Source organism: Thioclava sp. SK-1 (assembly GCF_001705665.1).
Taxonomy (GTDB): Bacteria; Pseudomonadota; Alphaproteobacteria; order Rhodobacterales; family Rhodobacteraceae; genus Thioclava.
In genome coordinates this window covers 55,604-113,274 of the sequence record NZ_MDHA01000021.1, presented here as the reverse complement: position 1 = coordinate 113,274, position 57,671 = coordinate 55,604, and the positions used below count along the sequence as shown (strand labels likewise).

The 57,671-nt window shown below is 57.4% G+C and carries 44 protein-coding genes and 1 tRNA gene (2 of these 45 running past the window's edge); 22 read left to right on the top strand and 23 right to left on the bottom strand.

Features of this window, described 5'->3' with window-relative positions:
* On the bottom strand, window positions 1-1,821 hold the 5' portion of the coding sequence (locus tag BFP70_RS01355) for a circularly permuted type 2 ATP-grasp protein (RefSeq protein ID WP_066009396.1). It extends 600 nt beyond the left edge of the window; only the first 1,821 of its 2,421 coding nucleotides appear in the window; the start codon lies at window positions 1,819-1,821; its stop codon lies off the left edge, out of view.
* Between the two features lie 26 nt (window positions 1,822-1,847).
* The gene (locus BFP70_RS01350) at window positions 1,848-5,285 is read right to left on the bottom strand and encodes a DUF2126 domain-containing protein (protein WP_066009393.1); all 3,438 of its coding nucleotides are present in this window, start codon (window positions 5,283-5,285) and stop codon (window positions 1,848-1,850) included.
* Window positions 5,286-5,536: 251 nt separating this feature from the next.
* On the opposite strand from BFP70_RS01350, the gene BFP70_RS01345 reads away from it, so the two are divergent.
* On the top strand, window positions 5,537-7,885 hold the full coding sequence (locus tag BFP70_RS01345) for a methyl-accepting chemotaxis protein (protein ID WP_066009391.1): 2,349 nt from the start codon (window positions 5,537-5,539) through the stop codon (window positions 7,883-7,885).
* A gap of 26 nt (window positions 7,886-7,911) precedes the next feature.
* Here the strand turns inward: BFP70_RS01345 and BFP70_RS01340 are convergent, their stop codons facing one another.
* Window positions 7,912-9,327, bottom strand: a complete 1,416-nt coding sequence (locus tag BFP70_RS01340) for a hypothetical protein (RefSeq protein ID WP_083217283.1) — start codon at window positions 9,325-9,327, stop codon at window positions 7,912-7,914.
* Between the two features lie 218 nt (window positions 9,328-9,545).
* Between BFP70_RS01340 and BFP70_RS01335 the strand changes: the two genes are divergently transcribed.
* The 4 genes from BFP70_RS01335 to BFP70_RS01320 are packed head-to-tail and all read left to right on the top strand — an operon-like array spanning window position 9,546 to window position 15,145.
* Window positions 9,546-10,634: an AI-2E family transporter gene (locus BFP70_RS01335; RefSeq protein WP_066009387.1), complete on the top strand. Its 1,089-nt coding sequence runs from the start codon at window positions 9,546-9,548 to the stop codon at window positions 10,632-10,634.
* Between the two features lie 3 nt (window positions 10,635-10,637).
* Window positions 10,638-11,327: a DnaA ATPase domain-containing protein gene (locus BFP70_RS01330; RefSeq protein WP_066009385.1), complete on the top strand. Its 690-nt coding sequence runs from the start codon at window positions 10,638-10,640 to the stop codon at window positions 11,325-11,327.
* 48 nt (window positions 11,328-11,375) lie between these two features.
* Entirely contained in the window at window positions 11,376-13,544 is a 2,169-nt protein-coding gene (locus BFP70_RS01325; RefSeq protein WP_066009383.1) for an RNA degradosome polyphosphate kinase, read from the top strand.
* Window positions 13,545-13,594: 50 nt separating this feature from the next.
* Window positions 13,595-15,145 (top strand): Ppx/GppA family phosphatase, encoded by a 1,551-nt coding sequence (locus BFP70_RS01320; RefSeq protein WP_066009380.1) that lies wholly within the window; start codon window positions 13,595-13,597, stop codon window positions 15,143-15,145.
* Between the two features lie 226 nt (window positions 15,146-15,371).
* Here the strand turns inward: BFP70_RS01320 and hemP are convergent, their stop codons facing one another.
* Complete coding sequence (hemP, locus tag BFP70_RS20190) at window positions 15,372-15,521, bottom strand: hemin uptake protein HemP (RefSeq protein WP_083217282.1); 150 nt, start codon at window positions 15,519-15,521, stop codon at window positions 15,372-15,374.
* On the bottom strand, window positions 15,518-15,688 hold the full coding sequence (locus tag BFP70_RS20910; RefSeq protein WP_176715462.1) for a hypothetical protein: 171 nt from the start codon (window positions 15,686-15,688) through the stop codon (window positions 15,518-15,520). The genes hemP and BFP70_RS20910 overlap by 4 nt, the downstream gene beginning before the upstream one ends.
* A gap of 751 nt (window positions 15,689-16,439) precedes the next feature.
* Between BFP70_RS20910 and BFP70_RS01315 the strand changes: the two genes are divergently transcribed.
* From BFP70_RS01315 to BFP70_RS01300, 4 genes are read left to right on the top strand one after another with little or no spacing between them, the layout of a single operon-like run.
* Window positions 16,440-17,384, top strand: coding sequence for a GAF domain-containing protein (locus tag BFP70_RS01315; protein WP_066009379.1), 945 nt, complete (start codon window positions 16,440-16,442; stop codon window positions 17,382-17,384).
* A gap of 12 nt (window positions 17,385-17,396) precedes the next feature.
* On the top strand, window positions 17,397-19,835 hold the full coding sequence (gene nirB / locus BFP70_RS01310; protein WP_066009374.1) for a nitrite reductase large subunit NirB: 2,439 nt from the start codon (window positions 17,397-17,399) through the stop codon (window positions 19,833-19,835).
* Window positions 19,832-20,164, top strand: a complete 333-nt coding sequence (gene nirD / locus BFP70_RS01305) for a nitrite reductase small subunit NirD (protein ID WP_066009372.1) — start codon at window positions 19,832-19,834, stop codon at window positions 20,162-20,164. Before nirB ends, nirD begins: the two co-directional genes overlap by 4 nt.
* Complete coding sequence (locus BFP70_RS01300) at window positions 20,164-22,794, top strand: nitrate reductase (protein WP_066009370.1); 2,631 nt, start codon at window positions 20,164-20,166, stop codon at window positions 22,792-22,794. The genes nirD and BFP70_RS01300 overlap by 1 nt, the downstream gene beginning before the upstream one ends.
* Here the strand turns inward: BFP70_RS01300 and BFP70_RS01295 are convergent.
* From BFP70_RS01295 to BFP70_RS01285, 3 genes are all read right to left on the bottom strand, one after another.
* Window positions 22,780-24,588: a bifunctional protein-serine/threonine kinase/phosphatase gene (locus BFP70_RS01295; RefSeq protein ID WP_083217281.1), complete on the bottom strand. Its 1,809-nt coding sequence runs from the start codon at window positions 24,586-24,588 to the stop codon at window positions 22,780-22,782. The genes BFP70_RS01300 and BFP70_RS01295 overlap by 15 nt on opposite strands.
* Window positions 24,589-24,663: 75 nt before the next feature.
* Window positions 24,664-26,076: a NarK family nitrate/nitrite MFS transporter gene (locus tag BFP70_RS01290; RefSeq protein WP_218059642.1), complete on the bottom strand. Its 1,413-nt coding sequence runs from the start codon at window positions 26,074-26,076 to the stop codon at window positions 24,664-24,666.
* Between the two features lie 264 nt (window positions 26,077-26,340).
* Window positions 26,341-27,180: an NAD(P)H-hydrate dehydratase gene (locus BFP70_RS01285; protein ID WP_066009368.1), complete on the bottom strand. Its 840-nt coding sequence runs from the start codon at window positions 27,178-27,180 to the stop codon at window positions 26,341-26,343.
* Window positions 27,181-27,532: 352 nt separating this feature from the next.
* Between BFP70_RS01285 and BFP70_RS01280 the strand changes: the two genes are divergently transcribed.
* Window positions 27,533-27,871 carry a P-II family nitrogen regulator gene (locus tag BFP70_RS01280; RefSeq protein ID WP_066009669.1) on the top strand — a complete coding sequence of 113 codons (339 nt, stop codon included), beginning with the start codon at window positions 27,533-27,535 and terminating at the stop codon, window positions 27,869-27,871.
* A 67-nt stretch (window positions 27,872-27,938) separates the two neighbouring features.
* Window positions 27,939-29,348 carry a type I glutamate--ammonia ligase gene (gene glnA, locus BFP70_RS01275; protein ID WP_066009367.1) on the top strand — a complete coding sequence of 470 codons (1,410 nt, stop codon included), beginning with the start codon at window positions 27,939-27,941 and terminating at the stop codon, window positions 29,346-29,348.
* Window positions 29,349-29,421: 73 nt separating this feature from the next.
* On the opposite strand, the gene BFP70_RS01270 is transcribed toward glnA, so the two are convergent.
* Entirely contained in the window at window positions 29,422-30,093 is a 672-nt protein-coding gene (locus BFP70_RS01270; protein WP_066009365.1) for a Hint domain-containing protein, read from the bottom strand.
* Window positions 30,094-30,171: 78 nt separating this feature from the next.
* Entirely contained in the window at window positions 30,172-31,224 is a 1,053-nt protein-coding gene (locus BFP70_RS01265) for a bifunctional transcriptional activator/DNA repair enzyme AdaA (protein ID WP_066009363.1), read from the bottom strand.
* A 187-nt stretch (window positions 31,225-31,411) separates the two neighbouring features.
* Here BFP70_RS01265 and BFP70_RS01260 point away from each other — a divergent pair, with 187 nt between their 5' ends.
* Window positions 31,412-31,984 carry a YceI family protein gene (locus BFP70_RS01260; RefSeq protein WP_066009361.1) on the top strand — a complete coding sequence of 191 codons (573 nt, stop codon included), beginning with the start codon at window positions 31,412-31,414 and terminating at the stop codon, window positions 31,982-31,984.
* Between the two features lie 50 nt (window positions 31,985-32,034).
* Here the strand turns inward: BFP70_RS01260 and BFP70_RS01255 are convergent, their stop codons facing one another.
* Window positions 32,035-32,649, bottom strand: coding sequence for a DNA-3-methyladenine glycosylase I (locus BFP70_RS01255; protein WP_066009357.1), 615 nt, complete (start codon window positions 32,647-32,649; stop codon window positions 32,035-32,037).
* A gap of 264 nt (window positions 32,650-32,913) precedes the next feature.
* Here BFP70_RS01255 and ligA point away from each other — a divergent pair, with 264 nt between their 5' ends.
* The gene (ligA, locus tag BFP70_RS01250) at window positions 32,914-35,136 is read left to right on the top strand and encodes an NAD-dependent DNA ligase LigA (RefSeq protein ID WP_066009668.1); all 2,223 of its coding nucleotides are present in this window, start codon (window positions 32,914-32,916) and stop codon (window positions 35,134-35,136) included.
* A 3-nt stretch (window positions 35,137-35,139) separates the two neighbouring features.
* The gene (gene recG, locus BFP70_RS01245; protein WP_066009355.1) at window positions 35,140-37,230 is read left to right on the top strand and encodes an ATP-dependent DNA helicase RecG; all 2,091 of its coding nucleotides are present in this window, start codon (window positions 35,140-35,142) and stop codon (window positions 37,228-37,230) included.
* 392 nt (window positions 37,231-37,622) lie between these two features.
* Here the strand turns inward: recG and BFP70_RS01240 are convergent, their stop codons facing one another.
* Together BFP70_RS01240 and BFP70_RS01235 are read right to left on the bottom strand one after the other, a co-directional pair.
* Window positions 37,623-39,026 carry a methyl-accepting chemotaxis protein gene (locus tag BFP70_RS01240; protein WP_066009353.1) on the bottom strand — a complete coding sequence of 468 codons (1,404 nt, stop codon included), beginning with the start codon at window positions 39,024-39,026 and terminating at the stop codon, window positions 37,623-37,625.
* Between the two features lie 54 nt (window positions 39,027-39,080).
* Entirely contained in the window at window positions 39,081-39,512 is a 432-nt protein-coding gene (locus BFP70_RS01235; RefSeq protein ID WP_066009350.1) for an iron-sulfur cluster assembly scaffold protein, read from the bottom strand.
* A 62-nt stretch (window positions 39,513-39,574) separates the two neighbouring features.
* Between BFP70_RS01235 and hisI the strand changes: the two genes are divergently transcribed.
* Window positions 39,575-39,937, top strand: a complete 363-nt coding sequence (gene hisI, locus BFP70_RS01230) for a phosphoribosyl-AMP cyclohydrolase (RefSeq protein ID WP_066009348.1) — start codon at window positions 39,575-39,577, stop codon at window positions 39,935-39,937.
* 80 nt (window positions 39,938-40,017) lie between these two features.
* Here hisI and gluQRS read toward each other — a convergent pair whose 3' ends face one another.
* The 10 genes from gluQRS to BFP70_RS01180 all read right to left on the bottom strand — a co-directional run bounded on the left by gluQRS (window position 40,018) and on the right by BFP70_RS01180 (window position 50,573).
* Entirely contained in the window at window positions 40,018-40,872 is an 855-nt protein-coding gene (gene gluQRS, locus BFP70_RS01225; RefSeq protein ID WP_066009345.1) for a tRNA glutamyl-Q(34) synthetase GluQRS, read from the bottom strand.
* Entirely contained in the window at window positions 40,851-42,191 is a 1,341-nt protein-coding gene (gene trmFO / locus BFP70_RS01220) for a methylenetetrahydrofolate--tRNA-(uracil(54)-C(5))-methyltransferase (FADH(2)-oxidizing) TrmFO (protein WP_066009344.1), read from the bottom strand. The genes gluQRS and trmFO overlap by 22 nt, the downstream gene beginning before the upstream one ends.
* Window positions 42,192-42,425: 234 nt before the next feature.
* Window positions 42,426-42,776, bottom strand: a complete 351-nt coding sequence (locus BFP70_RS01215) for a DUF6614 family protein (RefSeq protein ID WP_066009343.1) — start codon at window positions 42,774-42,776, stop codon at window positions 42,426-42,428.
* Window positions 42,777-42,934: 158 nt separating this feature from the next.
* A complete protein-coding gene (locus BFP70_RS01210; protein ID WP_141693054.1) occupies window positions 42,935-43,642 on the bottom strand; it encodes a porin in 708 nt (235 codons plus the stop codon).
* 178 nt (window positions 43,643-43,820) lie between these two features.
* Complete coding sequence (locus tag BFP70_RS01205; protein WP_141693053.1) at window positions 43,821-44,540, bottom strand: hypothetical protein; 720 nt, start codon at window positions 44,538-44,540, stop codon at window positions 43,821-43,823.
* Between the two features lie 217 nt (window positions 44,541-44,757).
* A complete protein-coding gene (gene gyrA / locus BFP70_RS01200; protein ID WP_066009336.1) occupies window positions 44,758-47,541 on the bottom strand; it encodes a DNA gyrase subunit A in 2,784 nt (927 codons plus the stop codon).
* Window positions 47,542-47,715: 174 nt separating this feature from the next.
* Window positions 47,716-48,177, bottom strand: coding sequence for a disulfide bond formation protein B (locus BFP70_RS01195; protein ID WP_066009335.1), 462 nt, complete (start codon window positions 48,175-48,177; stop codon window positions 47,716-47,718).
* A gap of 23 nt (window positions 48,178-48,200) precedes the next feature.
* Window positions 48,201-48,779, bottom strand: a complete 579-nt coding sequence (locus BFP70_RS01190) for a YqaA family protein (RefSeq protein WP_066009333.1) — start codon at window positions 48,777-48,779, stop codon at window positions 48,201-48,203.
* Between the two features lie 265 nt (window positions 48,780-49,044).
* Window positions 49,045-49,128: transfer RNA gene (locus tag BFP70_RS01185), tRNA-Leu, on the bottom strand.
* A 185-nt stretch (window positions 49,129-49,313) separates the two neighbouring features.
* Entirely contained in the window at window positions 49,314-50,573 is a 1,260-nt protein-coding gene (locus tag BFP70_RS01180; protein WP_066009331.1) for a cytochrome b/b6 domain-containing protein, read from the bottom strand.
* Between the two features lie 150 nt (window positions 50,574-50,723).
* Here BFP70_RS01180 and fabD point away from each other — a divergent pair, with 150 nt between their 5' ends.
* The 7 genes from fabD to BFP70_RS01145 form a co-directional block, all read left to right on the top strand.
* Window positions 50,724-51,653 (top strand): ACP S-malonyltransferase, encoded by a 930-nt coding sequence (fabD, locus tag BFP70_RS01175; protein ID WP_066009329.1) that lies wholly within the window; start codon window positions 50,724-50,726, stop codon window positions 51,651-51,653.
* Between the two features lie 130 nt (window positions 51,654-51,783).
* A complete protein-coding gene (gene fabG / locus BFP70_RS01170; RefSeq protein WP_066009327.1) occupies window positions 51,784-52,521 on the top strand; it encodes a 3-oxoacyl-[acyl-carrier-protein] reductase in 738 nt (245 codons plus the stop codon).
* 305 nt (window positions 52,522-52,826) lie between these two features.
* Entirely contained in the window at window positions 52,827-53,060 is a 234-nt protein-coding gene (locus BFP70_RS01165; RefSeq protein WP_066009325.1) for an acyl carrier protein, read from the top strand.
* 285 nt (window positions 53,061-53,345) lie between these two features.
* The gene (locus BFP70_RS01160) at window positions 53,346-54,728 is read left to right on the top strand and encodes a diguanylate cyclase (protein ID WP_066009322.1); all 1,383 of its coding nucleotides are present in this window, start codon (window positions 53,346-53,348) and stop codon (window positions 54,726-54,728) included.
* 139 nt (window positions 54,729-54,867) lie between these two features.
* Window positions 54,868-56,127: a beta-ketoacyl-ACP synthase II gene (fabF, locus tag BFP70_RS01155; RefSeq protein ID WP_066009321.1), complete on the top strand. Its 1,260-nt coding sequence runs from the start codon at window positions 54,868-54,870 to the stop codon at window positions 56,125-56,127.
* A 7-nt stretch (window positions 56,128-56,134) separates the two neighbouring features.
* Complete coding sequence (gene mltG / locus BFP70_RS01150; protein ID WP_066009666.1) at window positions 56,135-57,304, top strand: endolytic transglycosylase MltG; 1,170 nt, start codon at window positions 56,135-56,137, stop codon at window positions 57,302-57,304.
* A gap of 242 nt (window positions 57,305-57,546) precedes the next feature.
* A protein-coding gene (locus BFP70_RS01145; protein WP_255356552.1) for a hypothetical protein crosses the window boundary here: on the top strand, window positions 57,547-57,671 show its 5' end (the start). The gene runs 187 nt beyond the window's last position; only the first 125 of its 312 coding nucleotides appear in the window; the start codon lies at window positions 57,547-57,549; its stop codon lies beyond the right edge, outside the window.

Sequence of the window (57,671 nt, the reverse complement as noted above, 5' to 3'; positions counted from 1 at the left end):
CCGGTCGCGTACTTTGGCCGCACAGCCGCGCGCGGCTTCCAGCCGTTCGATCAGCGAGTCTGGCACCGCTTGTGTCAGGTTATGGCCATAGCCTTTCAAATATTGGTTCAGCTGGCGTAGCCGGGGATCGGCGGGGTTGTCGGTGGTGGCCAGGCGCAGATGATAGGCGCGAAACAGCCGCAGCGCATCTTCGGAGCGTTCGATATAACGGCCCATCCAATACAGGTTATCGGCGGCACGCGCGGGCAGTAAACTGTCTTCGGGGCGGCGGAACCGGCGATGGGGCCGTTTTGGTTCGCTTTTTTGATCAAGTGGTTTGTCCGACACCACCCAGACATCCGCGACAGAGCCGCCGCGCTGCATCCCCAATGCGGTGGCATCGGGGGAGCGCCCGATACGCGCGTAGCCGCCGGGCATGAATTGCCAGCCCTGCGCGGTGCGTGTGGCGAAAATCCGCACGGTCATCGGGCGTGCGACAAGGTGATCACCTTGTGCCCCTTCTTCCCATGCCGGGGTGGTGGACAAGGTCACGGCCTCTTGTCCGACAAGGGATGCGCCTTCCTCTTCCAGCCAGTCGGCAATCGGGCGTTGTGCCCCATCGCGGAATTCCCCGCCCAAGGCCGTTGTCGCATCCAGATCAAAGGGCAGATCCACCGCAAATGCCGATCCGATCATCATCCGATCCGCATTTTTGCGCACGTAATCGCGTTGTGGCGCCCCACCGCACCACCATGTGGCGATATTGGGCAGGGCCAGCGGTGCGCCGGTCAGAACCTCACTGATACGGGGCAAAAACGCCATCATCGCCCGCATTTCCAAGATGCCAGAGCCAAGCGCGTTGACCATGGACAGATTGCCCTGCCGCACGGCCTCCATCAGCCCCGGTGTGCCGATATGGCTTTGTGCGTCCAGCTCCAGCGGGTCTGCGAAACTGGCATCGATTCGGCGCCACAACGCGCCCAGCGGCTTTGGCCCGTCGATCGTGCGCACCATGGCGCGGCCGCCTTCGACCAACAGATCTTCGCCTTCCAACAGTGGAATACCAAGGTAGCGCGCGATATAGGTATGTTCGTAATAGGCTTCGTTCGAAGGGCCCGGCGTCAACAAGGCGGGCTGCGCAGGGCTGCCGCCGGCACCCTGCGCCAGGCTTTCGATCTGCTCACGAAACGCGTTGAGGAAATTCGACAGTTTGTGCATATGCGCACGAGGAAAGCGTTCAGGGAAGATCCGGCCCGTGGCCATGCGGTTTTCCAGGGCAAACCCCGCACCAGAAGGGGCCTGTGTGCGATCGCCCAGCACAAACCACCGCCCGTCTGGGGCGCGGCCGATTTCAAAGGCAAGATAGTGCAGATAATGTCCGCCACGCGGCGTCACCCCCACCATAGGGCGCAACCAGTGATGTGATCCTGCGATCAGCTCTGCCGGCAGGTGATTGCCAGACACCAGTTGGCCGGCGCCATATAGATCGGCCATGACCTGTTCCAAAAGATCGGCGCGTTGGCTAAGCCCGGCGCAGATCGTGGTCCATTCGGTTTCATGCAAAATCACCGGCAGATGGCTAAGCGGCCATGCGCGTTCTTGCAGCGGGGCGGTGGAATATTGTCGAAAAAACACCCCTGCATCTCGCAGATATTGATCCCCGCGTTCAAACCGGGTGCGGATTTCATAGGTGCTCAGATGCTGAAACCGATGCACGAACCGCGCCCAAACTGGGCGCATATTCCCTTTGGCATCAAACAGCTCATCGGCCACACCGGGCGTTACCCGGTATGAGCCAAAAAGATCTTCGCGCAACCCGTCCGTGTTGATGTCCTGCGACATGGTATCCCTGCTGGTCTCCCCCGTTCTTAGAGGAGACCGATGGGCCGTCGAAGGTCAAGCGTCAAGGGGAATTCCGGATGCGATTGCTCCGTGACCGGGCGATATGGGCCCGGGGTGTGACCATTGGGCTCAAACCGCGCCAGACGGCGGGCCTCGGCCTCATTGGCATTCACTGGGAAGACATCGTAATTGCGCCCACCCGGATGCGCCACATGATAGGTGCAACCGCCGATGGCCCGCCCCGTCCATTGGTCATAAATGTCGAAATGCAGTGGCGCATTGACCGGTAAGACAGGGTGCAGCGCCTCTGCCGGCTGCCAGGCCTTGAACCGCACCCCGGCGACCGACGTGCCAGAGGTTTGGGTTTTGGCCAAGGGCACGGGGCGTTGATTGCACATGATCGAATAGCGGTCTTGATGTAGCGATGTCATCTTGACCTGCAGCCGCTCAACCGAGCTGTCAGTATAGCGCACCGTTCCGCCGATGGCTCCGGTTTCCCCCAGAACATGCCACGGTTCCAGCGCCTGTTTGATTTCAAGGTGGACGCCCTCTACATCGACTTGTCCACAGAACGGAAAGCGGAATTCCTCTTGTGCGACATACCAAGCGGGATCGATGTCAAACCCGTGTAGTTTCAGGTCTTCCAGCAAGGATAAGAAATCCTCCCAGATATAATGCGGCAACATGAACCGGTCATGCAGCACCGTGCCCCAGCGTACCGGGCGGGTATCAACCGGGGATTTCCACGCCCGTGCAATGATCGCGCGCAACAGCAATTGCTGTGCCAGGCTCATTTTCGGGTGCGGCGGCATTTCAAAACCGCGGAATTCCACCAATCCCAAACGGCCTGTCGGCCCATCGGGGGAATACAGCTTGTCAATACAGATTTCGGCGCGGTGGGTATTGCCGGTCACGTCGATCAAAATATTGCGCAGCAAACGGTCGGTCAGCCACGGTGGTGTGGTCATATCCGGGGTGATTTGATTAAGCGCAATCTCCAGCTCATACAGGCTGTCATGACGGGCTTCATCAATGCGTGGCGCCTGAGAGGTCGGGCCGATAAACAGGCCAGAGAACAGGTAAGACAGCGATGGATGGCGCTGCCATATCAAAATCAGTGATTTCAACAGATCCGGGCGGCGCAAGAACGGGCTGTCATTGGGGGTTGCACCGCCGACAACGACATGGTTGCCGCCGCCTGTGCCGACATGTTTGCCGTCAATCATGAATTTATCGGCCCCCAAACGAGAGTTCCGGGCCTCTTCATAGATTGCTTCGGTGGTGGCGACGCATTCATCCCAGCTATGGGCGGGATGGATGTTGACCTCGATCACGCCGGGATCTGGGGCCACGCGAATGACATTCAAACGCGGGTCATGGGGGGGGGAGTATCCCTCAATATGGATCGGCAGGCCCAGATCATCGGCAGTGGTTTCTGCCGTTGCGATCAGGTCCAGATAATCCTCCAGCGTGTCGCAGGGCGGCATGAACAGGCACAGCCGTCCATTGCGGTGTTCCAACGCGATAGCCGTGCGCACATGACCGTTTTCAGGATCCACACCGGTTTGCTGCTGCACCACCTTTTGGCGGCGCGTGCGGTCTTCTTGCGCGGTGGATTTTTGCTGATCATGCGCGGTCGATACGGCGGGGGTCATCCGCGCCATCTCGGCCTCTTCTTCGGTCATGATCGTGTCGATTTCCTCTTGTACGGCGCGGCGGCGCGCTTCGACATTGGCGTGGAAATCGGGCAAAGGCGCATGGGCGATCGTTGTATCGGCCGGGAAACTATAGGGATATTGCGACGGTGGCACATAAGGCAGGGAGCCAAGCGGCAGGCGGAAACCAACCGGGCTGTCACCCGGGGCCAAGAACAGATGCCCACGGCGCGGCTTCCACATTTCAGACCGCCAACGACGGCCAAAACTGTCCTTGGAGGTGGATTTGGATTGCCACGGTTGAATCGGCAGCACAAATCCCGATGGTTCGGTCAGGGTGCGGTTGAACACGCGGGCGTAGCGCGCCCGGTCCTCTGGGTTTTTCAGCTTGGAGTTTTCGGGCGTGACATTGGGCGGCAGCTGCGCTTCTTTCAAGATCCATTCGCCAGGGTCTTCATAGGCAGGCTGGGCATGTTCGGCTGAAATCCCCAGGTTTTCTGCGAATTTTTCCATGAAATTCTGGGCGTCATCGACCGTATGTTCCACAGTCGCATCTTCGCGCGCAACCAGATCGGGGTTCTTCCACACCGGTTTGCCATCATGGCGCCAATACAGTGAGAAGGTCCAGCGCGGCAGGCTTTCGCCCGGATACCATTTGCCCTGACCATAATGCAAAAATCCATCGGGCGCAAAACGGGTGCGAATGCGTCGGATCAGATCATCGGCCAGGCTGCGTTTGACCGGTCCGACCGCTTCGGTGTTCCATTCGGGTGACTGAAAGTCATCGATTGACACAAAAGTCGGCTCGCCGCCCATGGTCAGGCGCACATCGCCCGCCTCCAGCTCTTTGTCCACTTTTTTGCCCAGCGCGTTCAGCCGCACCCATGCCTCATCCGAGAAAGGTTTGGTGATGCGCGGATGTTCGGCGACCCGTTGGATTGTCATATCGAAATCGAAATCGACTTTGGGCTGACCATCCGCCGTGAACCCGCCCGAAATCGGCGCGGCATTGCGGTAATGCGGGGTTGCGGCCAATGGGATATGGCTTTCGCCGGTCAACAGGCCAGAGGTCGGGTCAAGTCCGATCCACCCCGCACCGGGTAGATATACCTCACACCAGGCATGAAGGTCGGTGAAATCATGTTCGGTCCCCGAGGGGCCATCCAGCGCTTTAACATCTGGCTTCAATTGGATCAGATAGCCCGATACGAACCGCGCGGCGAAGCCCAGATTGCGCAATGTCTGCACCAACAACCAGCTGGTATCGCGGCATGACCCGGAGCCAGAGACCAGCGTCTCTTCGGGGGTTTGCACACCGGGCTCCATCCGGATCGTATAGTTGATTTGATTGGACAGGCGCGCATTCAGCCCTACCAGGAAATCAACCGTGCGATTTTGACTGCGATCAATCGAGGCAATGAATTCCGCCAGTTTCGGCGTCATGGTTTCGGGCGTGCGATAGATCACCAGATCGTTGCCCAGATCCGCCGGATAATCGAACGGCCATGTTTCGGCATGTTCTTCGACGAAAAAATCGAACGGATTATAAACGGTCATATCGGCGGTCAGATCGACCTCAATTTTGAATTCCCGCACGGGTTCAGGGAAGACAAACCGGGCCAACCAGTTGCCATAGGGGTCTTGTTGGTGATTCACAAAATGCCCGCCTGGCGACACTTTGAGAGAATGAGAGATCACCCGTGTTCTGCTGTGTGGGGCGGGGCGCAAACGGATGATTTGCGGGCCCAGCATAACGTTTCTGTCATAGGTATAATGGGTAAGATGATGGATGGATGCATAAATCGCCATGGCGCGCGTTCCTCTCTCAATTTGTGAAAACCATAGGGCGCGGCGTAGGTAAGTTCGACTGCGAAGACGCGTCACGCTACGGTTTTTTAAAGAATTATTAGGCAAGCGCATAAGAAATAAGCGTTTCTAGGCGGGAACCTGTCTGTCGTCTCGATAAACGCTGTGGATCGAAAGGAAAATTTAAATCCGGGCGGGTAGATTGACCCATGTTTCGTTTGTGCGGGACCGTTGGTTTAAGGAGTTGGTCGCTTATGGTGGCACGTCTGCGCGGATTTTTTGGGGGATTGTCGGTCAAAATTGGCGGCTTGGTCCTGCTGATGGGGATGCTGACGGTTGCAGCGGTTTCATCGGGGTTGAAGCTGTCCTTTGACAGCACGGGATCGCTTAGCACGTTCAAAGATGATGTGGTGCCACAGCTGCGCGACAGTGCCCGATTGATCGAAGCCGCCGGATCACTGGGTGAGGCGCTATCGGCCACATTGATTGCGGGCGATATTGGCGAACTGGACCAAAGCGCGTCGGATGCGCGCAATATTGTCCTGCGGTTGCAAGATATGGCGCAAAGCTTACCTGCCACGGCGCGGACAATGGTCGATGAACAGACCGCAACCATGTCCAGCAGTTTGGAGACGCTGTTCACGGCGCGGGCCGATGACATCAACTATGATATTGAAACGCTCAAGCTTTCTGATGATTTGGTGACCCAATCGAAAGAGGTCTCCACGGCGCTCGGACAGGTGGCCACAACCGCATTGGACAATCTGCGCAGCTTGTTGGATCAGGGCAATGTGGCGGTTGCACAGGTTGATCTGATGACCGCAGATTCCGCGGTATCCTTAGAACGCGAAATTGCGGCCTTTGAATCTGTTATCCTGACCGGCGCATCTGCCGATCTGCCCGAACAGGTGGTGGCCGCCCAAAGCCGTGCCGATGCGTTGGCGGGTGAAATTCAGACATTGGGTTTGATGTTGATTTTGACAATTGATCCGGCGCTTATTGCGAAAATCAATGAGTTGACAGCGCTTGGCGACCCTGAAACGGGCATTTTGGCAGCACGCTCGCGCGTTATTACAGCACGAGAGCTGGCGGACAGTTCCTCACGCGCAGCGACGATGTCGGGTAAGGCAATAACCGATCAGGCGCGGCAACTTAATCGTAATGCGGTTGGTCATATCGATTCAGCGGCAAGTGCGCTGCTGGGATCTGCCAAGAATGGCGAAACCATGATGTATACGATCGCTAGCGTCAGCGCGATCGCGTTGGGCTTGGGTATTTTTGCCGCGATCATCTTTATAGTCCGGCCAATCACCCGCCTGACCGCCGAGACAGAGCGATTGGCGACCGGTGATACTGCGCCGATTGTGGGGTTTGATCATTTCCATGGTGAGCTGGGCCGACTGGCCGCGGCATTGAAAGTGTTCCGCGAAGGGCATTTGGAGCGCGCAAGACTGCGCGATGAAGAACAACGTATGCGTGAAGAAGAACGTGTCCGGGTGGCCCAGACCGCACGTGAGGCGCAAGAGCGCAAGGATGCGGAAGCCAAACGCCAGAAAGAGGCTGAAGCCGAGGCCCATGCACGCGAGGCGCACGAACGCGAACGCGAGAACATGGCCCGTGCGGAGCAAGAGCGTCTTCAGGCCGAACGCGCAGAGGAGCAAAATCAGGTGGTGATCGCGCTGGCGGACGGGTTGACCCGTTTGTCCGCAGGGGATCTGAGCGCACGGATTGTGCAGGAATTCCCTGGCAATTATGACTCACTGCGAAAGGACTTCAATTCTGCCGCCGCAAAGCTGTCGCAAACCATCGGACAAATCAGCGAAACGGTGGAGCGGATCGATGCCAGCTCGGCTGAGATTACGGCCTCATCAGAAGATCTCTCACGGCGCAGCGAAATCTCTGCTGCTACGCTCGAAGAAACAGCCGCGGCGCTGAACCAACTGACCGCGTCAGTGCAGGCGGCGGCTGACAGCGCATCAGAGGCAGACCAATTGGCGCGCGGAGCAAATCAACAGGCGGCCGCAAGCCAAACGGTTGTAACGGAAGCCATCAGCGCCATGTCCGAAATCGAAAGCTCCTCCCGGGCGATTTCTCGGATCATCGACGTGATTGATGATATCGCGTTTCAAACCAATCTCTTGGCGCTGAATGCCGGGGTGGAAGCCGCACGCGCGGGCGAAGCGGGGCGGGGTTTTGCCGTTGTTGCGTCCGAAGTCCGGGCGTTGGCGCAAAGGTCGTCCGAGGCGGCAGGGGAAATCAACTCTTTGATTTCCAATTCCAGCACGCAAATAGGGCGCGGTGTTGGTCTTGTGGGCGAAGCGGGCACTGCCTTACAAGCGATCATCAAGGCAGTGGATGATATTGCGCGAAATGTCAGTGATATTGCCACGTCGGCGCGCGAACAGGCGACGGGCATTGATGAAATCAACGGTGCTACGGTGCAGCTGGACAGCACGATGCAGCAAAACACGGCGGTGATCGAAGAAACCACGGAAGCCAGCCGCATGCTGTCGAAAGAAACCGCCGGGCTGCGGACCATGGTTGCGCATTTTACCACGGCCGTTGATGTGCAATATGGTGAACCGCAGCGCGATGTTGCCTGAGAGGCTAATCGCCCTAGGCCGGTGACTTACATCCAGCACATCACCCAGACGGTCAAGGCAGCGCCAGCCGCCAAGGTGAACAACCCATTCCATTGAAAGCTTACTTGGGAGGGCTTCACATCCCCCAACCGTGCGATCAACATCACCGATGCGGTAAAGGGTGAGGTGACGGCGGACATCGCCCAGCCGGCGGTCAGCGATAAGACCATTGCAGTCGGTGCGACGCCGATCACACTGGGTTCGGGCAGCAGTGGGCCAAACAAGGACACACATAAGATTGGGTTCATCCCAAGCTGCCCGGTCACAGGAATGACGATAATCGGTATCATTAAAATCACCCAGACGGGTAGGGCGGACAGATCCAATCCACTGGCTGCGACGACAGGGGCCAGAAGCGCCCCGGCCAGACTGCCAATAAACCCAGCCATGCTTAGCAATATGATTTCATTACGGAAGGACGGTAAATCATTAAAGCAAAACGCTTTGGCATGCTCTGACAAATGTGCAAAGCGCTGGGTCGCGGCGCCATCTAAAAACAGCCAGATAGCGGAAATGGACGGCACAACAATCAGCACAGCCATCGACAAGGGCAAGCCCAAAACCAGTTCCAGCGCGAAAGAGGGCAGGCAGATTGCCGCCAAAAGCCCCAACAAAGGCCAAAGCGATTTTACGTCGCTTGCTGCGGCGCGATCGGGCGGGGCTGCGGTTTTTCCACCCGTTAAACGCGGCTTGAACATTGTATCCAGCGCCCAACCTACACCAACCAAAATTGCGGCAGACACGATTGCAGGCAGCAGGATCGACCGCAAATCCGCCCCGGGGATGATTGAAATTGAGATCACCATCGCAAAGCTTAGCGGTGACCAGCAAACGCTGGCCGCAAAACCGCGGTGCACGGCCTGCAACATCCGGCGCAAGCGAATGTCGCGGATTTCCTGGTCTGGTTCTTTCATGGCAGAACTGCGCGACATTCCACCCAGCAGGGAAATCGCGCCATAATTCAATACCAGCGCAAAGATCTGCACACCAATGGTCAGCGCGTTATAACGCCGTCCGGGCGGCTGGCTGGACAAAAACACGGCCGCGCGCGTAACCGCAGGCGACAGGTTGGCAGCATGGCGCAGCGTCGCCAGGGCACAGAAGAACGCGATAATGAAACTGGCGCGGTCCAACGCCGCCTTGATAATCCCATCAGGGGCTGAGGGCATCGCCAACGCATAGATCACCAAGCCTATCGCAATGAGCACAAAGGCGCGGCCTGATCCTGTCGCCCGCGGTGCCAAGATCGCCAACACCAACACCGTCACCCCATCGGCTATCAGCGACGCGGTCTGACCGCCAAAATTGCGTAGCACGACAAAGATAATGATCGCGCATAAAAACAGCCCTAATATCCGTTGCACAATGGTCTGAACAGGGGGCTGCGCGTTTGGCGTGGTCATGTTGTGGTCTTTCATCGGCACTGGATGGCCTTGTGTGTCCCACCGATCGTTGCCACTGTCGAGACGCGATAAGTAAAATTTACATTCACTCAGCCCCAAACACAGCAAAGCCCGGATCAAGCCCCTTGACCCGGCGCCAGACATGGCCACTTTGCCTTTGGGCCTGTCTGGTGACAGACAGATATGAACCGCGCGGCGCGCATCAGGAAGGATATGCCATGGCTTTGCCAGTGAAACAGCAAGTCAGCTATTGGGGTGCAGCTGCAATTTTGCTGATCGCCGCGCTGTGGCTTTTGGGCGATGTAATCTTACCCTTCCTGGTTGGGGGGGCGATTGCATATTTTCTGGATCCATTGGCCGACCGTCTTGAAAAGGTTGGATTTTCGCGCGCAGCTGCCACGGTAACAATTGCTGCGGTTGGCACCTGCCTATTTGTGATCCTGGCATTGGCGATTGTTCCGGCCCTGGCGCGGCAGCTGGGCCAGTTGATCGAGACATCGCCGCAGATTTTTAACCGGCTGAAAGATTTTCTGACCACGAATTTCCCGCAGGTGATCGAGGAAGGCTCTGTGGTGAATGATGCGTTGGTCAGCCTGGGGCAAACGATTCAGGAACGTGGCGGCGCATTGGCCACAACAATTCTCAGCTCGGCCCTGGGGGTGGTGAATGTGCTGATTTTCATCATCGTTGTGCCCGTGGTTACGTTTTACATGCTGCTGGACTGGGACAAGATGGTTGCCAAAGTTGACAGTTGGTTGCCGCGCGAACACCAACCTACAATCCGTCAGTTGGCGCGCGATATTGATCGGGTGCTGTCGGGGTTTGTGCGCGGTCAGGTTTCGGTCTGTTTAATTCTGGGCACGTTTTATGCCGTGTCGCTGATGCTGGCGGGCCTGAATTTTGGCCTGTTGGCGGGGGCGGTAGCGGGATCGCTGACCTTCATCCCCTATATCGGGGCGATCATCGGTGGCGCACTGGCCATTGGTTTGGCCCTGTTTCAATTCTGGGGCGAATGGGTCAACATCGGCATTGTCGTGGGTATCTTCGCCGTTGGCCAGTTTTTGGAAGGCAATATCATCACCCCGAAGCTCGTCGGGTCTTCTGTGGGCTTGCACCCGCTTTGGCTGCTGTTCGCCCTTTCGGCCTTTGGAACATTGTTCGGGTTTGTCGGCATGCTGGTGGCGGTTCCGGTGGCGGCGATGCTGGGTGTGCTTGCACGTTTCGCGTTGGACCAGTATCTGCATGGTTCATTGTATCAGGGCACAACGGGGCAAGATGATCCCGGTCCACAAGATGCCGAAGGCTAAGATGTGACAGGCAAACAACTGATTTTCGACCTGCCGTTGCGCAGTTCGCAAGGGCGTGAGGATTTCTATGTCGCGCAGGCCAATGCGCTTGCGCTGGCGACGCTGGACGGGCCGGCGTGGCCTGCCGGGCGTATGCTGCTTTTGGGCGATCACAGCGCGGGCAAGACCCATTTGGCGCAGATTTGGGCGGATGAACATCGCGCCCCGTTGATCCCCGCGACCGAGCTGACTGAATTTGAGCCGCCCTTTCTGGCCTCTGCGGGGGCGGTGGTGATTGACAATGCGGATGCGATCGCAGGTCAGCGTGACCGCGAGGCACAGTTGTTTCATTTGCACAATCTTTGTCAGGCGGAGGGCGTGCGGCTGTTGTTGACCGCCTCTGGTCCGCCGCGCGATTGGGGATTGGTGTTGCCGGATCTACGATCACGCATGGAGGCCACGGCAAGCGTGCGCATTCTGGCACCAGATGATGCGCTTTTGGCCGCCGTTTTGGTGAAAATGTTCGCGGATCGTCAAATTCATGTGCCGGTGACGCTGATTCCATGGCTTGTCAGCCGGATGGACCGCAAAATGGCGGTTGCGCGGGCGATGGTTGCGGCGCTGGATGCGCGATCGTTGGAAGAGAAACGTGCAATCACCAGACCCTTGGCTCAACAAGTTCTGGACAGTTTACGCAACGCGCCGCAAAACTAAGTTAAAACCGTCACAATACCATTACAATTCGGGCAGATAAGCACGCTTATGACACAGGCTGATTTTCTCAAAACCCCGTTTCCCGCCCCCGTCGAATTGCCGCAAGAGGTGATCGAAGGGCCCGGGCGTTTCTTTAACCGAGAGCTGTCTTGGCTTGCCTTTAACTGGCGGGTTCTGGAAGAGGCCGCGAACCCGCGCACCCCGTTGTTAGAGCGTTTGCGGTTTGTCTCGATTTCAGCGACGAACCTTGATGAGTTTTACACAGTCCGGGTGGCCGGGCTGCGCGAATTGGTCCGCGAGGGTAATGTAAACCCCAGTCATGATGGGCTGACCCCGGCCGAGCAGCTGTCCTTGATCAATGACGATGCGCGCCGGTTGATGGATATGCAACAGACCACATGGAACAAGCTGCGTGTGGAAATGGAAGCGACCGGTATTCATCTGGTTTCGCGCGCGCATCTGACCGACGAAGATCGGGAGTTCTTGCGCACGCATTTCCTTGAGAAAGTATTCCCGGTCTTGTCGCCGCTGGCAATTGACCCGGCGCATCCATTCCCATTCATCCCAAATCTCGGTTTTTGCCTAGCCTTGGAATTGGAACGCAGCGGTGGTGACAAGCGGCGCATGCAGGCGCTGTTGCCGATCCCGCAGCAGATTGACCGCTTTGTGCGCTTGCCCGGCGAGGCCCGTTTTTTGCCGCTTGAAAAGCTGTTGTTGTTGCATTTGCAATCGTTGTTCCCGGGCTACCGTGATGTCGGCCATTGCACATTCCGCGTATTGCGCGACAGTGACCTTGAGGTGGAAGACGAGGCCGAGGATCTGGTCCGTGAATTTGAGACGGCATTGAAACGGCGCCGGCGCGGTCAGGTGATCCGGTTGAAAATCACCGAAGGTGCGCCCGAAAGCCTGTATCGCGTCATCCGCGATGAGCTGCATGTGACACCTGATGAGGTGATCGAGGTCAAAGGCCTTTTGGGCGTGGCCGATCTGAAAGAACTGGTGTTGGGCGAACGCCCTGATCTTTTGTGGCCCAGTTATAACCCCCGCGTGCCAGAGCGTGTGCAGGATTTCGAAGGCGATATGTTTGCCGCTATCCGGCAAAAGGACATGCTGCTGCACCACCCCTATGAAACATTCGATATGGTCGTGCGTTTCTTGCAGCAAGCTGCGACCGACCCCGATGTTTTGGCGATCAAACAAACGCTGTATCGGACATCGAAGAACTCTCCGATCGTATCGGCACTATGCGAGGCGGCAGAAGGCGGCAAATCCGTCACCGCTTTGGTCGAACTGAAAGCCCGTTTTGACGAGGCCGCAAATATCCGCCAATCGCGGATGTTGGAACGTGCCGGGGCGCATGTGGTCTATGGGTTCACCAATTACAAAACCCACGCGAAAATCAGCACGGTCGTGCGCCGCGAAGGCGATCAGCTGGTGACATATACCCATTATGGCACCGGTAACTACCATCCGATTACGGCCAAGATTTATACGGATCTGTCCTTCTTCACCTGTGATGGGGCTTTGGGACGCGATGCAACCAAAGTGTTCAACTACCTGTCGGGCTATGTGCAGCCGGAGGGGCTGGAAAATCTGGCGATCTCACCGCATTCGATGAAATCCTCTTTGATTGAGATGATCGAACGCGAGGCTGAATTTGCGAAAATGGGAAAACCGGCCGAGATTTGGGCAAAGATGAATTCGATCATCGAACCTGATGTGATCGACGCGCTATATCAAGCCAGCCAGGCAGGCGTGAAAATCAGCCTTGTGGTGCGCGGAATTTGCGGCGTGCGGCCGGGCATCAAGGGCCTGTCGGAAAATATCCGGGTGAAATCCATTGTTGGCCGGTTCTTGGAACATTCCCGGATCGTGTGTTTTGGCAATGGCCACGGCCTGCCGTCGAAAAAGGCGCGGGTGTTCTTTTCCTCCGCCGATTGGATGGGGCGCAACCTTAATCGCCGGGTCGAAACCTTGGTGGAAACGACCAACCCCACCGTTAAGGCGCAGATCGTGGAGCAAATCATGGCAGCGAATATGGCCGATGAAGCCCAAAGCTGGATTTTGCAGCCTGATGGTAAATTCCTAAGGTTCCTGCCCGAAGATCGCGATAACCTGTTCAATTGCCACCGTTTCTTCATGGAATATCCGTCCTTGTCGGGGCGGGGTTCCGCAGGGGCAAAAGACGTACCAAAGCTTGCCCATAGCTTCGACTAAGCATAGTGTCTGCTTGATGGGCTTGGCCCGGGTAAGTTTGAGGTGGGTAGATGGCGAAACACACAGCCGTCGAGTTTGAAGCGGATGCCGAAGAATGGGATCCGTTTGGCAAGCCATTGTTTGATGACCCTGATGTCCGCGCATTGTCGCGGGTGGGGGTTGTCGATATCGGCTCTAACTCGGTGCGGATGGTGGTGTTTGATGGTGCGGCCCGCAGCCCGGCCTATTTCTTCAATGAAAAGGTGATGGCGGGTCTGGGTCAGGGTCTGGCCGAAACCGGCAGGCTGAACCCCAAGGGGCGGGAACGCGCGACGGTTGCGTTGAAACGTTTTGCCGCGCTGGCGGATGCGATGGATATCGGACCGCTGACCTGTGTCGCCACCGCTGCGATGCGCGATGCCGAAGACGGGCCGGAGTTTCGCCGGATGATCGAGGCCCAAACCGGGTTGAAACTGCATGTGATTGATGGTCCTGAAGAGGCCCGCCTGTCTGCCCAAGGCGTGCTGTTGGGCTGGCCCGAGGCCGAGGGGCTGATTTGCGATATCGGCGGGAATTCGATGGAGCTGGCTGAGGTGCGCGGCGGCCGTGTCTGGTGCCGTGTCAGTTCGCAGCTTGGTCCGTTTCGCCTTCAACTGCTAGGGGATCGCAAGGCACAGATCGCCCATATCCAAGAGGTGATGCAGACGCTTGCCGCCGAGGTGGGCACCGAACATCGTCGGATTTATCTGGTCGGCGGCTCATGGCGCGCGATTGCGCGTATCGATATGGAATTCAACGATTATCCGCTGCATGTCTTGCATGAATATGCCATGAGCCCGGAAGGTTTGAATAAGACGATTGACCGGATCGAAAAAAGCGATATGTCCGAATTGCGGTCTAAAACCGGGATCGGGGCGGCGCGAATGGATCTGGTGCCAACGGCGGCATTGGTCTTACGTGAATTGGTGGCGACATTTGGTCCTGAAGAAATTGATGTCTCTTCTTATGGTATTCGTGAAGGCCTGCTGTATGAGCAGATGCCAGAGCGCCTGCGACGTCGTGATCCGCTGATCGAAGCGTGCCGGCATCTGGAACGCCGCGCGGCGCGCATACCGGGGTTTGGCAAGCGCTTGCATGCGTTTATTCAACCGATCTGGGGTCAGGTTCCGCCCGAGAAATATCGGTTGATGCGCGCGGCCTGCCTGCTGCATGACAGCACATGGCGCACGCACCCCGATTACCGCGCCGAAGCCTGTTTTGAAAATGTCACCCGCGCCAATCTGTCGGCCCTGTCACATGCGGAACGGGTGTTTGTGGGCGTCGCCCTGCTGCATCGGTATAAGAACAACCGTTCCAATTCACCGTTTAAGCGGCTGTTCAAACTGCTTGAGGATGACGCATTGCAAGAGGCTGAAGTGCTGGGCAAGGCTATGCGTTTTGGCGCGATGTTTGCAATGGATGATCCGCGCGATGCCGGCAAGCTTTTGTATGACGCCAAGGCCAAGACCCTGGAGCTGCGGCTTAGCAAGCGCGGCGCAGCCCTGCATGGCGAGGTGGTGGAGGCGCGCTTTAAGGCGCTGTGCACCGCGCTTGGCGCAGAGCCTGTGGTGATCTTGCCCTAAACCAAGAATGTTTTGTTACCCGGCTTACCAAGGCGCGTTGAACATCGGTGCATGTTCAACGGAGGGCGCCACATCTGGATGCCGTTGCGGCGTGGAACATGAAAATCCCGCGCCCTGTAATTGTGGCGTGCCGTTGACGATGATCAACATATCTTGGGGAGGGTAGAACCAAGACGGCACGGAACACAAAGCAGAGCGCGGGCAGACGAAGGCAAAAACGCCGCCGTTATTTCGTTAAAATCAATTTCCCGGCGCGGGTGATGCGCAGGGTGTATACTTGGCCATTGAGCAAAATATTGGCCTGATTTCCACCCTTGGTCAGAATTTCTGCATCATGGGCGGGCAGTGCGTTGGTAAAGTCTTGGGAGATGGTCATCGTGTTCTCTCGATCCTGTCCAGCATCAGTTCCAATCCCCAAGACTGCGCGGTGACGCCGCTGCTCAAGCCAGAGCAGAGCGCCTGCACAAGATCCTGCAGGGAAAACGGGGTGTCGCTTGGTTCTCCAGCCCGGTTCGCCGGGCGGGAATGCGTTGGGTATGTCATGCGCAATCTCCTTTCCGTTGGGCTGGTCACGTGGGTGCGACTGGCGATGTGAATATCCTGAGTGAATCACTTGGATTTGTAAAGTCGATTCTTTTAGTCAGGTAATAATTTGCGGCAAATTTCTGCCAATGGCCTACCCGCGGCCCACGGCTGCACCATTTAGGCAGGTAGGCAAAAGATCTATTTCAGATTAAGGATATCTAAGCGCTGTTATTTTCGCGTCCCACGCAGAAAATGACACCAAATTATAGGTTTATAACCCACGCTGATAGATTGCGGTGGGCAGATACTTTAAGAGTGCTGGAGTATGAGTAGGGTAGGGCGTGCGGGTTAACCGTGCGCCTTATTCCGTTTCTGTGTGACCGTTGCGCATGATTGCAGTTGGGGGGCGATGGCAGATGGCCGGAGGGGCTGTCTGCCCCTCCGGACCTCCCCGAGGATATTTTTTGCAAGATGAAAGCCGCAGTTTGGCGTGCCGGTGCTGCGCTGTGACAGGTTTTAGCTGATCGGGCTGTTGTAGATCATCTATGCGGCGGACTGCCTGAATATGTGGCATCAAGCGGTTGCTTGCGCGTATGTGAATGGCTGAAGTGAGAAAGCGGTTGATGTCTGGGCGTGGCATCACTGGGTTGGGCATATGGCATCGTAAGCCGGAAGGGTGTGGGCATGGCTTGTGCATCCTTTGCGCGATGTAGACAGGATTGGCAGCGATATTTTTAGGCGCTGCTATGCCCATCCAGAGGAGCATATTATGAATGACGTCATGGAGCCCCCGGTGCAAACCTTTTTGCGGGTCGCGGAGGTATGGGTGCCCGAAGGGGATCGGCTGATCCATAAGGCCGGGGACTACGGATCGATGGAGGGGTTTGCCTCCGCTTCGGTGCGTGAGAGCTTTGCTAAGGGCGAGGGCCTGCCGGGGACAGCCTGGGCCGAAGGAAGGCCGGTTGTTTTGAAATCTTTTGACGGGTCATATTTCAAGCGCACGCAGGCAGCGCATGACGCTGGGCTGACCAGTGCCGTTGCGATCCCGATCTTTGCCGGGAAAGTTTTGAAAGCCGTTCTGGTGGTGCTGTGCGGCGGCGATGCGACGCATAAGGGCGCCATTGAGATCTGGAAGGATCAGGGCGATGTCTTGATGCTTGATGATGGGTATTACGGTGAGGCCAAGGATTTTGAATGGGTCTCGCAGCATACGCATTTCATGTATGGGCAGGGTTTGCCGGGCGCTGTCTGGGCCGCCAATATGCCGATATTGATGCGCGATCTTGGTCAGGGCTATGCCTTTGTTCGCGCGGATTCAGCGGGTAAGGCGGGGTTGAAGACTGGGCTGGGATTGCCGATTCCGATGCCGGATGACAAGAGCATGGTTTTGACATTGCTATCATCACCGGGCACGCCGATTGCACATCGTTTTGAGATTTGGGACGCGCGGGCCGAGGCCGTGGGTGCAAGCAAGAAGGCGGTGCTGATTGATGGGATCTGCGCCAAGGAGGGGCCGCTGTGGGCACAGCAAAACCCACCGGTGGATCCGCCAACAGTGGGTGCGTGGCAGGGGCCGGTCGGTCAGGTTTTGGGATCGGGCCTGCCGCATGTGCACAGCGACGCGACGGGGTTGCCTGCGGGTTATTCGACGATGGTTGGGCTGCCAGTCTATCGTGAGACCGAATTGGCCTATGTGGTCGCATGGTATTTGTAAGGGGATGATCTGATGGAAAAACTGGTCGTCATCGGGGCTGGCATGGCCTCTGGTCGGTTGCTGGAGCATCTGTTTGATGCCGCACCCGAGAAATTTGAAGTGACGTTGTTCAACGCAGAGCCGCGAGGCAATTATAACCGGATCATGTTGTCACCGGTTTTGTCTGGCGAAAAGACATATGAGGAAATCGTCACGCATGATGATGCGTGGTATGCCCAGCATAAGGTCACAACCCGGTTTGGTGAACGCGTGAGCGGTATCGACCGTGCGCGCAAGGTGGTGACCAGCCCGAATGGCGATGTGCCTTATGACAAGCTAATCATTGCCACCGGCTCGGATCCGTTCATCATCCCATTCCCAGGGCATGATTTGCCCGGTGTGGTGGCCTATCGCGATCTGGAAGACACCAATGCAATGGTCAAGGCGTCATCGGTGCGTGGTGCGCATGCGGTCGTGATCGGTGGCGGTTTGTTGGGGCTGGAGGCAGCGGCGGGGCTGCGGCTACGCGGCATGGAGGTCACTGTCTTGCACAATACCGGCCATTTGATGGACCGGCAGTTGGATGAGACGGCAGGCTATCTGTTGCAAAAGGATCTGGAACGGCGCGGCATCAAGGTGATCACCAAAGCCACCACCAAGACGATTGCCGGCGACGGAAAGGTTGAAAAAGTCACCTTTGAAGACGGCAGCGAAATACCAGCCGATATTGTGGTGATGGCGGTGGGCATTCGCCCGTCATGCAGTCTTGGCACAGAGGCGGGGCTGGAAATGGGCCGCGCGATCAAAGTGGATGCGCAGATGCGCAGTTCCGACCCGGATATTCTGTGTGTGGGGGAATGTCTGGAATTTGACGGCAATTTATTTGGTCTTGTGGCGCCGTTGTATGATCAGGCGAAGGTCGCCGCGAAAACCCTTCTGGGCGAAGATGACGCATTTAAAATGCGCGAGCTGTCGACCAAACTGAAAGTGACCGGCTGCGATCTGTTTTCTGCCGGGGATTTTGCTGACGGGCCCAACCGTGAGGATATCGTATTCCGCGATCCCAAGCGCGGCGTTTACAAACGGCTGGTGATTGAAGATGACCGTCTGGTCGGCGCCGTGATGTATGGTGACACGGCGGATGCCAATTGGTTCTTTGGCCTGATCAAGGACGGCACGGACATCGAAGAGATGCGTGAGACATTGATCTATGGCCCGGCGTTTCAGGGGGGTGGCGGGGCCACCGCGGACCCTCTGGCAGCCGTTGCAGCATTGCCTCCTGAGGCGGAAATCTGTGGCTGTAACGGCGTTTGCAAAGGCGATATCTTGAAGTCGATCGCAGGCGGGGCGACTACGCTTGATGATGTGAAAGCGCAGACCAAGGCGTCGGCGTCATGTGGGACATGCACCGGGTTGGTTGAACAGGTTCTGGCGGTCACGCTGGGCGATGGGTTTGCCATGCCGACGGAAAAACCCGTGTGCAACTGCACCGATCTGACACATGAGGACGTGCGCCGCCTGATCAAATCGCAAGAGCTGAAATCGCAGCCTGCGGTGTGGCAAAACCTGGCGTGGAAAACGCCCAATGGTTGCCCGACGTGCCGCCCTGCGATCAATTATTACCTGCTCGCCGATTGGCCGTTGGAATATCAAGATGATGGGCAGTCACGCTTTGTGAACGAACGTAACCATGCCAATATTCAAAAAGATGGCACCTATTCTGTGATGCCGCGGATGTGGGGCGGGATGACCACCCCCGATGAGCTGATTGCCGTGGCGCAGGCGGCCAAGAAATACGATGCGGCGGTGAAGGTCACAGGCGGGATGCGGATTGACCTATTGGGCATCAAAAAAGAAGACCTGCCAGCGATCTGGGCTGATCTGAACGCAGCGGGGATGGTATCGGGCCATGCCTATACCAAGGGTCTGCGCACGGTAAAAACCTGCGTGGGGTCGGATTGGTGCCGCTTTGGCACGCAGGATTCCACCGGGCTCGGCATCAAGCTGGAAAAACGGCTGTGGGGATCGTGGACCCCGCATAAGGTCAAGCTGGGTGTGTCGGGCTGTCCGCGCAACTGTGCCGAAGCCACCTGCAAGGATATCGGGATTATCTGTGTCGACAGTGGCTATCAGATCGGCGTCGGTGGCGCCGCTGGCATGGATGTCAAAGAGGTCGAACGGCTTGTCGATGTCGCCACGGAAGAAGAGGTGATAGAATGGGTCGTCGCCTTCATGCAGATGTATCGTGAGAATGCCAAATATCTCGACCGGGCCTATAAATGGCTGAACAAGGTTGGGTTGGATTGGGTCAAAGAGGTGCTGGCAGATCCTGCGGAACGTCAGGCATTGGTGGCGCGGTTTGATATCTCGCAATCTGTCTATCAAAAAGACCCATGGGCAGAACGCGCGGTCCCGTCAGAGGCTGTGAAATTCCAACCCCTTGCCGATTTGACTCAGGAGGCCGCACAATGAGCTGGATTGATGTAGGTGCATTGGACGACATCCCCCTGCGCGGTGCGCGGATCGTTAAGACCAAGGCCGGCTGCGTGGCGCTGTTCCGCACGGATGAGGCCGAAGTCTTTGCGACCTCGAACACCTGTGCCCATAAGAACGGGCCGCTTGCGGAGGGGATTGTGCATGGCAAACAGGTGACATGCCCGCTGCATAATTGGGTCTATTCGCTTGAAACCGGCGAGGCACAGGGCGCTGATGAGGGCCATATCGCGACCTATCCGGTGAAGCTGGAAGCCGGGCGTATCTTGCTTGATGCAGCGTCGATCGAGGCGCGGAGCGCAGCCTGATGACCAGCGAAACCGGTGTGGAAACACGCTCTACCTGCCCCTATTGCGGGGTGGGCTGCGGCGTCTTGATTGCGCGTGACGGCGCCGGGGGGATCACCGTGCGCGGTGATCCTGACCATCCTACGAATAAGGGGCGGTTATGTTCCAAAGGCTCTGCTTTGGGTGAAACGGTCGGGCTTGAGACCCGGATTTTGCAGCCCCAGATCGACGGAGCGCCGGCCACATGGGACAGCGCGCTGGATCTGGTCGCACAGCGGTTTTCTGACACGGTGGCACAGCATGGGCCGGATGCGGTGGCCTTCTATGTGTCGGGTCAATTGCTGACCGAAGATTATTACGTGGCCAATAAGCTGATGAAAGGATTCATCGGTTCTGCAAATATCGATACGAATTCAAGGCTTTGTATGGCCTCTACCGTGGCTGGGCACAAACGCGCCTTTGGCACGGATACGGTTCCGGGCACTTATGATGATCTGGAAGAGGCGGATCTGATCGTTTTGGTTGGGTCTAATCTTGCATGGTGTCATCCGATTTTATACCAGCGCATCATGGCGGCACGCGCGGACCATGGCACAAAACTGGTGGTAATTGATCCGCGCAAAACCGCGACCAGCGATGGGGCGGATTTGCATTTGGCCTTGCGTGCGGGCAGCGATGTTGCGCTGTTCAACGCGCTGCTGGCGCAGATTGATGCGCGCGGCGCCTGTGATGCGCAGTTCACCGCAGATCACGTTGACGGCGTAGCGCAGGCGATCACCGCAGCCCATCTGGATGACCCAACCCAAACCGGGCTTAGCCCAGAGGATCTGACCGCGTTTTGCGATTTGTGGATCGGCACGCCCAAGGTTGTGACGATCTTCAGCCAGGGGGTTAATCAATCCAGCTCTGGCACTGACAAGGTCAATGCAATTCTAAACTGCCATCTGGCGACGGGGCGGATTGGCACACCCGGCGCAGGGCCATTTTCCGTAACCGGTCAGCCTAATGCCATGGGCGGGCGCGAGGTTGGCGGGCTGGCCAATATGCTGGCCTGTCATCTGGATATCGAAAACCCCGACCACCGCGCGGCGGTAGGGGCGTTTTGGGACGCGCCCAACCTGCCCAGCAACCCGGGGCTGAAGGCGGTTGAGATGTTTCGCGCCGTGGCCGATGGCCGGATCAAGGCGCTGTGGATCATTCATTCCAATCCGGCGGTCACGATGCCAGATGCCAATGCGGTGGCCGCTGCTATCGCGGCCTGCCCGTTCACTGTGGTCAGTGACATTACTGCGCAGACCGATACAGCGCGTTTGGCTGATGTGATCTTGCCTGCAACGGCATGGTCAGAGAAATCCGGCACCGTTACCAATTCCGACCGGATGATGTCGCGCCAGCGCGCGGTGCAGCCCGCGCCGGGTCAGGCGCGCCCAGATTGGCATATCCTGGCTGAGGTTGCGGCGCGGATGGGCTGGGCGGAAGCGTTCGATTTTGCGTCCGAGGCCGATGTATTTGCCGAATATGCCGCGCTGTCAGGTGTGGCGGCACAGTTTGGGCGCGACTTTGATATTTCGGCCTTGGCCGGGATCAGCGCGCAGGGCTATGCTGAACTGGCACCTTTGCGCTGGCCGCAATCGGCGCAAAAACAGGGCGGACGGTTCTTTGGCGATGGGGTGTTTTATCATCCCGGCGGCAAAGCAAAAATGCTGCCGGTAACCATGCGCGCCCCTGCAGCCCAGATCAGCGCCGCCTATCCGTTCCGGCTGAACACCGGGCGGTTGCGCGATCAATGGCACACCATGACCCGCACCGCGCTTAGTTCGCGTCTTTCGGCACATATGGCCGAGCCCTTCGTTGATATGCATCCCGATGATGCGGCGCGTTTGGGGCTGGAGCCCGCTGATCTGGTGCAGCTTAGCAGCCTACAAGGGCAGGCGATCGTCCGGCTGCACATCACCAAGGATGTGGCGAAAGGCGATCTGTTCGTGCCGATTCATTGGACGGGGGAAAATGCCCCGTCGGCGCGGGTGGATGCACTGGTGGCCGATGTTGTGGATCCGATCTCGGGGCAACCCGAAAGCAAGGCGGCCGTGGTCAGCGCCGAACGTTTCCTGCCCCGGTGGTATGGATTTGCGATATCGTCACGCAGCTTCACCCCTGATTGCGCCTATTGGGCGCGGGCGCGCACCACCAGCGGTTTCCGCGCCGAGCTGGCCGGGACGGACACAATCGCGGATTGGGAGGCGCAGGCCCGAACCCTGTTCGACCTGCCTGATGCGCGGGTGCAAAGCCTGACCGACGCCAAACGTGGCCGTCACCGTTTGGCGTTTTATGACAACGAGGTGTTGCTGGCTGCGCTGTATATCGCGCCGCAGCCGGTCACTCTGATGCGTGATTTTCTGGTAGGCCTGCCGGGCACCGAGGCCGCATGGGCATTGGCCGGGCAGGCACGTGGCGATACGCCCGATCCCGGCCCTGTCGTATGTTCGTGCTTTGCCGTCGGGCGCAACACTGTGCGGCGTGCAATCACGCAAGAGGGGCTGACATCGGTGGATAGGATCGGCGCCAGCCTGTCGGCAGGCACCAATTGCGGGTCCTGCAAATCGGAACTGGCTGCGATCTTGCGTGAGGCGACCAGCCTAGCGCAACAATAGCGCGATCAGCAGCGCCAGGGCGATGGCGCTGCTGATCATCGCCCAACCACGCCAAAACGACACAGAGCCGCGCTGTAACAGCGGGATATGATCGCGCGGCAACACGCCTTGATCCATTGATTTGCGCAGATCGGCCAGAAATTCCGACATGACCTCGGGGCGGTTTTTGGGCTCATACGACAGGACGCGGGCCAGGGCCTCGGCGCTGGCTTCGGGCAGGTCGTGGCGCAAATCGGTCAACGAGGTCAACGCCCAATCCGCAGCCGCACCCGGCAGCTTGCGCCCGTCTTCTAATGCAAATGGCACCCGACCGGTCAGCATTTCATAGGTGATCGCACCTATGGAAAACAGATCCGATGACGGGCTGGCCCCGCGCCCTGTCAGAACCTCTGGCGCGATATAATTCAACGAGCCTTCCGGCACATGATCGCCCAAACCGGTCATGATATCTGCGAAACCGCTGACCTGAACCGAGCCGAAATCGATGATCTTTGCCACACCGTCAGTATTGAGCATAATATTTTCGGGCTTCAGATCGCGGTGCACCATGCCCAGCCGGTGGAAAATCCGCACCGCACTGATGATCGATCCCAAAATCGGCAAAACCTGTCGGATCGATGGGGTCGGGTGACGTGCCATCCACTCGCGCAGTGTCTCACCCTCTACCAGCTCGGAGATATAATACAAAAACCGGCTGTCTTCATGGGGCAAGATCTTCATTACCTGCGGGTTATCAATCCGCCGACCCACCCATTGTTCCAACGTAAAGCCTTCAAGGTATTGCATATTATCGGCGAAATTACGCGATGGTGCCTTCAGGACATAGCGCGTATCCTCCCCTGCACGGCGCACACGGTAGACATGGCTGCGCGTGCTGGAATACATCACCTGCTCAATTTCAAACCCGTCAATTTTATTGCCCGGCTTCATTACGGGGGGGATGGCCTGATCGGTCAGCCGGTGATGCGCCTCCGTCAGCGTTTCCGAGGGCAGGGCGGTGATCCGCACCATTAGGCAGCTAAGGTTGTCGTCGCTTCCTGCGGCCAAAGCCGCATCACACAGCGCCCGCGACGCCGCCTCCAGATCGTTTTGCGTGGTCATGGCGCGGTCTCGTAACATCGCGGCCATGGTCGAATAAGACAGCACACCATGCACCCCGTCCGACATCAGCAGATAGATATCGTCCTGCGCCAATCGTTCCGAACGGTAATCGACGCGTATATTCGGCTCAATCCCCAAGGCGCGCGTCAATGCCTGTTCCTGCCCCATAAAGGCTGCGTTGTGATCTTCGGTCAGCCCGGTGATCACCCCATCGCGCAACCGTAGACAGCGCGTGTCACCGATATGCACGATATGGGCGGTGGTGGAGCGCGCAATCAGCGCCGTAAATGTGGTGACCTGCCCATCCGCCTGTGGCGAGCCACTGCGGTTTTGCGCAAAAAACCAGGAATTTAATGAGGATAGAAGCCGCGCCGTGCAATCTTGCACCGGCCAGCTTTCGGGCGCGGAATAGTAATCTTGCGCGAATTGTGTCACCGATAGCTGCGCGGCCAAATGCGAATTGCGCCCGGTTGAGATCCCATCGGCAATACAGGCTACGACGCCCTTGGCGTGCATTTCATAGCGGCTTTCGGGAATGCGCCCGGCGATCGCATCATCATTGCGCGGTTTCGGCCCCGGATCGGTGCACCCGCCCAACACCGCCTCCAGCGGGCGGGTTGGGAACTGCGACCGAAGCTGCGAAAATCCCGGTTTTGGCTGTGTAGCATGATCCGGTTTGGCCGATATGGACATGGGTCGCCCCCCTCGCAAAATGAAAGCGCGCGGGCCAGTATGTGACCCGCGCGCAGATTTGTCATGCTTGCGGTCTTAGTGTTTCAGCCCGACATTGATCATGGTCACGGCGCCATCTTCGTCAACCTCGGCAATCTCGCCGGTGGGTTCTTCCAAAAACAGCAGCGCGATGAAGCCCAGCACAGCCGTGCAGGCGATAACCATGAAGAAGGTCGATGCATCCACGACGGAATAGATGATCAGGTAAATCACCGCGCCAACATTACCGTAAGCCCCTGTCATACCAGCGATTTGCCCGGTCAGGCTGCGCTTGATCAGTGGCACAACGGCAAAGACGGCGCCTTCGCCGGCTTGCACAAAGAACGAACAGGCCATCGCCGCAACCACGGCCAACCATACTGCCCAGCTGGCATCGATGATTGACATCAACGCATAGCCAACCGCCAGACCTGCGGTCAGGATCAACAGCGTGGGCTTGCGGCCAAACCGGTCCGAAATCAAACCGCCCCCTGGGCGCGACATCAGGTTCATGAACGCGTAGGCCGACGCAACCATACCCGCCACAACCGGCGACAGGCCAAAGGTTTCACCAAAGAACAGCGGCAGCATCGACACCACAGCCAGCTCTGACCCGAATGTGGCGAAATACAAGATATTCAAGATGGCGACCTGCTTGAACTTATAGCGTTCAAAGCTTGGCACCTCTTCTACGAATACACGGCGGTTTGCACGAACTGCCAGCATAGAGTCGTATGCATACAGCAGAACAAGGCCGAAATAGACGATATTGGTGGTCAGTGGGGTGAAAATTTCGACATTTTTCAACCGCCATGCCAACGCGCCAAGCGCGATATACAGCGGCACTTTCATCACCAGCAGGAACCACAGATCCCCCTTCGATGTGACCTCCATCGCGGTGGCATTCTTGGGGCGGAAATATTTCGACCCTTTGGGAACATCGGTCACAGAGGCATAGTAAACAAAGCCAAAGATCAGTGACATAAGCCCCGTCAGCGCAATCGCCCAACGCCAGCCATTTTCACCGCCGAACATCAGCGCAATGGTGGGCAGACAAAATGCTGCAGCAGCCGATCCGAAATTGCCCCAACCGCCATAAATGCCTTCGGCGGTGCCCAGCTCATCTGCGGGGAACCATTCCGACACCATACGAATACCAATCACAAACCCGGCGCCGATGAAGCCAAGCGCAAACCGCGCGATCGCCAACTGTGTAAAGCTGTCGGCGGCGGCAAAGACGAAACAGGGGATGGCCGATACAATCAGAAGCCCCGAATACACCCGGCGCGGCCCATATTGATCTGTCAGCATCCCGATAACAATTCGGGCCGGGATGGTCAGCGCAACGTTAAGGATCAACAGCGTCGTGACCTGTGGTTTTGTCAGGCCCAGACTGGCCTGAATTTGCCCTAACAGCGGTGCGAGGTTGAACCAAACCACGAAGGTCAGGAAAAAGGCGAACCAGCTCATGTGAAGGATCTTCATCTTCCCGGTGAACGAGAAAATGTTGAAACTGGAAGACGACATGCAAATTCCTCCAACGAATTGTAGCGCGTGTATTCCGGGCTTAGCCCGGTGACTGCAGTGCTCAAAGCGTTGTTTTGGACAAGCTTGCGACCACACCACACAAGCCTGTGCAGTTGCAGCATTTCGCTCCGGCCTGCACGCTAAAGCGGCGCTACCGCATTGTTTTTGGGCGATATGTGAACGCTATATGGCGATTTAAGCGGGCGATCAGGCCACGCCCAGGTCGCGCAGAACCTGCGGGATCAAATCGGGCAGGTCCTCTGAAATCAATCCGGGCCCAAAGCTGCGCGCGGCCTGCGCATGCAGTAATGCGGCCGTGCAGGCCGCGTCAAATCCAGCATGACCGCGCGCCATTAACCCCGCGATCAGCCCGGCCAGGACATCGCCGGATCCGGCGGTGGCCAGCCACGGCACGGCGCGCGCCCCCCGGCATGACAGGTAAGTGGACCGGCCGTCAGGCTCAGCAATCCATGTATCTTCCCCCTTTAGCAGCACGGTGCAGCCGGCGCGGGCGGCGGCCTGTGTGGCTGCCGCTTGGCTGTCAGCCTGTGCCAAATCTGGAAAGAGACGGCCAAATTCACCACGATGCGGGGTTATGATCGCCTGCGGGTGCAGGTGATTGAACAGCATCTCTGGCTCTTGTTCAAAGGCGGTCAGGGCGTCGGCATCCAACACTGTGGCACGTTTTGAATACAGGGCTGCGGGCACCATATCCAGCGCACGCGGCACGCCCAAGCCCGGACCAAGGCAGACCGCACTGACCCGATCATCGCTAAGAATCCCGCGTAACGTGTAGCTGTCGGGCAGGGGGCTTAGCATAATCGATGAAAGCTGCGCGGCATTCTCGGCCATCGCGGATTGTGGGCTGCAGATGGTTACCAAACCCGCCCCGACGCGCAAGGCCGCCCGCGCCGCCAGCCGCGCCGCCCCACCGCGCCCCGGCCCACCCGATAAGACCAGCGCATGCCCATGGTCATATTTATGCTGATCGGAGCGTTTGCCCAAAGATTGGATGCGCTGACTGTCGAAATCCAAAGGGGTGGTCATGTAACTCTCCGTTTAATCATAGGCTTCACGGGGTTAGGGTTAATCGAGTTTCCTATCTAAATCGTCAACGCGCAAGGACGCGTCCAGCCAGAGGCCGCAAACCTGTTTTGGTTATTCTGCAGGCAATTCCGCGGGCGATTTCGGCGCACAAATAGGCGTGAATATCTGTTACGCCTATTTTCACGCAGATAGGCTTTACATTTGGCATAATATTTGTGCAAATGGCAAAGATAATAGGCGCGCCTTGCCAAAACCACTGGATAGGCCCGGTTCGGGTCCTCTGGATGATTGCGGGGCGCGTGGGAACATGCTGCAAAGCGTTGCACAAGACCAAATTGGGGGAGTCGGCGGAATGAAGAAGGTCGAAGCGATCATCAAGCCGTTCAAGCTGGACGAAGTGAAAGAGGCCCTGCAAGAGGCCGGTATTCAAGGGCTTTCGGTGATCGAAGTAAAAGGTTTCGGCCGTCAAAAAGGTCATACCGAGCTGTATCGCGGCGCAGAGTATGTCGTTGATTTCCTGCCGAAGGTGAAAATCGAGATGGTGCTGTCGGATGATATGGTTGAGGCGGCTGTAACCGCCATCACCGATGCCGCCCGCACCGAGAAGATCGGTGATGGCAAGATCTTCATCTCACCCGTTGAAGAAGCGATCCGCATCCGCACCGGCGAGACCGGCGACGACGCGATCTAAGCTTTCACCTGAGACACACAGGATCGAAAGATCCAAGCGATTAATACTAAACGAAAGGGTATTATTGATGAGCACCGTGAAAGACGCCATCAAGCTGATGAAGGACGAAGAAGTCGAATATGTAGATGTTCGCTTCACCGACCCACGCGGCAAATTGCAGCACGTCACATTGATTGTTGACGAAGTTGATGAAGATTTCTTTGAAGATGGCTTCATGTTCGACGGTTCGTCCATCGCGGGCTGGAAGTCGATCGACAAGTCTGACATGAAACTGATCCCGGACCCGGCATCGGTTTACATCGACCCCTTCTACGCAGAAAAGACCATGTGCGTGCACTGCACCGTGGTTGAGCCCGACACAGGCGAAAAATACGATCGTGACCCGCGCGGCACAGCCGAGCGTGCCGAAGCCTATCTGATTGCTTCGGGCATTGGCGACACTTCCTTCTTCGGCCCGGAAGCAGAATTCTTCCTGTTCGACGACGTGCGTTTCCAGGTTGGCATGAACAAAGTGTCGTTCGAAGTTGACGCGATTGACGCGGCTTGGAACACCGACACGAAATACGAAATGGGCAACACCGGTCACCGTCCGGGCGTTAAAGGCGGTTATTTCCCCGTCAACCCAATCGATGATGCGCAAGACCTGCGTGGCGAGATGCTCTCGACCATGAAGCGTATGGGCATGAAGGTCGACAAGCACCACCACGAAGTGGCATCGTGCCAGCACGAGCTGGGCCTTGTTTTCGGCACGCTGACCAAGCAAGCCGACGAGATCCAGAAATACAAATACGTCGTTCACAACGTTGCACATGCCTATGGCAAATCGGCAACCTTTATGCCCAAGCCCATCTCGGGCGATAACGGCACCGGTATGCACGTGAACATGTCGATCTGGAAAGACGGCAAGCCACTGTTTGCAGGCGACAAATACGCGGACCTGTCGCAAGAGGCGCTGTATTTCATCGGCGGTATCTTGAAACATGCCAAAGCGTTGAACGCGATCACCAACCCGTCGACCAACTCCTACAAGCGTTTGATCCCGGGCTTCGAGGCGCCGGTTCTGCGTGCCTACTCGGCGTCGAACCGTTCGGGCTGTGTGCGTATCCCGTTCGCGGAATCGCCCAAAGCGAAACGTGTCGAAGCGCGCTTCCCTGATCCGGCGGCAAACCCCTATCTGTGCTTCGCGGCACTGATGATGGCTGGCCTGGACGGCATCAAAAACAAGATCGATCCGGGCCCGTCCTCGGACAAAGATCTTTACGACCTGCCGCCAGAAGAATTGGCTGCAATCCCAACAGTCTGCGGCAGCTTGCGCGAAGCCCTGACCGAGCTGGAAGCCGATATGGACTTCTTGCTGGCAGGCGACGTGTTCACCAAAGGCCAGTTGGAAGGCTACATGGCGCTGAAGTGGGAAGAGGTTTACGCCTACGAGCACACACCGCACCCGGTTGAATACAAAATGTATTACAGCTGCTAATCCCCTTAGGGATTGGAATTTGGGAAAGGGCGCCGCGATGGCGCCCTTTTTCAGTTTCAAGGGTGGTTTAGGCTTATGCGGCGATCTGTGCTGTCAACTTTTGCAGATAGGGGGCAATTCCGCCTGCGCAGTCAATGTCCTGCGCCAAAAGCTCTTGCGCGTAATCCAGCGGCAAAGTGGTATAACCCAGCGGCGCTGTATCGGCCCAATGATGCAGAAGTGATTTAGGTTCGCATAGCATCACACCGGCGTCGGCGGTCATGATCAACTGCGGCGTATCGAAGCGGATGTGATAGATTTTGTCGAATGGGCTGGGTGACAGCAGCCGCGCGCATGGCAGTGACAGGAGCGTGGCGGCCGGCACCATCACGAAAGGATCGCCAAAGGCCTGTTCGGCGCTGTCGGATTCCAGCATCACCGCCTGGTTCGGGGCCAGCCGGACAGGACGACGATTGCCCAACATCCCTTGGGCAAGCCCGATCGGCCAAAGCGCGCGCGGCAAAGCCATGTCCAAGATGCGGGCGTTGAACCCTTCGATCGCGGTGATCGGTTGTGGCCCGTCGTCGAATGTCTCAATTAAATCACCGGCGCGCAGGGCCGCAATCTGGCGCGGTCCGCGTGGTGTGATCACAGCCGTTCCGGCATAGATACCGCTGGCGAAGCGGGCGTTTTGCTCTGACACATGGGTCTGGATTGTCAGCGGTCCATGGGTATCATCATGGTCATAGGCGTGAAGCGCGATCATCGGAGTATCCTCTACTGAGGGCTTACCGATACCGTTAAAATCTTAATAGAATTGAAATGACCAAGCAGCTCAGCCGCATTATTTTTGAAACGCCTGCTCGACCTCCAGTAGCTTTTGCTTGCGCCACAGCCCGCCTGCATATCCGGTCAGTGACCCGTCAGAGCCGATAACCCGATGGCATGGAATGACAATCGCGATCTGATTGGCCCCATTGGCCCGGGCCACGGCACGCATCGCACTGGGGCGATCAATGGCGCGCGCAAGATCGGCATATGACCGGGTCTGCGCTACAGGGATTTGGCGCAGCGCGTCCCAGACTGTTTTGGAAAATTCGGTCCCATGCAGCGCCAAGGGGATGGTAAATTCGGCGCATTCCCCGCGGAAATAGGCGGCTAATTCGGCCCTAATTTGTGCGGTTGCCGGGGTCTTTCCAAACCCGATCCGGCCATGTGTAAACCGATGTAATTTCTGAAGTTCTGCGGGTAAGCCCTTGCGATCCATGAATTCCAACAGATGCAATGTCATGTGATCACAAATTGCAAGCATCGGCCCTAGCGGCGTGTCGATCCAGTCGATAAACAGCAGTGGCATGTCGCTAAACGCGCCGGGCGGCTGACCTAAAATCCGCGTTACCGCCGCCCGAAACGCAGAGGCGCTGTCAAAGCCGCTGGTCATCTGCGCATCGATTACCCGTGCGCCCATCGCCAATGTGCCCAACCCGGCCCCAAGCCGACGCTGCCTGGCCAGTTCCAGAAATGTCATTCCAAAGGCGCGCTTAAACGCCCGTCGCGCGGTGGAGGGATCAACCCCTAATGCAGCAATGTCGCCTTCATACCAACGCCGCGTGGGATCCGCGTCCAATGCGCCCAGCAGCGTGGCGATCACCGGATCGGCCTCGCTTACGCGGGCAAGGGGATGGCAGCGTTTGCACGGCCTGAACCCTTCTGCCAATGCCGTTCCAATCGTGTCGAAGAATTTACAATTCTCGCGCTTGGGTTTGCGGGCGGGGCAGGTCAGGCGGCAAAGGATCCCGGTGGAGGTCACGCCGACAAAGGCCTGACCGTCATACCGCGCGTCGCGGGCCACAAGTGCGGCATAAAGCGTGTCATCATCAGGCAGGGCAAAAAGCATCGCAGTCTCCTGTTCTTCCCCTATGTATAGCGCGGCGGCAGGCGCAGTGCAGACGGAAATCGGGCGTAGATGTTACCGTAGGGCTGCGCGAATGCGCACAGATTCTGTTTTGGCTTGTGGAATTGAGACCAGAGAAAATCAGGCTAAATTCCTCCCATACCGAAGTCGCAACCAACGGAGTTACGCGATGAAATCTGTTCTGCTCGCCGCCGGCCTGGCGCTCGCCGCCACCGCAGCATCCGCTGAAACCGAAACCTATAACCTGGACCCTAGCCACAGCCAGATCGTGTTCGATTACAACCACTTGGGTTTTTCAACGACCACGGGCATGTTCTCCGGTTTTGAAGGCTCAATCGAATTTGATGCCGAAGATCCGGCCGCGTCTTCGGTAGAGGTCGCCTTCCCAACCGACAGCCTGTTCACCGGCTGGGACGAACGCACCACACATTTCCTGACCGCAGATTTCTTTGACGCCGCCGAAGCGCCGGAAATTTCGTTCAAATCGACCGGCATCGAAGTCACCGGCGACACCACCGCGAATATCACGGGTGATCTGACCATCAACGGCATCACCAAGCCGATCACATTGGATGCGAAAATGACCCAGATGGGTGAGCATCCGATGGCGAAGAAACCATGGGTTGGCTTTGACGCGACTGCCACCGTTGTGCGTTCGGATTACGACATGGGTCAATTTGCACCCTATGTCTCGGATGAGGTGAAAGTGTTTATCTCGATCGAAGCATCGAAAGCCGACTGATCGGATGAAAAGATAAAAATCGCCTGCCAACGGGATTGGCAGGCGATTTTTTATGTCTGGGGCGCGGGACGCGTAAACTGTGCCCGCGCAGCCTGTGCAGCGCTGTGGCAGCAGCAGCCGGGCATGTGGTCATTGACCAGCCCCATCGCCTGCATGAACGCGTAAACCGTCGTTGGTCCAACAAATTTCCAGCCGCGCTTCTTCAGATCCTTGGAAATCGCCTGCGATTCCTGTGTCATCGCCACAGGGGCCCATTGGTCAACTGGTATGGGTTCATATTGCCAGAAATACGCAGCCAAACTGCCGAATTCCGCGCGCAGTTCAATTGCGCGGGCGGCATTGTTGATCACGGCTTCTATCTTTCCACGGTGGCGGATTATTCCGGCATCCTGAACCAGACGCTCCACATCAGTGGCGTCAAACCTTGCCATGACATCAACGTCAAAATTTGCAAACGCCGCGCGAAAATTTTCACGCTTGGCCAAAATCGTGCGCCAGCTTAGGCCGGATTGAAACCCTTCAAGACAGATTTTTTCAAATAATCTTCGATCATCATCAACGGGATAGCCCCATTCTGTATCATGATAGGTTTTGTAAAATTCCGGTGCTTGGGCGCACCAACCGCAGCGTGGCTGATTGTCCAGCGGGTCAATAAATAAGTCCATAAACACCTTTCCGCAATGCCTCATGACCGGCCTGAATATAGACCGCATGCCGGGCCGGGTATAGCCTGCCACGTCGAGGACAAGCCGCATATGGGGCGCGCATTTTTTGCCCTCCTATGGGGGCTTCGGTCTGGACGTGCTTCGTGGTGCAGCCTATCTACTTGGCCCGTATACCCGGGTCAAAATCTGGCGCATCCGTGCCATGTTGTGACAGGCGAAGGAGAAACGATCATGGCGACCCCAACTTCCCCCGATGTTGCGCAGATGTCTTTTGATCAGGCCCAAGCCGAGGCGGCAGCGCTGCGCGACCATGTGTCCGCCGCAAATACGGCCTATCACACAGAAGATGCACCGCAGATGTCGGATGCCGACTATGATGCTGCCAAACGCCGTCTGATGCAGATTGAAGCACAGTTCCCCGAGCTTGCGCGCGCCGACAGCCCAACGCAGAAAATCGGTGCAGCCCCGGCGGAAGGGTTTGGCAAAATCCGGCATGAGCAGCGGATGATGAGCCTGGGCAACGCGTTTGCAGATGAAGATGTGGCCGATTTTATTCGCGGCATCCGAAAATATCTGGGCCTAAGCGATGGCGATCTGCCAATGACGGCAGAACCAAAAATTGACGGCCTGTCACTGTCGCTGCGCTATGAAAACGGTGTGCTGATCTATGCTGCGACGCGCGGTGATGGGGAGGTGGGAGAGAATGTCACCGAAAACGCCCGCACGATCAGCGATATTCCTACCCGGCTGACCAATGCGCCAGATATCTTGGAGGTGCGCGGCGAAGTCTATATGTCGCATAGCGATTTCGCCGATTTGAACGCGGCGCAAGAGGCGCGTGGCGACAAACGTTTCGCCAATCCGCGCAATGCTGCGGCCGGGTCTTTGCGCCAGTTGGATGCCAAAGTAACCCAGGCACGGCCTTTGCGATTTTTTGCCTATGCCTGGGGTGTCGTGTCGCAGCCGCTGGCAGAGACGCAAAGCGGGGCGATCGCCCGTCTGGCCGAACTTGGCTTTCAGACCAACCCTTTGACAAAGCGCTGTACAACCGTGGCGGAGCTGATTGCGCATTACCATGACATTGAACACCAACGCGCTGATTTGGGTTATGATATCGATGGTGTGGTTTATAAGGTAGATGATCTGGCATTTCAGCGCCGGCTTGGTTTTCGCTCCACCACGCCGCGATGGGCGATTGCGCATAAATTCCCGGCCGAGCTGGCATGGACCCGTTTGGATGCGATCGAAATTCAGGTGGGGCGGACCGGTGCGCTTAGCCCGGTTGCGCGTTTGGTGCCAGTGACCGTTGGCGGTGTTGTTGTGTCCAACGCGACATTGCACAATGAGGATTATATCGCAGGGCGGAATTCCAACGGCGAAGATATCCGCGGCGGGCGTGACATTCGCGTGGGCGATTGGGTGCAAATTTATCGCGCTGGCGATGTCATTCCCAAGATTGCCGATGTCGATGTGTCGCGCCGCCCCGATGATGCGCAGCCATTCGTCTTTCCCACCCATTGCGACCAATGCGGGTCCGAAGCGATCCGCGAAGAAGGCGATGCGGTGCGCCGTTGCTCTGGTGGCTTGATTTGCCCGGCGCAAGCGGTTGAAAAGCTAAGTCACTTCGTCTCGCGTGGGGCGTTTGATATTGATGGGCTGGGTGCCAAGCAGGTCGAAAGTTTTTATGAAGATGGCTGGATCAAAGAGCCGGCAGATATTTTCACCCTGCGCGATCGCTTTGGTCCGGGGCAGCTTCGACAGTTGAAAAACCGCGAAGGTTGGGGCGATAAATCCGCTGAAAAACTGTTTGATGCCATTGACAGCGCGCGCAAGGTGCCACTGGCCAAGCTGATTTTCGCTTTGGGCCTGCGCCATGTGGGGGAGGTCGCCTCCTCTGATCTGGCGCGCCATTTTGGTACTTGGGATGTGTTGATAGAGGCTGTTGACCGCGCCCGCCCTGCTGAGCTGCGCCATACGCAGGCAGAGGCCGCGGTGCTGCGCGAACGTCAGGCTGCGCAATCGGCTGGGCGCAGTGCCAAGATCAAACCAACCCGTGATCACATCTGGGCGCAAGACCCCAAAGTGGCGCTGCCCGCCCGTGCAGCTTGGGATGATCTGGTCAGTATCGACGGGATTGGCGCGGTGGTCGCCGTGTCGCTTGTCGGGTCTTTCGCACAAGAGGCAGAGCGGGCGTCGATTGACCGTCTGGTGGCGCAATTGGACATTCAGGCCGCAGAGAAGCCGAAAACAGATACGGCCATTGCGGGAAAAACCATTGTTTTCACAGGCAGTCTTGAGAAAATGACCCGTGCAGAGGCCAAGGCCCGTGCCGAAGAGCTGGGGGCCAAGGTTGCGGGCTCTGTCTCAAAGAAAACCGATATTTTGGTTGCGGGTCCCGGCGCCGGGTCCAAGGCCACGAAGGCCGCAGATCTGGGCATTGAGGTAATTGACGAAGACGCGTGGATCGCGCTGGCCGGGGCGCAATAATCGATGGCTGGGCGTCCTGAATCACTGTTCTCTCTGTTTGGCTCGCTTGAGGCACTCCCGGGGATCGGGCCGAAACTGGCCAAAACATTGGGGGATGCGGGGGTTACCAAGCCGCGCGATCTGTTGTTTACCTTGCCGCATTCCCTTGTGGATCGCCGGCCCGTGGCGACGGTGCGCGACTGTCCTGCCGGCACCACCGTCACGACCGAGGTCGAGGTTCTGCGCCATTTTAGGGCCGCCCGCGCGGGTGCCCCGTCACGCGTTTTGGTGCAAGATCAGGCGGTTGAACTTACCTTGGTGTTTTTCCGTTCCAGTGAAAAATGGTTGGAAAAACAATTGCCTGTTGGAGAACGCCGTGTGGTGTCGGGCAAGCTGGATCTGTTTGATGGTAAGGCGCAGATCGTTCACCCCGACTATATCTTGCCCATCACTGATGCACCGGAGCTGCCGCGCTTTGAACCCGTCTATCCTTTGACTGGCGGGCTGACGCAGAAGGTCATGGCCAAAGCCTTGGGCAGCGTGGTGCAAACCCTGCCGGATCTGGCTGAATGGATCGACCCGGGTATGGTGAAGAAAGAAGCGTGGCCGACATGGCGTCAGGCGCTTGGCGCGGCGCATGCGCCCCAGACATTGGCCGATGTCGCGCCCGATGCGGCGGCCCGTGCGCGACTGGCATATGATGAACTTCTGGCGCATCAGCTTACCTTGGCTCTGGCGCGGCGGCAGGCGCGGCGCGGCAAGGGGCGGGCGACGCGCGGCGATGGGCACATCGCGCAGCAGGTGTTGCAGGCCTTGCCATATCAACCAACCGGGGCACAAACGCGGGCGATTTCAGAAATCCACGCGGATATGGTCAAGCCATTGAAGATGAACCGCCTTTTGCAAGGCGATGTAGGGTCGGGGAAAACCCTTGTTGCGCTGATGGCATTGATCGCAGCCGTTGAATCGGGCGGGCAGGGGGTAATGATGGCCCCGACCGAGATTTTGGCCCGTCAGCATTTGGAAAGCCTGGCGCCGCTTTGCGCTGATGCGGGGCTGGTGATTGAGGTTTTGACCGGGCGCGACAAGGGCGCAGAGCGCGCGCGCAAACTGGGCGCGCTGGCCGCCGGGGAAATTCATATCCTGTTAGGCACCCATGCAGTGTTCCAAAAAGATGTTGAATTTCATGATCTTCGTCTGGTCATCATTGACGAACAACACCGCTTCGGCGTTGCGCAACGGATGGAATTGGGCAGCAAAGGCCAGGCCGTTGATATTCTGGTGATGACCGCCACGCCTATTCCCCGCTCGCTTGCCCTTGCGCAATATGGCGATATGGATGTCTCGATTTTGGACGAAAAACCCCCGGGACGTCAGCCGATCAAGACAGCGCTGATTTCGGGTGAACGCCTTGATGAGGTCGTGGCCCATCTGAAGCGGGCGGTGGAAGACGGGCGTCAGGCCTATTGGGTCTGTCCGCTGGTCGAAGAGAGCGAACGCTCTGATTTGCAATCCGCCGAGGAGCGGTTTCGCAGCTTGCGCGCGATCTTCGGAGAGGGGGTCTGCGGGCTGGTTCATGGTCAGCTCAGTTCGGCAGAGAAAGACGCAGCAATGGCGGATTTCGTGGCTGGGCGCAGCCGCGTTCTGGTGGCCACCACGGTGATTGAGGTTGGCGTGAATGTGCCAAATGCGTCCATTATGGTGATCGAACGCGCCGAAAGCTTTGGCTTGGCGCAGTTGCACCAATTGCGCGGGCGGGTTGGGCGCGGTTCGGCCGCATCCACCTGTTTGCTGATGTATCAACCGCCCCTCACCGAAACCGGAGAACGGCGTTTGAAAATCCTACGTGACAGCGAAGACGGGTTCCGCATTGCCGAAGAGGACCTGTCGATCCGTGGCGCCGGGGACATGATCGGCACCGCGCAATCCGGGCTGCCAAAATTCCGCATCGCGGATTTGGAACGGCAGTCGGATTTGATGGCCATAGCACAATCCGATGCGCGTGTTCTTCTAGAGATGGATCCAGACCTGACCAGTCCGCGTGGCGTGGCGGCGCGGGCGCTATTATGGTTGATGGAACAAGACCGCGCTATCCGTTTGATTTCAGTGGGTTGATAATGTTCATACCTGAGTTCGGAACATTTTGAGAACAAAATTAATAAAATGTTCTTTACTTGTTCTCGTTGATATGAGAACAAAGCAGCAACAGAAACGCAGGAGGGTAATGACATGCTACGCAAACTTACAAAAGCACTTGATCATGATGATTTGCTTCTGGATGCGCTTGGCGCAGTTTCGCTTTGTGTCACCTTTCTGGGTGTCTTGTGCCTACCCGGTTTGATCTGATCGCCTGTTTGGATCTGACTACACTGCCTCATCTGCCTTGTGCTTTGCTTTGATCGCCCTGTCCCCTTAGCGATCATCCCGGGCCACACACCCCAAAAGCAAAGCACATATTTTAGCCGTCATCTTCGGATGACGGCCTTTTTTTGCCCAAAGGCCGTGGGTTAAAATCCATAGGCTATGCGCAGCCCGCCCCAATGTCGGCCATGCACGACAATCGGTGCGGACAGGTCTTTCATCTGCACAAATGTGCCGTTCCCCATATCCCGACGATAGATCTGCAAGACGAATGGTGCGGTGGATCGCCCGGCACGCAGTCCGACACGGTCATCAAATATCCGTCGGTTACGCGAATTGGCGGCGTTCCAGGTTGGGTCAGGGCCCTGAGGTTTAGAAAATTTCAGGTTATGGGTAGGCAGATAGCCATTTTGATCAACTGCAGCACAGAAGATAATTTTCGGGTCTTTTTCTAACGCAGCTTCTTGAATCGGCGGTAGGGTCTTATCGGTGAACGCGGTAAATGTCGCCATGACCTGTGTTGGGTCGGTTCCGGCAATCGGGCGGTACTGACGGTTAAACAGATCCTGTTCGGAAATTTCGTTGGCAGCGACAGCGGCTTCAAATAGCTTTCCGATGGCCTTGGCCTGCACCTGAACATAGCTGATCAATTTGCCATCTTCCAACTGCCCGCCAAGTTGCACAGCCTGTTGCACGATGGTTTCGCCTTTGGTGATCAGCCCGCCCGTGCCGGCTTGTGATGCGCGAACCTGTTCATCGGTTTGGCGCATACCATCTGCCATGCGCTGGAATGCAGGGCCAAAACTGTGGTTGGCATCACGAACCTCATTCGCGCGACTGGAGATATCGGTGACGGCGGATTTTGTCTCTTCAACGCTGCGGGTCATGGACACCATTGCATCGTCGGTTTCATTCGCCGTATTCAACACATTCTCAGCGGTGCTGGTGATGGTTTCGGCCTCTTTTCGAAGTTCAGCGATCCCGGTATCCAAACCGCTCACCGCCAGATCAATCCCCTCTGCCGCTTTACCGGTTTTTTGCGAAAGCTCGTTGATGGCTTCCGCAACAACGGCAAAGCCGCGCCCGGCGTCCCCGGCGCGCACCGCCTCGATTTTCGCATTGATCGCTAGGATATTCACCTGTGTCGCAATGGATCGGATTTGCGCATTCTCAGCCTTCACCTTGCCCAATGTCTCGCCAACCTGACCCATCCGCGAGGCCACAGACTGCACCCAACCGGCAATTTTGCGTGCGTGATCGCCGCTTTCGCGAATTTGCGCCACGGTCTGGGTTACGCTTGCCATCGTGGTGTCAACGGCTTTCGATGCGCGATCCACGTCCGACAGCACGCGGGTGTTGGATTGTGACACGGTATCTGCTGCCGCTTGTGCCTGCTGCAAATGCCGCAGCTGCGCCTGCGTGGTATCGGCCAGAACATCCAGCGCGGCAGAGATCTCAACAATTTCCCGCCCAAGCGCGATCGCTTCTGTGGCGATGCGGTCTTGCGCCTCGGTGGAGGGTGGCTTTGGCGAGAGAGACAGGTCGTTCATGTTGGCTCCGACAGGATGAACCTTGATCGGTGCCTGATTCGGATTGAGATGTTGTTAAGCCACGCTCTCAAAAGCCAAAAGCACGGCATCCGGCGCCAATAAAATAGACCCGTGGCGGTTGGAATATTCGCGCGCCGCCGTCAGCACTTCGTAATCGGTGAACGGGGGTGCGGGGACGGGGCCACCCTTCAGCATCGCGGCCAGTTGGTCGCGTAACTCTTGCACCTGTGGGCGGGTCATGCCGATGATCTGCGCCCCAAAGATCGCCGCAGAGGCCTGTCCCAGGGCGCAAGCATGCACATCCTGACTATAGCCGGTGATCTTGCCATCTTGCAGCGCGATCTCAACCGCGACGGTCGATCCGCACAGCGGTGCACGTTTGCGCGCGCTGGCCGTCGGTGCCGCCAGCGGTTCGGTACAAGGCATCTCTGTTGAGAGGGCAAGGATCCGCTGCGAATAAAGTTTAAAGAGATCGCCGTCGCTCATGGTCTTTTCCCATCCGTGTCTGTTGGTTAGATAGGGGCGATAGCGCCAAGAGGAAAGCCCAGATGCCATTTGATCCGACATGCCTGAAATATGATGCCAATGGTCTGGTGCCTGCGATCGCGCAAGATGCCGACACAGGCGAGGTTTTGATGATGGCATGGATGAATGCCCAAAGCCTGGCACGAACGTTGGAAACCGGCCATGTCACCTATTGGTCGCGCTCACGTCAGAGCTTTTGGGCCAAGGGCGAAAGCTCTGGCCATGTGCAAAGCCTGGTAGAGATGCGGGTGGATTGTGACCGGGATTGCCTGCTGATGCTGGTGCAGCAATCTGGTCCGGCCTGCCACACCAACCGCCGGTCATGTTTTTATACCGCCGTGCGTGATGGCGAGGAAATTGAGATCATGGCACCGATGGTTGAATAACGCTCAAAGCGGTTTGATCTGTGTTTCACACCGCTTTGGATGGTCACCAAAACGCTTTGAATGCCGTTATTTGCACCATGTTACAACCCCAGGTGATGACGCATCTGCTGTGGCGTCATCCCGGCGGCACGATAGGTGCTGATGGCCTTGGCATCATCACGCTTGGCCAAACGTTTGCCCTGCGCGTCACGGATCAATCGATGATGGTGGTAGATCGGCGTGGGCAGGTCCAATAGGGCCTGCAGAAGGCGGTGTATGGCGGTCGCGTCGATAAGATCCTGCCCACGAATAACATGGGTGATATTTTGTGCAGCATCATCAATCACGACTGACAGGTGATAGGCTGCGGTGCGGATGTCGCGCCGCATCAAGATGATGTCGCCATGGTTGCGCGCCAGAATATCTGGTGCCAGCGTATACAGCCCTGCGTGATCGGGGCCGGTTTCGCGCCATTGCAAGGGTTGTGACGACAGCTGTTCCAACGCAGCGGCCATATTCAGCCGGATTGCATCCTCTACGGTGGGCGTCTGCCCCGTGCGATGGCGGCAGGTGCCCGGATATAGATGCGGCGCACTGACGCCTTCTTGTGGGGCCGATAGCGCCGTTTGAATGTCACGCCGCGTGCAGCTGCAGGGATAGGCCAGCCCACGCGCCAATAACGCGGCAATCGCCTGATCATAGATCGTTTTTCGATCTGACAGCCGCATCACTGGGCTGGGCCAGCGCAGGCCTAGCCAGGCCAGATCGTCATACACTGCCTGTTCATATGCGGGGCGGCAGCGCTGGGTATCATTGTCTTCGATCCGCAGCAGGAAGGCCCCACCGACCGCGAGCGCGCTATCCCATGCGGTCAGCGCGGAATAGGCATGGCCCAGATGCAACGGCCCCGTCGGCGAGGGCGCGAAACGCGTGATTAGTTTTGCTGCGCCAGCCATGCGGTGAACTGCTCCTTGGCGCGGTCGGTATAGATTTTATAGCGCAGTTTGCGGCCGCGACGCCCGCCCTTGGCATCCACCGGGGGGAATAGGCCAAAGTTGACATTCATCGGTTGGAATGTCTTGGCATCCGCCCCGCCGGTGATGTGGTTCACCAAACTGCCCATTGCCGTTTCAAATGACGGCGGGGGCAGGTCACGTCCTTGCAGTTCTGCTACGGCCATACGGCCAGCCAAGAGCCCCATTGCCGCGGATTCCACATAACCTTCGACACCGGTTATCTGACCTGCAAAACGTATATTGGGGCGCGACTTTAACCGAAGACGGTCATCCAAAAGCGTCGGCGAATTGATGAATGTATTGCGGTGAATCCCGCCCAGGCGCGCAAATTTCGCGTCTTGCAAGCCGGGGATCATCCGCAGCACCTCTGTCTGGGCGCCATATTTCATCTTGGTCTGGAAGCCAACGATATTATAAAGCGTTCCTAATGCGTTATCACGGCGCAATTGCACCACCGCATAGGGTTTTTCATCCGGTTTATGGCTGTTGGTCAGGCCAACGGGTTTCATCGGACCATGGCGCGGGGTTTCGCGCCCACGTTCAGCCATGACTTCAATCGGCAGACATCCGTCGAAATATTTCGCCGTCTCCCCCTCATGGAATTCGGTTTTATCGGCCGCAAGCAGCGCGTCAATAAAGGCCTCATGCTGCGCCTTATCCATCGGGCAGTTGATATAGGCCGTTCGCTCTTCTTCCGTGTCGCCTTTGTCATAGCGCGACTGCTTCCATGCGATGTCCATATCAATGCTATCTGCATAGACGATGGGCGCGATCGCGTCGAAAAATGCAAGGCTGTCGGCCCCTGTCTCTGCGCGGATGGAATTGGCCAAATCACCCGAGGTCAGCGGACCTGTGGCGATGATCCAGTGGCCATCGGTGGGAAGTTCGGTGATTTCCTCATAGGAGGTTTCGATCAAAGGATGCGCTTTGATCGCCGCGGTGACTGCGGCGGAAAACGCATCGCGGTCCACGGCCAGTGCGCCGCCCGCAGGCAGTCGATGTTGCTGCGCCATTTCCATGATCAACCCATTGGCTGCGCGCATTTCCCAATGCAGCAGACCGACGGCGTTTTGCTCATCATCATCGGAGCGGAAGGAGTTGGAGCAGACCATCTCAGCGAAATCGCCGGTGCGATGCGCGAAGGTTTCGACGCTGGGGCGCATCTCGTGCAAGATAACCCGGATGCCCGCGTTTGCGGCCTGCCAGGCGGCTTCGGATCCGGCCATTCCGCCGCCGATGATATTGAGTGTGTGTGTCATAATGGCGATTTAGGCCAATGCGGCGGGCTTGGGAAGGGCGATCTTTGGGAACAGGCGCCAAGATCGTGCGCTCAGGGGCATCGAACCCCTTCGCGCACGGGTCCGCTATGCGTCCCATGTCGCATTGTTCCATCGGTGTAGCAGGGGTGGAAGCGGCCAATGCTTGGCCGCTGACCGCGCCGTGGTGGGCTCGATGCCCGGCGCGGCGCGCGCCTGTGGTGCGGCTTTGCCCCCTTAGATCAGCGCGATACGTTCCCGGCGTTCGGGGTCGGGGAAGTCGCGATACAGGCCCGTTTCAATCGTCGCGATCATTCCATGCATGATTTGGTATTGGCGTGCATGGGCGTCATCGGCCTGTCCTGCGGCATGAAACGCGGCCTCCAGCATCGCCATATCCTGCACCTCGATCTCTAGCAGAAAATCCGCATGCCCCTGAGAGCCTAGCCGCAGTTTGCGCCGCATCAAGCGCCAGGACATAATATGTCCCGCAGCCTGAAACGGCGCAATCCACTGTTCCACAGCCGCCGCGAAAGCCAGTGCTTTGGCATCTGATTTCAGCTCTATCATACAGTGATACAGGTTCATGGTGCGCGGCCTCCCTAAGCGTCACGACAAGGAAGCACAAAAAAGTTTACCACCAAATTAAAACCGCCGCCCCGTGTAAGGGCGGCGGTATCATCATCAAAACATCTGCCATCAGCTTATGGTGCGGGCACGACAGGTCCCGGCCACGGTGGCGTCAATTACAGACCGGGCAGGAACTCTGCCAGACCGCGACGGTTGAAGGTCGCGCCATTGCCAAATTTGGTCGACACACCCAGCCCGATATAGGGTTCAGCATCATCGCCATTGTCATCAATCAAGCCCAGTTCACCGTTCAAGTCATAGCCACCGGCCAAGGAATAGGTGCCGGTCGCACCAATCCGGCGGCTGTTGCGCCCACCGTTCAGATCCAAGAAATCGGCACGGCCGCCCACTGACAGCTCGGAGTTCAGCGGCATTGAGGCGCTGACATTATAGATATTGCCGTCAATCAGCCCATCATGGCCGTCGTAATTGGTCCAGGCTGCCTGAATGTCGGCGCCATTATAGGAGGTGCCATATTCCAGACCGATGGAATCTACCTCGCGTCCGTCAACCTCTTCATAGCCGGCAAACACACCTACAGTTGCCATATCATAAGCGTTGTAAATGGCATGCAGGCCCCAGCTTGCATCATTCCAATCGCCGTCGCGGAAATGCCGGATACCGGCGTCCCCTTGAACCGAGAATTGCGGCGTGAAGCCGATCACCATTTGCCCGCCAAGCGTGCTGCGTCCGGAATCGCGCGCATCGGCGTCAGCGAAATTGTAATGTGAGAAATCCAGCGATGCGCCGGTGACATCAGCCGCCAGAACAGGGGTGGACAGGGCCAAAGCCGAAAGGCTGGCCAGAATTGCGATTTTGCTCATTTTTGCCTCAATGAAGATCAATCTTCGTGTTGTTTTGACGCAATGATATTCCGGCTGTCGCGCCGATACAATGCGCCGTTTGGCCACAATCCTCACATCGGCTTGATTTGGCGCATTGCGCATGCAAAAGGCCGCCGACAAATGTCAGCGGCCTGTCGTCTTTTACATGACAAGGGGTTTACAGACCGGGGAACAGATCCTGCAGGCCGCGTTGTTCAAATGTTGCGCCGCGCAATGCGCCGAAAGTCACGCGCGCACCGATTTTCACATAGGTTTCCGACCCAAGACCATCAATATCCAATGTGCCCAGCTCGCCATAGGTCATCAGCCCCTGGGTGGGTGTATATTCGGCGGTCAGACCAAAGCGGGTTGCATCGCCAAGGTCAAAGTTGACGCCATTTGCATCAAAATCCACATCGACATGATCAAGCCGTGCACCGATCCGCGTAAATCCATTGATCGCATAGCCTCCGCGGATACCGATATTGTTCACTTCGATCCCGTCTGAATCACCGTTGGTGAAATTGGCTTCGTAATTGAACCGGCCGAAGTCCTGACCGATTTCCAACCCAGCATAGGTCCAATCGTCGCTTTCGACATCTTCGCGTCCGACAAAACCGCCCAGTGACACGTCTTCGGATGCGTGAAAGATCGCGTGCAACGCGTAATTCTGGCCATCAATATCGGTAAATCCAAAAGCGTTGGTCGCGATATCCGCCTGCACTGCAAATTGTGGCGCAAAGCCCACCTCGGCGGAGCCTTTCAGCGTCAGCTTCGACACGTCGGTTTCTTCGGTAAAGGCGCCATAGCTCAGGTCCAGATTGGCACCTGTGGTTTCAAGTGCCTGCGCGGCCAATGGGGAGAAAAGAGCAGTTGCCGCGATAAGAATATGTTTCAAAACATGCCTCATATATATGTGTCTTTATGTGAGAGCATGAGTAGTCTGGTCCACAGTATTGGCATAGCGGGGCGATCTGTTCACCAGATAACAGAATTACTTGCATCTGTGTCTTGACGTTAAATTATTGGATATATTGGATTTTGCGCCACATATCCTGTGATATAAAGACAAGGGCGGCCAAATGAACGGCCGCCCTTGTAAATTTTTGCTCGCCTCAGCTTTGATCCGCTGGCGGTGGCTCGGACGGATCTGCGTCTGGCAGGGTCTCTAATGGTTCATCATCGCCTTGATCGGCAATTCGGGCGACAGATACGACAATCTCGTCTTTGGCGGTGTTGAAGACTTTGACACCTCCTGCCGCGCGTGAACGGAACGAGATCCCTTCAATAGGGCAGCGGATGGATTGTCCGGTAGAGGTCGCAAGCATGATCTGATCGGACCCATCAACCGGGAATGAGGCCACCAGATCGCCGCCGCGCATTTTTTTCTCGAAGGCGGTGACGCCCATACCGCCGCGCCCGCGCACCGGATAATCATGCGAGGAAGAAATTTTGCCGATCCCCTTGGCGGTGATCGTCAAAATCAGATCTTCGGCGGCGGACATTTCTGCATAGCGCTCAGGTGACAATTGGCCACCATCCACCGCGTCCTCATCCTCATCCGTTTCGTCTTCTTCGGTCACACCCGCCATCAGTCGGCGCTGTTTCAGATAGGCCGTGCGTTCTTCTGACGTGGCCTCAAAGTGGCGGATGATCGACATAGAGACGATGGTATCATCGCCTTGCAATTTCACACCGCGCACGCCCACAGACGCACGAGAGTTGAAGACCCGGACCTCTGGCACCGGGAAGCGGATCGCACGCCCCTTGGCCGTGACCAGCATCACATCGTCATCTTCCGAGCAGATCCGTGCATTGATCAGACGAACGCCTTCGGTGTCGCCTTCAAATTTCATCGCGATCTTACCGTTGCGCATCACATTGGTGAAATCGGACAGCCGGTTGCGGCGCACGGTGCCAGCGCTGGTCGCGAAGACGATTTGCAGCGAATCCCAGTCATCTTCGTCACGGTCCACGGGCATGATCGCCGCGATGGATACGCCCTGCGGAATGGGCAGAATATTGACGATGGCCTTGCCCTTGGACTGGCGCGAGCCTTGCGGCAATTGCCACGTCTTCATCTTATAGACCATGCCTTCGGTCGTGAAGAACAACAGCTGCGTGTGGGTGTTGGCCACGAAAAGGGTGGTGACCGCATCGTCTTCTTTCAAGCCGCCGCCCGACAGGCCCTTGCCGCCGCGCTTTTGCGAGCGGAAATCGACCAGCGGGGTGCGTTTTATATAGCCACCCTGCGTCACAGTGACGACCATATCTTCGCGTTCTATCAGGTCTTCGTCTTCCATCGACCCGACCCAATCGATGATTTCGGTCCGGCGCGGAACAGCGAATTGTTCGCGCACTTCGCGCAGCTCATCAGAGATGATCGCCATGATCCGTTCGCGTGATGCAAGGATGGCAAGGTAATCCTTGATCTTCTCGGCCAGGGTTGCCAGCTCATCCGTGACTTCTTTGACGCCGATCTGGGTCAGGCGCTGCAAGCGCAGCTCCAAGATCGCACGGGCCTGTGTTTCCGACAGGTTATATGTGCCATCTTCATTGACCGGATACAGCGGGTCATCGATCAACTTCAGATATTCCAAGATGCTATGGGCCGGCCAGCGCCGCGTCATCAGACGTTCGCGCGCCTCTGCCGCATCCGCCGAAGACCGGATGGTGGCAACCACCTCATCCACATTGGTCACAGCCACTGCCAAACCACACAGGATGTGGCTGCGCTCGCGTGCTTTGCGCAGTTCAAATGCCGTGCGCCGTGCCACAACTTCTTCGCGGAAGGTGATGAAATGCGTCAAGAAATCGCGCAGCGCCAACTGCTCTGGTTTGCCGCCATTCAGCGCCAGCATGTTGCACCCGAATGAGGTTTGCAACGGCGTAAAGCGATACAGCTGATTAAGCACAACATCGGGTGTGGCATCGCGTTTCAGTTCGATCACGACGCGCACACCAATACGGTCGGATTCGTCTGCGATATTGGAAATGCCTTCCAGCTTTTTTTCACGCACAAGATCGGCGATCTTCTCGATCATCGACGCTTTGTTGACCTGATAGGGGATGTCATCGACGATGATCGCAAAGCGATCTTTGCGAATTTCTTCGATCCGGGTCTTCGCCCGAATGATGACCGAACCGCGCCCCTCAAGATAGGCTTTGCGCGCGCCGGCACGCCCAAGGATCTGTGCGCCGGTTGGGAAATCCGGGGCAGGAATAATCTGCATGATCGCTTCGGTTGACATATCCGGATTGGCAATCAGCGCCAATGTGGCATCAATCACTTCGCCAAGGTTATGGGGCGGAATATTGGTCGCCATACCGACGGCAATACCGCCTGCACCATTGACCAGCATATTCGGGAAACGTGCCGGCAGAACCTCTGGCTCGCGGTCTTTGCCGTCATAGTTGTCCTGAAAATTGACCGTATCTTTTTCGATGTCGGCCAGCAGGGCAGAGGCGGGCTTGTCCATCCGAACTTCGGTATAACGCATCGCAGCCGCGCTATCGCCATCCATCGACCCGAAGTTGCCCTGACCGTCCAGTAAGGGCAAAGACATGGAAAAGGGCTGCGCCATCCGCACCAATGCGTCATAGATCGCAGCATCGCCATGCGGGTGATACTTACCCATGACATCACCAACCGGTCGCGCCGATTTACGGTAGGATTTGTCATGCGTGTTGCCGGTTTCATGCATCGCATACAGAATGCGTCGGTGCACCGGCTTCAACCCATCGCGCAGATCCGGGATCGCACGGCTGACGATCACGCTCATCGCGTAATCAAGATAGGCCGTCTTCATCTCGGATACGATGGAAACGGATGGGCCGTCATATACGGGGCGTTTTGGGCCCTCGTCTTCGGTGTCCGGCATGTCGGGAATATCGGTCACGCGCGCCTCGTTTCTTCTAGATTTTGTTGTTGTGTCTTATAGCGCATGCAAGGCCTTGCGCGCAATCGTCAAGGCGACGGTTTCGTGATGAACTTGCCTAAATCTGCCGCAGCCCCGGCTGACACGCGGATGTCAGCCGGGGCTGTGCATGGTTTCCCTTGCGGCAGCTGGGTGTCAGCGAGCGCGCAGCCAGGCTGTGATCCACAGCCCGCACAGACCAATAGAGAAGATCGCGTTCAGATTGGCCATCGTCAGCCCCAGCATCTGCCATGAAATCGCATCGCATTGCACCAGGGGCGCGCCCTGGATCTGTGCCATCAGGTCGTCAACCGATTGCTGGCCAATGCCGCCCGATGTGCAGGTGCTTGGCCCTTCGATCAGGTGGCGCTCTACCAAGGAATGATACAGGCCCAGCACCGCCGTGGTGGCCGTGGCAGCCGCGCCAAGCAGCGCCGTCACCATCGGCAGGCGCAATCCCCAGATCACCAGGCCAATAGCGACCGCCGCCACATGGGGCCAGCGCTGCAACAGGCACAAATGGCATGGCGCATAGCCAAGCGCTTGAAAGATCAGCGCCGCCGCCAGAAGCGCAGCGGACCCCCCCGCTGCCAGCAGCACCAGACGTTGTGAAGGCATCTTTCTAAGGGGGGACATCAAGGTCATAAAAACTTCACCGCATATAAGCCGCCGATCAGCAGCACCACAAACACTGTAAACACCAGCCCAAGCCGTTTTTCGATGAAATCACGGATCGGTGGGCCGAATTTCCACAACAGCCCGGCCACAAGAAAGAATCGCAACGCGCGGGCCAGGATAGAAACGCCGATAAAGATCGGCAGGGACAAGCCTGTTGCGCCTGAAAAAATCGTGATGACTTTGAACGGGAAGGGCGTAACACCCGCGATCAGGACCGCCCATGCGCCATAGGCGTTGAACTGCGCGGATAGTGCGTCGAATTTCTCGGCTTTGCCATAGAATTCCAGCACCGGCATGCCCACGGCATCCATCAGCCCATAGCCGATGTAATAGCCAAACAGCCCGCCCAGAACCGACGCCACCGTCGCCACAAACGCAATATAAAACGCGCGGCTGGGCATGGCGATGATCATCGGAATCATCAAAACATCGGGTGGGATCGGAAAGACCGAGCTTTCGACAAAGGCCACGATCGCCAAGGCCCACATCGCGCGGGGATGCTCTGCCAGCCCCATCGTCCAGTCATACAGTCTTCGGATCATTGTGGGGCCTTTCGGGTCTTCACCGTTGTTAACCCCTTGAATCGCCCGTTGTGCACGCAAGGTCAAGCGCCGCTGGCCGGTCAAAGTTTAATTATCGGTAGGATGGTGGGGGGCGCAGGCGGCCTGCCTGCAATTGCACCGCTTAGACGGGAATGGGAGTGACACTCATCCGCTGCGCCGGGCGCGAAATGGAAATGGTAGGTTTTTTGGGGGGATGTTTTTATAAAATTTACCCGATCATATGTGCGGGTCTGAATTTTATAACTGGTGCCCAAGGCGAGACTCGAACTCGCACGACTTGCGTCGGCGGATTTTGAATCCGCTGCGTCTACCATTCCGCCACTCGGGCCAGTTGAGGGGGATTTAACGTGGCAGCTTGGCGGTGGCAAGCCCCATTTTGGGAAATTTTATAATTTTTTTCCGTTCGTTGATGCGGTGCGGATATCGGCAGCTTTGGGCGCAAGGCGCGGATCTGTATTCGGGCACCTGTCGCCTGCGGCCGGTGGTTTGGGCCGCAGGCGGGGACGAGAGAGATCAGCGCGTGGCAGTCAGATCTACTGTGACGGTAACGGGGAAGCCAACGGTGGTTTCGTCACTATAGCCTGTGCCCATATCCCAATCACGGCGGTCCAGTTGTGCGGTGCCTTGCATCTGGGCCGTATTGCCTTCAATCGTCAATGTGAAGGTCAATACGACCGGTGCGCTCACGCCTGCCAGTTCTAATGTGCCGCGTGCAATATGTTGCGGCCCGTCCCCTTCGCGCGAGATATCGGCTGTCAAAATGGCTTGGGGATAGGTTTCGGTCTGGAAGAACTCTGGTCCTTTGGCCTGATCTGTCACCGATCCCAATGTCAAGGTGGTGGTATCGATGATCACAGACACCGCACCCAGTCCGGTTTCAGGGTCATAGGTTATGTCGGCAGACCAATCGGGCAATGTACCGCTGACCGGGGCACCCATCTGCTGCACATCAAAGCCCAATTTGCCCTGTGTTACCGTCCAGCCTGCGGTGTCTGGGGTGGCCGCAGGCGCAGTTGTGGTTGCTGGCTTGGCCGGTGTGGCAGGGGCTGTGGCCTGTTGCGCGGGGGCTGTGGCCGGTTGCGCGGGGGCTGCGGCCTTGGGGGTGTCTGTATGGGGTTGGGCCGCCGAAAGCAGGCCTGCGAGAACAATCACGATCCAGATCGCAATGGCGCCCGCAGGGGCAAGTGCGGCATGGCGCGGACCAGGTTGACCGGCAGAAACACCGCGCGTCATCCGCGCCACGGTTTTATCGCGGTCGATGATCAGGTGTTTCAACGCGCCTGCAACATGCAGCCCAACGGTGACATAGATCACAATGGCAGACAGCTTATGCACCGCTTGTGCCGTATGGGCGACAGCTTCGGATTTGGGCACAAATGGCAGCGACTGTCCAAAGGGCCACAGGATTGGGGCAAAGCCGCTTTCGGCAGCATGTAAAATCCATCCAGACAGCGGCATGATGACCATCGCGCCATATAGAGCAAAATGCACCACTTCGGCGGCGAATGTCTCAAGCCGCTTTTCGGGATGCAGTGGCGCAGGATGCGGGTTTAGCAGCGCCCAAAGGATGCGCGCTAAAGCCAGAAAAAACACACTGACACCAATGGTCTTATGCAGGGAGAACAGGGTTTGCAGCGTGCCCGCGCTTTGCGCATCGCGCGGCAGGCTTTCGGCATAAAGCGCCAATGCGATGGCGGTCACGATCAGCAGCGCGATGGCCCAGTGAAACAGGCGCGCGATACTGCCGTAAGAGGTCTGCGTATTGGTCAACATGGGGCTGGCCTTGCGTTTGGAATATCGTTGCAGACCAAGATACAAAATGCCCAGCTGTTCACCAGTGCAGGTGACGCACAAATTCTGTGCGTGCTTGCCCCGCAGTCGTGGGCGCGTTAAGGAAACCACATGCACATAAGGTAGGACGGCATGAGCACAGCATTTGTATTTCCCGGACAAGGCGCGCAATCCATCGGTATGGGGCGCGAACTGGCGCAGGCATATCCTGCGGCACAGGCCGTGTTTGATGAGGTAGACGAGGCGCTTGGTGAGGCGCTTTCGACGCTGATTTGGGAAGGGGAGGCCGATCAGCTGACCTTGACCGCCAATGCGCAGCCCGCGTTGATGGCAACATCGATTGCTGCGATGCGCGCATTGCAGGCTGAAGGATTTGATGTGACGGATGCGGCCTTTGTCGCCGGTCACAGCCTTGGTGAATATTCCGCGCTATGTGCTGCGGGCGCAATCAGCCTTGGCGACACGGCACGGCTGTTGCGCAAGCGCGGTGCAGCGATGCAATCGGCGGTTCCGGTGGGTGTTGGTGCGATGGCCGCACTGCTGGGGCTGGATTTCGCCACCGCAATGGAAGTCGCCGCCGAGGCTGCACAAGGCGAGGTCTGCCAAGCTGCCAATGACAACGACCCCAGTCAGGTGGTCGTCTCGGGCCATAAGGCAGCGGTGGAACGCGCGGTGGATATCGCCAAAGCAAAAGGCGCAAAACGCGCGCTGATGCTGCCGGTATCGGCGCCATTTCATTGTGCCCTGATGCAGCCTGCAGCCGAGGAAATGGCGCAGGCTTTGGCGGATGTGGCCATTACGGCCCCTGCCGTGCCGCTGGTGGCCAATGTTCGTGCCCAAGCTGTGAGCGACCCCGAACTGATCCGCCAATTGCTGGTGGAGCAGGTGACAGGGTCGGTGCGCTGGCGCGAAAGCGTTTTGTGGATGGCCGATCAAGGTGTTGATACGATATGGGAAATTGGTGCCGGTAAGGCGTTGTCCGGGATGATCCGCCGGATCGCCAAAGGGGTGGGATGCACCGCCATTGGCACCGTCTCTGATATTGCCGGGCTGAAAGCCTAACGGTTAATGCGACGCGGGTAGTGGGCGGGGCGATTGGTGCCCGCCACTCGCTGCGCGACCACGTCGCTATGATGCAGATGCAAGACGCCGCCGGCAGGTGGCACAACAGATATAGAAACAGGGGCCGAACATGTTCGATCTGACAGGAAAATCCGCGCTGATCACAGGCGCATCCGGGGGTATCGGCGGCGAAATCGCCAAGGCGTTGCACGGTGCAGGCGCCAAGGTCGCGCTGTCGGGCACGCGCGTCGCCCCGCTTGAAGCGCTGGCTGCCCAATTGGGCGAGGGCGCATTTGTCTGCCCTGCCAATCTGTCAGAGGCCGAAAGCGTTGAGGCACTGCCCAAATCGGCCGTGGCGGCAATGGGATCATTGGACATTTTGGTCAATAATGCCGGGATCACGCGCGACAATTTGTTCATGCGGATGTCGGATGACGAATGGTCGTCGGTGATTGATGTCAACCTGACCTCTGCGATGCGGCTGATGCGCGGCTCTTTGCGCGGGATGATGAAGGCGCGTTGGGGGCGGATTATCAATATCACCTCGATCGTCGGTGCCACGGGCAACCCGGGTCAGGGCAATTATGCCGCCGCGAAGGCCGGGCTGGTGGGGATGTCAAAATCCTTGGCCTATGAGGTTGCGTCGCGCGGCGTCACGGTCAATTGCGTTGCGCCTGGGTTCATCCAGACTGCGATGACAGATAAATTGAATGACGACCAAAAAGGCAAGATTTTGACCCAGATCCCGGCCGGCCGGATGGGCACACCCGAAGAGATCGCCGCAGCTGTGGTCTATCTGGCCGCGCCCCAGTCGGGCTATGTGACCGGGTCGACATTGCATGTGAACGGCGGGATGGCGATGCTGTGATCGCATCACAAAATCGATGAAAGTGACGATGGCCGCCCCAATGGGTGGCCATTTTCATGCCAATCAGGGGAAAACAGCCCAATACTGAGCAGGTTCGCTATATTGCATGTGTTTTCTACCGCCAAAACGGCTTGCCATGACGCGGCAAGCTGGCTATTGAGCCATCAGACGGGCCGGGCACCTTTTTGTGGAACCGGCTGCTTTGGCGATCAGGATGTGTATGTGTTCTGTATGCCAAGCCGAACAGCCGCTCGTATGAGCAAGACACCTCGGGCTGATGCCCGCGCAATTTGGGGAAGTGTATAATGAGCGATATCGCGGATCGCGTGAAGAAAATCGTCGTCGAGCATCTTGGCGTCGAAGAGGACAAAGTAACCGAGAATGCGTCGTTCATCGACGATCTTGGTGCAGACAGCCTCGACACTGTTGAACTGGTCATGGCGTTCGAAGAAGAATTCGGCATCGAGATCCCGGATGACGCAGCCGAGACCATCCAGACATTCGGCGACGCGGTGAAGTTCATCACCGAAGCTTCCTGATTTCAGGATTGCACTGACCCATCGGTCAAACAATTTCTGCGGCGTCCCAACGGGGCGCCGTTTTTAATTGCAACTGACTGCATAATATGCATATTTCCGCATTTATCAGTGAAGCCGCACAACCCAATTTTTTCGATTGCTTTTTCAGGGGCTCTCAAATTCACTATTCTTCAATTGAGAACATCTAAGATGGTTTCACTTTTGTTGAGTTGCAGTTGTTTCATCTGTACCCGGGAAAGAGGCCAAAGGGTGGTTTCTTAAAACGGTGTCTTTGGAAAGGCTTTGATGTCTGCGGTTCGACAGGCGATCCGCCTCCGCCTTGTGCCCGCGCTTTTGGCAGTGGCAATTTCGGTGGCATGTTTGGTCGCATATGCTGTGTTGGGGCGGGAACAGCTTACGACACTACCAATATTTGCGGAATCGCATCCGCTTGCGTCCTTAATGGGGATGTTGACCGCGTTGGCGCTGTGTTTGCCGCGCGATGGTGTGTGTTCCATTATCGGACGCTGTTTGGGGTTGGCGACGATTGCGCTGGCGTTGGGGCGGTTCATAGATCCCTTGGCACAATTATACGGGGCCGATTACGGCGCTTCTGCCACCAATCCGTTTTTTGCACTGATGATGGGGATTTTGGGTCTGGCAGTCTATTTGATCTCTGCGCGGCGGGTGATGCTTGGGCAGGTATGTGTGTTCATCTCTATGTTGATGACCGCGTTTTGTGTCATTGATTGGAGCTTTTCGTCCGAAGTGACGTTGATCGGAATGAAACCCCTGGGATGCGGTGTTGGCGCGCTTGTCGCCCTGGCTGCCTTAATGCACAGCCCTCACCGCGGCATCATAAAAATCCTCGTGTCGCGCCAGGATACCGGACATAAGGCCCGGATTGATCTGACGGTTGGGGTGGTTGGGCCGCTGCTGATTGGGCAGTTGCATCTGGCGGTGGCCGATCAGGTGGCCGCAACAGAGCAGGTGGCGATGATTATGGCCTCGATCATCTGTTTCAATGTGGTGGCGATTTCGTTCAACACGCTTTTTGTAGAACGCGCAGATATTCGCAGGCGCAACCTTGAACGGCGGCTGTTGCATCAGGCGATGCATGACGGTTTGACGGGTGTCTATAACCGTTCGGTTTTGAAGGGGCGGTTTTTACGCTGCCGCAAAAAGGCCGAAACCGCGGATGAGCCGTTTTCGCTGCTGTTGATCGATTTGGACCATTTCAAAGCGGTGAATGATGCCGGCGGCCATGATCTGGGTGACCGGGTTTTGGTGCGTGTGGCACAGGCAATTCAGGCCGAGGTCAACCGGGGCGATATTGTTGCACGGCTGGGCGGGGAGGAGTTTGCAGTTCTGTTGCCGGGCAGTTCCGAAGATGATGCTTTTGCCACGGCGGATGCCTTGCGCGCGGTCATTGCCGGGCAAACCGTGCCGCGTCCCGATGGCGGGGTGCAGCGGGTCACGGCCTCTATCGGGGTGGGCGACTGGTCCGAAGGGGAGGCGTTGCGTGATTTGTTCACCCGCTGTGATGCCGCGCTGTATCGTGCAAAAGAGAACGGTCGCAACTGTGTGGAACGCGCTTTGGCGCCACAACGCCCGCCATTATTTGACGATGGTGACCGCACGATCCCGCCCCGCGCAGGCGATTGGTGGCCCGATAGCACGCAGGCCTAAGCCGCCAAACATGCGATTCCTTGCCAGAACTGGGGGTTTCGTGCCAATCTCATGGCATATCATGGACCGTGAAACATTGCCCCGCGCGCCCGTGCAGTGTATGTGAAGCCCGATAGTCAACGCAGGAATGAGGTTAGGCATGCGTCGGGTCGTCGTCACGGGTCTTGGAATGGTCACGCCGCTTGCATGCGGTGTTGAGGAAACGTGGTCGCGCCTTTTGGCGGGGCAGTCCGGCGCCGGGCCGATCACACGTTTTGACGCCAGCAATGTTATCACCAAATACGCATGTGAAGTGCCGCGCGGTGATGGCACAGATGGCACGTTCAATCCTGATGACTGGATGGCCCCGAAAGAGGCCCGCAAGGTTGATGAGTTCATTCTATACGGTGTTGCCGCTGCGCAGATGGCGGTGGAAGATGCCGGCTGGACACCCGAGGCGGATGAAGATCGTGAACGCACCGGCGTTATGATCGGCTCTGGCATCGGTGGGCTATCGGCCATTGCCGACACGGCCGTTTTGTTGAAAGAGCGCGGGCCCAAACGTGTTTCACCCTTCTTTATCCCATCTGCGCTGATTAACTTGATCTCTGGTCAGGTGTCGATCCGCTACGGGTTCAAGGGGCCAAACCATGCGGTGGTGACGGCCTGTTCCACCGGCGCGCATGCGATCGGTGACGCCGCGCGTTTGATCCAATGGGGTGACGCGGATGTAATGATCGCAGGCGGTGCCGAAAGCCCAATTTCGGAAATCGGCATTGCCGGGTTCAACGCCTGTAAAGCCCTGTCGACAAAGGCTGAAGATCCGACCAAAGCGTCGCGCCCCTATGATGCGGACCGTGACGGTTTTGTCATGGGTGAAGGTGCGGGTGTTGTCGTTCTGGAAGAATATGAACATGCAAAAGCCCGCGGCGCCAAGATCTATGCCGAGGTGCTGGGCTATGGCATGTCGGGTGATGCCTACCATATCACCGCCCCATCTGAGGATGGCAATGGCGCGTTCCGGTCCATGAGCGCTGCGCTCAAACGTGCCGATATCGCGCCATCGCAGATTGATTATATCAATGCGCATGGCACCTCGACGATGGCGGATACTATCGAATTGGGCGCGGTTGAGCGGCTGATGGGCGAGGCGGCTTCAGGGGCCACGATGTCTTCGACAAAATCGTCCATCGGGCATTTGCTGGGGGCTGCTGGTGCCGTTGAGGCGATCTTCTGTATTTTGGCCATTCGTGACCAGGTCGCGCCGCCGACATTGAACCTTGATAATCCGGCGGTTGATACGGCGCTTGATCTGGCAGCCAATGCTGCCGTCAAACGCAAGATCGACATTGCCCTGTCCAACAGCTTTGGTTTCGGGGGCACGAATGCCTCTGTTGTACTTGGCCGCGTGAAAGACTGATCTGATGATGTGGCGCAATATCGTCTCGAATTTTCTGACGCTTATGATCGTGATCCTGGTCGCCCTGGCCGGGGTCATCGCATGGGCAAAGCGTCAATATGACGGGCCCGGGCCATTAAGCCAGGCGGTATGTGTGCAGGTTCCCCGCGGTGGCAGCTTTTACGGCGTATCTGAGCAGCTTGTCCGGCTGGGGGCGATTTCTTCGGGGTATATTTTCCGCATCGGTGCGGATTATTCTGAAAAATCGGGTCAGTTGAAGTTCGGGTCGTATTTGGTGGAACCGAATGCGACGATGGAACAGATCGTTGATCAGGTGACCGAAGGCGGGCCGTCAACCTGTGGTTCGGAGCTAGTGTATCGGATCGGGGTAAACGCCCAGCGGTTGGAATTGCGCGAGCTGGACCCGGCGACAAGCCAATTTGTTGATCTGTCAGAATATGATCCGGTGTCTGAAGACAAGCCGGACGATTTTGAGGCCCTAGTGGATGACGCCAATGTCACACGGACACGTGTTGTTTTGGCTGAGGGCGCGACCAGCTGGCATGTAACGCAGGCGTTGAATGCACTGCCCTATCTTTCGGGTGAACTGAAGGATGTGCCCGCTGAAGGCAGCCTTGCGCCCAACAGCTATGATATCACCAATGGTGAGGCGCGCAGCGAAGTCGTGTCGCAGATGCAAGACGCGCAGGCCGCGATTTTGGCCGAAGCCTGGGCCAATCGCGCGGATGGTCTGCCCTATGACAGCCCGGAAGAAGCGCTTATCATGGCCTCTATCGTTGAGAAAGAGACCGGGATCGCGGCGGAGCGCCGTCAGGTCGCAAGTGTCTTTGTGAACCGGATCGAGCAGGGCATGAGGCTGCAAACAGACCCGACGGTGATTTATGGCGTCACGGATGGGCGTGGAAATCTGGGCCGCGGTATTCGCGCTTCAGAGCTGCGTCGGGCGACACCGTATAACACCTATGTCATTGACGGGCTGCCGCCGACACCGATTGCGAATCCGGGCCGTGCCGCCATTGAGGCCGCGCTGAATCCTGATTCGACCAACTATGTTTTCTTTGTCGCAGATGGCACTGGTGGGCATGCATTTGCGACCACATTGGACGAGCATAACCGCAATGTTGCGCGCTGGCGCGAGATTGAGGCAGAGCGTGCCAATGCTGCATCTGGTAATTAATACAGCCAGTCTGGGTTGAGTTTTTTTAGGGTGTTGCGCCAGAGTGTTAATGGGGCGTTCGCGCTAAGGCACTGAAAACGCCACAAAAACGTCTTTGACAGATCGCACGGTCCAACGTAGGACTTATGTCAAGCTAGGAGAAGTGGGCAAGCGCCGCGGGTCAAACCGTTGGCGCTTTTTCATTGGCGGTGGACGGAGTCACCCTTTCAGAGGCGGGCTCAGATTCTATGAAAATAACGACCGTGAATCGGGACGGCGCAGATTCAGTTGAGATGCTGGAACTGGCCGAAGGGATGTATCGCGACGTAGCCGATGAGCTGCAATTGGCGATGGAAAATCTGCGTGCAGGCGATCTGGCCGAGGCCAA

Excerpts from the sequence above, each read along its gene's own strand:
- BFP70_RS01240 (WP_066009353.1), bottom strand. The coding sequence starts at position 39,026 with ATGAACGACCTGTCTCTCTCGCCAAAGCCACCCTCCACCGAGGCGCAA.
- fabF (WP_066009321.1), top strand. The coding sequence starts at position 54,868 with ATGCGTCGGGTCGTCGTCACGGGTCTTGGAATGGTCACGCCGCTTGCA.
- gluQRS (WP_066009345.1), bottom strand. The coding sequence starts at position 40,872 with ATGGCTGGCGCAGCAAAACTAATCACGCGTTTCGCGCCCTCGCCGACG.
- BFP70_RS01180 (WP_066009331.1), bottom strand. The coding sequence starts at position 50,573 with ATGTTGACCAATACGCAGACCTCTTACGGCAGTATCGCGCGCCTGTTT.
- BFP70_RS01325 (WP_066009383.1), top strand. The coding sequence starts at position 11,376 with ATGACACAGGCTGATTTTCTCAAAACCCCGTTTCCCGCCCCCGTCGAA.
- nirB (WP_066009374.1), top strand. The coding sequence starts at position 17,397 with ATGGAAAAACTGGTCGTCATCGGGGCTGGCATGGCCTCTGGTCGGTTG.
- BFP70_RS01295 (WP_083217281.1), bottom strand. The coding sequence starts at position 24,588 with ATGTCCATATCGGCCAAACCGGATCATGCTACACAGCCAAAACCGGGA.
- BFP70_RS01255 (WP_066009357.1), bottom strand. The coding sequence starts at position 32,649 with ATGGACTTATTTATTGACCCGCTGGACAATCAGCCACGCTGCGGTTGG.
- nirD (WP_066009372.1), top strand. The coding sequence starts at position 19,832 with ATGAGCTGGATTGATGTAGGTGCATTGGACGACATCCCCCTGCGCGGT.
- hisI (WP_066009348.1), top strand. The coding sequence starts at position 39,575 with ATGCCATTTGATCCGACATGCCTGAAATATGATGCCAATGGTCTGGTG.
- BFP70_RS01335 (WP_066009387.1), top strand. The coding sequence starts at position 9,546 with ATGGCTTTGCCAGTGAAACAGCAAGTCAGCTATTGGGGTGCAGCTGCA.
- BFP70_RS01190 (WP_066009333.1), bottom strand. The coding sequence starts at position 48,779 with ATGATCCGAAGACTGTATGACTGGACGATGGGGCTGGCAGAGCATCCC.
- BFP70_RS01290 (WP_218059642.1), bottom strand. The coding sequence starts at position 26,076 with ATGAGCTGGTTCGCCTTTTTCCTGACCTTCGTGGTTTGGTTCAACCTC.
- recG (WP_066009355.1), top strand. The coding sequence starts at position 35,140 with ATGGCTGGGCGTCCTGAATCACTGTTCTCTCTGTTTGGCTCGCTTGAG.
- BFP70_RS01345 (WP_066009391.1), top strand. The coding sequence starts at position 5,537 with ATGGTGGCACGTCTGCGCGGATTTTTTGGGGGATTGTCGGTCAAAATT.
- BFP70_RS01215 (WP_066009343.1), bottom strand. The coding sequence starts at position 42,776 with ATGAACCTGTATCACTGTATGATAGAGCTGAAATCAGATGCCAAAGCA.
- BFP70_RS01270 (WP_066009365.1), bottom strand. The coding sequence starts at position 30,093 with ATGATCGCGCTTCACGCCTATGACCATGATGATACCCATGGACCGCTG.
- fabG (WP_066009327.1), top strand. The coding sequence starts at position 51,784 with ATGTTCGATCTGACAGGAAAATCCGCGCTGATCACAGGCGCATCCGGG.
- BFP70_RS01280 (WP_066009669.1), top strand. The coding sequence starts at position 27,533 with ATGAAGAAGGTCGAAGCGATCATCAAGCCGTTCAAGCTGGACGAAGTG.
- ligA (WP_066009668.1), top strand. The coding sequence starts at position 32,914 with ATGTCTTTTGATCAGGCCCAAGCCGAGGCGGCAGCGCTGCGCGACCAT.
- hemP (WP_083217282.1), bottom strand. The coding sequence starts at position 15,521 with ATGACCATCTCCCAAGACTTTACCAACGCACTGCCCGCCCATGATGCA.
- BFP70_RS01340 (WP_083217283.1), bottom strand. The coding sequence starts at position 9,327 with ATGACCACGCCAAACGCGCAGCCCCCTGTTCAGACCATTGTGCAACGG.
- fabD (WP_066009329.1), top strand. The coding sequence starts at position 50,724 with ATGAGCACAGCATTTGTATTTCCCGGACAAGGCGCGCAATCCATCGGT.
- BFP70_RS01165 (WP_066009325.1), top strand. The coding sequence starts at position 52,827 with ATGAGCGATATCGCGGATCGCGTGAAGAAAATCGTCGTCGAGCATCTT.
- BFP70_RS01260 (WP_066009361.1), top strand. The coding sequence starts at position 31,412 with ATGAAATCTGTTCTGCTCGCCGCCGGCCTGGCGCTCGCCGCCACCGCA.
- BFP70_RS01300 (WP_066009370.1), top strand. The coding sequence starts at position 20,164 with ATGACCAGCGAAACCGGTGTGGAAACACGCTCTACCTGCCCCTATTGC.
- BFP70_RS01210 (WP_141693054.1), bottom strand. The coding sequence starts at position 43,642 with ATGAGCAAAATCGCAATTCTGGCCAGCCTTTCGGCTTTGGCCCTGTCC.
- BFP70_RS20910 (WP_176715462.1), bottom strand. The coding sequence starts at position 15,688 with ATGACATACCCAACGCATTCCCGCCCGGCGAACCGGGCTGGAGAACCA.
- BFP70_RS01160 (WP_066009322.1), top strand. The coding sequence starts at position 53,346 with ATGTCTGCGGTTCGACAGGCGATCCGCCTCCGCCTTGTGCCCGCGCTT.
- BFP70_RS01235 (WP_066009350.1), bottom strand. The coding sequence starts at position 39,512 with ATGAGCGACGGCGATCTCTTTAAACTTTATTCGCAGCGGATCCTTGCC.
- BFP70_RS01350 (WP_066009393.1), bottom strand. The coding sequence starts at position 5,285 with ATGGCGATTTATGCATCCATCCATCATCTTACCCATTATACCTATGAC.
- mltG (WP_066009666.1), top strand. The coding sequence starts at position 56,135 with ATGTGGCGCAATATCGTCTCGAATTTTCTGACGCTTATGATCGTGATC.
- BFP70_RS01195 (WP_066009335.1), bottom strand. The coding sequence starts at position 48,177 with ATGCCTTCACAACGTCTGGTGCTGCTGGCAGCGGGGGGGTCCGCTGCG.
- trmFO (WP_066009344.1), bottom strand. The coding sequence starts at position 42,191 with ATGACACACACACTCAATATCATCGGCGGCGGAATGGCCGGATCCGAA.
- BFP70_RS01315 (WP_066009379.1), top strand. The coding sequence starts at position 16,440 with ATGAATGACGTCATGGAGCCCCCGGTGCAAACCTTTTTGCGGGTCGCG.
- glnA (WP_066009367.1), top strand. The coding sequence starts at position 27,939 with ATGAGCACCGTGAAAGACGCCATCAAGCTGATGAAGGACGAAGAAGTC.
- BFP70_RS01320 (WP_066009380.1), top strand. The coding sequence starts at position 13,595 with ATGGCGAAACACACAGCCGTCGAGTTTGAAGCGGATGCCGAAGAATGG.
- BFP70_RS01285 (WP_066009368.1), bottom strand. The coding sequence starts at position 27,180 with ATGACCACCCCTTTGGATTTCGACAGTCAGCGCATCCAATCTTTGGGC.
- BFP70_RS01265 (WP_066009363.1), bottom strand. The coding sequence starts at position 31,224 with ATGCTTTTTGCCCTGCCTGATGATGACACGCTTTATGCCGCACTTGTG.